Source organism: Polymorphobacter multimanifer (assembly GCF_014205635.1).
Classification (GTDB): domain Bacteria; phylum Pseudomonadota; class Alphaproteobacteria; order Sphingomonadales; family Sphingomonadaceae; genus Sandarakinorhabdus; species Sandarakinorhabdus multimanifer.
In genome coordinates this window covers 54,243-105,717 of the sequence record NZ_JACIIV010000016.1, presented here as the reverse complement: position 1 = coordinate 105,717, position 51,475 = coordinate 54,243, and the positions used below count along the sequence as shown (strand labels likewise).

The 51,475-nt window shown below is 67.9% G+C and carries 49 protein-coding genes and 1 pseudogene (1 of these 50 running past the window's edge); 12 read left to right on the top strand and 38 right to left on the bottom strand.

What is annotated here, in order from left to right:
* Nucleotides 1-94: 94 nt before the first annotated feature.
* Nucleotides 95-1,399: pseudogene (locus tag FHS79_RS12035) on the top strand (helicase HerA-like domain-containing protein); the annotation flags it as partial.
* A gap of 77 nt (nt 1,400-1,476) precedes the next feature.
* Here the strand turns inward: FHS79_RS12035 and FHS79_RS12030 are convergent.
* Genes FHS79_RS12030 through FHS79_RS12000 form a run of 7 tightly spaced genes read right to left on the bottom strand, consistent with a single transcriptional unit; the run spans nt 1,477 to nt 8,905 of the window.
* Nucleotides 1,477-1,908, bottom strand: a complete 432-nt coding sequence (locus FHS79_RS12030; RefSeq protein WP_184200220.1) for a DUF3035 domain-containing protein — start codon at nt 1,906-1,908, stop codon at nt 1,477-1,479.
* Complete coding sequence (lspA, locus tag FHS79_RS12025; RefSeq protein ID WP_184200217.1) at nt 1,901-2,374, bottom strand: signal peptidase II; 474 nt, start codon at nt 2,372-2,374, stop codon at nt 1,901-1,903. Before lspA ends, FHS79_RS12030 begins: the two co-directional genes overlap by 8 nt.
* A gap of 1 nt (nt 2,375) precedes the next feature.
* A complete protein-coding gene (ileS, locus tag FHS79_RS12020; protein ID WP_184200214.1) occupies nt 2,376-5,252 on the bottom strand; it encodes an isoleucine--tRNA ligase in 2,877 nt (958 codons plus the stop codon).
* 33 nt (nt 5,253-5,285) lie between these two features.
* Nucleotides 5,286-6,224: a bifunctional riboflavin kinase/FAD synthetase gene (locus FHS79_RS12015; RefSeq protein ID WP_184200211.1), complete on the bottom strand. Its 939-nt coding sequence runs from the start codon at nt 6,222-6,224 to the stop codon at nt 5,286-5,288.
* A gap of 9 nt (nt 6,225-6,233) precedes the next feature.
* Nucleotides 6,234-7,448 carry a dipeptidase gene (locus tag FHS79_RS12010; protein ID WP_184200208.1) on the bottom strand — a complete coding sequence of 405 codons (1,215 nt, stop codon included), beginning with the start codon at nt 7,446-7,448 and terminating at the stop codon, nt 6,234-6,236.
* Nucleotides 7,449-7,460: 12 nt separating this feature from the next.
* The gene (locus FHS79_RS12005; RefSeq protein WP_184200206.1) at nt 7,461-7,961 is read right to left on the bottom strand and encodes a dihydrofolate reductase; all 501 of its coding nucleotides are present in this window, start codon (nt 7,959-7,961) and stop codon (nt 7,461-7,463) included.
* Nucleotides 7,961-8,905 carry a thymidylate synthase gene (locus FHS79_RS12000; RefSeq protein WP_424022267.1) on the bottom strand — a complete coding sequence of 315 codons (945 nt, stop codon included), beginning with the start codon at nt 8,903-8,905 and terminating at the stop codon, nt 7,961-7,963. Before FHS79_RS12000 ends, FHS79_RS12005 begins: the two co-directional genes overlap by 1 nt.
* A gap of 330 nt (nt 8,906-9,235) precedes the next feature.
* Between FHS79_RS12000 and FHS79_RS11995 the strand changes: the two genes are divergently transcribed.
* Together FHS79_RS11995 and FHS79_RS11990 are read left to right on the top strand one after the other, a co-directional pair.
* Nucleotides 9,236-10,642, top strand: a complete 1,407-nt coding sequence (locus FHS79_RS11995; RefSeq protein WP_184200200.1) for a glycosyl transferase family protein — start codon at nt 9,236-9,238, stop codon at nt 10,640-10,642.
* Nucleotides 10,639-11,955, top strand: a complete 1,317-nt coding sequence (locus FHS79_RS11990) for a hypothetical protein (protein WP_184200197.1) — start codon at nt 10,639-10,641, stop codon at nt 11,953-11,955. The genes FHS79_RS11995 and FHS79_RS11990 overlap by 4 nt, the downstream gene beginning before the upstream one ends.
* Nucleotides 11,956-12,030: 75 nt before the next feature.
* On the opposite strand, the gene FHS79_RS11985 is transcribed toward FHS79_RS11990, so the two are convergent.
* Nucleotides 12,031-12,765: a MerR family transcriptional regulator gene (locus FHS79_RS11985; RefSeq protein ID WP_184200194.1), complete on the bottom strand. Its 735-nt coding sequence runs from the start codon at nt 12,763-12,765 to the stop codon at nt 12,031-12,033.
* A gap of 70 nt (nt 12,766-12,835) precedes the next feature.
* Between FHS79_RS11985 and FHS79_RS11980 the strand changes: the two genes are divergently transcribed.
* A complete protein-coding gene (locus FHS79_RS11980; protein ID WP_184200191.1) occupies nt 12,836-14,419 on the top strand; it encodes a cisplatin damage response ATP-dependent DNA ligase in 1,584 nt (527 codons plus the stop codon).
* 32 nt (nt 14,420-14,451) lie between these two features.
* Here FHS79_RS11980 and FHS79_RS11975 read toward each other — a convergent pair whose 3' ends face one another.
* The 11 genes from FHS79_RS11975 to FHS79_RS11925 form a co-directional block, all read right to left on the bottom strand.
* A complete protein-coding gene (locus FHS79_RS11975; RefSeq protein ID WP_184200188.1) occupies nt 14,452-15,510 on the bottom strand; it encodes an RluA family pseudouridine synthase in 1,059 nt (352 codons plus the stop codon).
* Entirely contained in the window at nt 15,510-15,905 is a 396-nt protein-coding gene (locus FHS79_RS11970) for a fluoride efflux transporter FluC (RefSeq protein ID WP_243452847.1), read from the bottom strand. The genes FHS79_RS11975 and FHS79_RS11970 overlap by 1 nt, the downstream gene beginning before the upstream one ends.
* A 75-nt stretch (nt 15,906-15,980) precedes the next feature.
* Complete coding sequence (locus FHS79_RS11965; RefSeq protein WP_184200185.1) at nt 15,981-16,790, bottom strand: hypothetical protein; 810 nt, start codon at nt 16,788-16,790, stop codon at nt 15,981-15,983.
* Nucleotides 16,787-17,083 carry a DUF5615 family PIN-like protein gene (locus tag FHS79_RS11960; protein WP_184200182.1) on the bottom strand — a complete coding sequence of 99 codons (297 nt, stop codon included), beginning with the start codon at nt 17,081-17,083 and terminating at the stop codon, nt 16,787-16,789. Before FHS79_RS11960 ends, FHS79_RS11965 begins: the two co-directional genes overlap by 4 nt.
* 29 nt (nt 17,084-17,112) lie before the next feature.
* The gene (locus FHS79_RS11955) at nt 17,113-17,343 is read right to left on the bottom strand and encodes a DUF433 domain-containing protein (RefSeq protein ID WP_184200179.1); all 231 of its coding nucleotides are present in this window, start codon (nt 17,341-17,343) and stop codon (nt 17,113-17,115) included.
* 53 nt (nt 17,344-17,396) lie between these two features.
* On the bottom strand, nt 17,397-18,686 hold the full coding sequence (locus tag FHS79_RS11950) for a replication-associated recombination protein A (protein WP_184200175.1): 1,290 nt from the start codon (nt 18,684-18,686) through the stop codon (nt 17,397-17,399).
* Nucleotides 18,687-18,689: 3 nt separating this feature from the next.
* Nucleotides 18,690-18,974 (bottom strand): DUF3297 family protein, encoded by a 285-nt coding sequence (locus FHS79_RS11945; protein ID WP_184200172.1) that lies wholly within the window; start codon nt 18,972-18,974, stop codon nt 18,690-18,692.
* Between the two features lie 94 nt (nt 18,975-19,068).
* Nucleotides 19,069-19,701 carry a 50S ribosomal protein L9 gene (gene rplI / locus FHS79_RS11940; RefSeq protein WP_184200169.1) on the bottom strand — a complete coding sequence of 211 codons (633 nt, stop codon included), beginning with the start codon at nt 19,699-19,701 and terminating at the stop codon, nt 19,069-19,071.
* Nucleotides 19,702-19,711: 10 nt separating this feature from the next.
* Nucleotides 19,712-19,936, bottom strand: coding sequence for a 30S ribosomal protein S18 (rpsR, locus tag FHS79_RS11935; RefSeq protein WP_184200167.1), 225 nt, complete (start codon nt 19,934-19,936; stop codon nt 19,712-19,714).
* A 12-nt stretch (nt 19,937-19,948) separates the two neighbouring features.
* Complete coding sequence (gene rpsF / locus FHS79_RS11930; RefSeq protein ID WP_184200164.1) at nt 19,949-20,455, bottom strand: 30S ribosomal protein S6; 507 nt, start codon at nt 20,453-20,455, stop codon at nt 19,949-19,951.
* 119 nt (nt 20,456-20,574) lie between these two features.
* Nucleotides 20,575-22,098, bottom strand: a complete 1,524-nt coding sequence (locus FHS79_RS11925; protein ID WP_184200162.1) for an amidase — start codon at nt 22,096-22,098, stop codon at nt 20,575-20,577.
* 114 nt (nt 22,099-22,212) lie between these two features.
* On the opposite strand from FHS79_RS11925, the gene FHS79_RS11920 reads away from it, so the two are divergent.
* Together FHS79_RS11920 and FHS79_RS11915 are read left to right on the top strand one after the other, a co-directional pair.
* The gene (locus FHS79_RS11920; protein WP_184200159.1) at nt 22,213-22,635 is read left to right on the top strand and encodes a MarR family winged helix-turn-helix transcriptional regulator; all 423 of its coding nucleotides are present in this window, start codon (nt 22,213-22,215) and stop codon (nt 22,633-22,635) included.
* Between the two features lie 48 nt (nt 22,636-22,683).
* Nucleotides 22,684-23,238, top strand: a complete 555-nt coding sequence (locus tag FHS79_RS11915; RefSeq protein WP_184200156.1) for a permease — start codon at nt 22,684-22,686, stop codon at nt 23,236-23,238.
* Nucleotides 23,239-23,241: 3 nt separating this feature from the next.
* Here FHS79_RS11915 and FHS79_RS11910 read toward each other — a convergent pair whose 3' ends face one another.
* Nucleotides 23,242-24,780: a 2-isopropylmalate synthase gene (locus FHS79_RS11910; protein WP_184200153.1), complete on the bottom strand. Its 1,539-nt coding sequence runs from the start codon at nt 24,778-24,780 to the stop codon at nt 23,242-23,244.
* A 317-nt stretch (nt 24,781-25,097) separates the two neighbouring features.
* On the opposite strand from FHS79_RS11910, the gene FHS79_RS11905 reads away from it, so the two are divergent.
* Both FHS79_RS11905 and FHS79_RS11900 read left to right on the top strand, forming a co-directional pair.
* Nucleotides 25,098-26,324 (top strand): toxic anion resistance protein, encoded by a 1,227-nt coding sequence (locus FHS79_RS11905; RefSeq protein ID WP_184200150.1) that lies wholly within the window; start codon nt 25,098-25,100, stop codon nt 26,322-26,324.
* Entirely contained in the window at nt 26,324-27,031 is a 708-nt protein-coding gene (locus FHS79_RS11900; protein ID WP_184200147.1) for a hypothetical protein, read from the top strand. The genes FHS79_RS11905 and FHS79_RS11900 overlap by 1 nt, the downstream gene beginning before the upstream one ends.
* Before the next feature lie 7 nt (nt 27,032-27,038).
* On the opposite strand, the gene FHS79_RS11895 is transcribed toward FHS79_RS11900, so the two are convergent.
* From FHS79_RS11895 to rpmH, 9 genes are all read right to left on the bottom strand, one after another.
* Nucleotides 27,039-27,314, bottom strand: coding sequence for a hypothetical protein (locus tag FHS79_RS11895; RefSeq protein WP_184200144.1), 276 nt, complete (start codon nt 27,312-27,314; stop codon nt 27,039-27,041).
* A 48-nt stretch (nt 27,315-27,362) separates the two neighbouring features.
* Nucleotides 27,363-28,526 (bottom strand): succinyl-diaminopimelate desuccinylase, encoded by a 1,164-nt coding sequence (dapE, locus tag FHS79_RS11890; protein WP_184200141.1) that lies wholly within the window; start codon nt 28,524-28,526, stop codon nt 27,363-27,365.
* Complete coding sequence (locus FHS79_RS11885; RefSeq protein WP_184200138.1) at nt 28,519-29,229, bottom strand: DUF1499 domain-containing protein; 711 nt, start codon at nt 29,227-29,229, stop codon at nt 28,519-28,521. The genes dapE and FHS79_RS11885 overlap by 8 nt, the downstream gene beginning before the upstream one ends.
* A complete protein-coding gene (locus FHS79_RS11880; protein ID WP_184200135.1) occupies nt 29,226-29,897 on the bottom strand; it encodes a glutathione S-transferase in 672 nt (223 codons plus the stop codon). Before FHS79_RS11880 ends, FHS79_RS11885 begins: the two co-directional genes overlap by 4 nt.
* Nucleotides 29,894-30,535 (bottom strand): ribosome biogenesis GTP-binding protein YihA/YsxC, encoded by a 642-nt coding sequence (yihA, locus tag FHS79_RS11875; RefSeq protein ID WP_184200132.1) that lies wholly within the window; start codon nt 30,533-30,535, stop codon nt 29,894-29,896. Before yihA ends, FHS79_RS11880 begins: the two co-directional genes overlap by 4 nt.
* On the bottom strand, nt 30,532-32,319 hold the full coding sequence (yidC, locus tag FHS79_RS11870) for a membrane protein insertase YidC (RefSeq protein WP_184200129.1): 1,788 nt from the start codon (nt 32,317-32,319) through the stop codon (nt 30,532-30,534). Before yidC ends, yihA begins: the two co-directional genes overlap by 4 nt.
* Before the next feature lie 95 nt (nt 32,320-32,414).
* A complete protein-coding gene (gene yidD, locus FHS79_RS11865) occupies nt 32,415-32,627 on the bottom strand; it encodes a membrane protein insertion efficiency factor YidD (protein ID WP_184200126.1) in 213 nt (70 codons plus the stop codon).
* A complete protein-coding gene (gene rnpA / locus FHS79_RS11860) occupies nt 32,624-32,959 on the bottom strand; it encodes a ribonuclease P protein component (protein WP_184200123.1) in 336 nt (111 codons plus the stop codon). Before rnpA ends, yidD begins: the two co-directional genes overlap by 4 nt.
* 17 nt (nt 32,960-32,976) lie before the next feature.
* Nucleotides 32,977-33,111, bottom strand: coding sequence for a 50S ribosomal protein L34 (gene rpmH, locus FHS79_RS11855; RefSeq protein ID WP_152577135.1), 135 nt, complete (start codon nt 33,109-33,111; stop codon nt 32,977-32,979).
* Nucleotides 33,112-33,235: 124 nt separating this feature from the next.
* Between rpmH and argJ the strand changes: the two genes are divergently transcribed.
* Nucleotides 33,236-34,459: a bifunctional glutamate N-acetyltransferase/amino-acid acetyltransferase ArgJ gene (argJ, locus tag FHS79_RS11850; protein ID WP_184200120.1), complete on the top strand. Its 1,224-nt coding sequence runs from the start codon at nt 33,236-33,238 to the stop codon at nt 34,457-34,459.
* Between the two features lie 9 nt (nt 34,460-34,468).
* Here argJ and trxA read toward each other — a convergent pair whose 3' ends face one another.
* Genes trxA through tsaE form a run of 6 tightly spaced genes read right to left on the bottom strand, consistent with a single transcriptional unit; the run spans nt 34,469 to nt 43,465 of the window.
* On the bottom strand, nt 34,469-34,786 hold the full coding sequence (gene trxA / locus FHS79_RS11845; RefSeq protein ID WP_184200117.1) for a thioredoxin: 318 nt from the start codon (nt 34,784-34,786) through the stop codon (nt 34,469-34,471).
* 38 nt (nt 34,787-34,824) lie between these two features.
* On the bottom strand, nt 34,825-38,280 hold the full coding sequence (addA, locus tag FHS79_RS11840) for a double-strand break repair helicase AddA (RefSeq protein WP_184200114.1): 3,456 nt from the start codon (nt 38,278-38,280) through the stop codon (nt 34,825-34,827).
* Nucleotides 38,277-41,303, bottom strand: a complete 3,027-nt coding sequence (addB, locus tag FHS79_RS11835; RefSeq protein WP_184200111.1) for a double-strand break repair protein AddB — start codon at nt 41,301-41,303, stop codon at nt 38,277-38,279. The genes addA and addB overlap by 4 nt, the downstream gene beginning before the upstream one ends.
* A complete protein-coding gene (locus FHS79_RS11830) occupies nt 41,290-42,054 on the bottom strand; it encodes a nucleotidyltransferase family protein (protein ID WP_207792330.1) in 765 nt (254 codons plus the stop codon). The genes addB and FHS79_RS11830 overlap by 14 nt, the downstream gene beginning before the upstream one ends.
* Entirely contained in the window at nt 42,051-43,025 is a 975-nt protein-coding gene (locus FHS79_RS11825; RefSeq protein WP_184200108.1) for an aminoglycoside phosphotransferase family protein, read from the bottom strand. Before FHS79_RS11825 ends, FHS79_RS11830 begins: the two co-directional genes overlap by 4 nt.
* Nucleotides 43,022-43,465, bottom strand: a complete 444-nt coding sequence (gene tsaE, locus FHS79_RS11820; protein ID WP_184200105.1) for a tRNA (adenosine(37)-N6)-threonylcarbamoyltransferase complex ATPase subunit type 1 TsaE — start codon at nt 43,463-43,465, stop codon at nt 43,022-43,024. The genes FHS79_RS11825 and tsaE overlap by 4 nt, the downstream gene beginning before the upstream one ends.
* A 122-nt stretch (nt 43,466-43,587) precedes the next feature.
* On the opposite strand from tsaE, the gene FHS79_RS11815 reads away from it, so the two are divergent.
* On the top strand, nt 43,588-44,262 hold the full coding sequence (locus FHS79_RS11815; RefSeq protein WP_184200102.1) for a type 1 glutamine amidotransferase domain-containing protein: 675 nt from the start codon (nt 43,588-43,590) through the stop codon (nt 44,260-44,262).
* An 83-nt stretch (nt 44,263-44,345) separates the two neighbouring features.
* Here the strand turns inward: FHS79_RS11815 and FHS79_RS11810 are convergent, their stop codons facing one another.
* Nucleotides 44,346-46,178: a TonB-dependent receptor domain-containing protein gene (locus tag FHS79_RS11810; protein ID WP_341534452.1), complete on the bottom strand. Its 1,833-nt coding sequence runs from the start codon at nt 46,176-46,178 to the stop codon at nt 44,346-44,348.
* A 288-nt stretch (nt 46,179-46,466) separates the two neighbouring features.
* Nucleotides 46,467-47,876, bottom strand: a complete 1,410-nt coding sequence (gene ahcY, locus FHS79_RS11805) for an adenosylhomocysteinase (protein WP_184200099.1) — start codon at nt 47,874-47,876, stop codon at nt 46,467-46,469.
* Nucleotides 47,877-48,102: 226 nt separating this feature from the next.
* On the opposite strand from ahcY, the gene FHS79_RS11800 reads away from it, so the two are divergent.
* Nucleotides 48,103-50,148, top strand: a complete 2,046-nt coding sequence (locus FHS79_RS11800; RefSeq protein WP_243452846.1) for a prolyl oligopeptidase family serine peptidase — start codon at nt 48,103-48,105, stop codon at nt 50,146-50,148.
* 18 nt (nt 50,149-50,166) lie between these two features.
* On the opposite strand, the gene hisN is transcribed toward FHS79_RS11800, so the two are convergent.
* Nucleotides 50,167-50,949: a histidinol-phosphatase gene (gene hisN / locus FHS79_RS11795; protein ID WP_184200096.1), complete on the bottom strand. Its 783-nt coding sequence runs from the start codon at nt 50,947-50,949 to the stop codon at nt 50,167-50,169.
* 107 nt (nt 50,950-51,056) lie between these two features.
* Between hisN and FHS79_RS11790 the strand changes: the two genes are divergently transcribed.
* A protein-coding gene (locus tag FHS79_RS11790) for a transferrin receptor-like dimerization domain-containing protein (RefSeq protein ID WP_207792329.1) crosses the window boundary here: on the top strand, nt 51,057-51,475 show its beginning. 1,816 nt of this gene lie beyond the right edge of the window; the window shows 419 of its 2,235 coding nt (coding positions 1-419); it begins with the start codon at nt 51,057-51,059; its stop codon lies off the right edge, out of view.

Sequence of the window (51,475 nt, the reverse complement as noted above, 5' to 3'; positions counted from 1 at the left end):
GAGGCCGAACTGGCCTTCTATGCAAACCTCAAGAAACTCGATATCGCCGCCTGACATTTGAACCGCCCACCCTCCGGTAAACCCGGGGCAGTTCAAGATCGGCGTGCCCGACTATGGCTATTCGCCCTGCCCGACGGTGTTCTGGGATATTTTCGGCGAGCAGGGCCATCCGATCCGCACCACGATTTCCGACATGGGGCCGCTGCTGCTCAGCCGGCTGATGGGGCTGAACGAAACGCAGGAGGGCGTGCTCAGCATCGCGTTCCGCTACGCCGACGAGCAGAAGCTGCTGCTGCTCGACCTGAAGGATTTGCAGGCGATGCTCGCCTTCACCGCCGAGAACGCCAAGGCGCTTTCAGCCCGCTACGGCAATGTGACGGCGGCCTCGGTGGGCGCTATCCAGCGCAGCCTGTTGACGCTGGAGGACCAGGGCGGCGCACATTTCTTCGGCGAGCCGGCGTTCGATATCCATGACTTCATGGGCATCGACCCCAATGGCCATGGCCAGGTGAACATTCTCGCTGCCGACCGGCTGATGCGCTCGCCGCGGCTCTATGCAACCTTTCTGCTCTGGCTGCTCTCCGAACTGTTCCAGACGCTCCCCGAGGTGGGGGACCCGGAAAAGCCCAAGCTCGTGTTCTTTTTCGACGAGGCGCATCTGCTATTCGACGAGGCGCCGAAAGCGCTGCTCGAGAAGGTGGAGCAGGTGGTGCGGCTGATCCGCTCCAAGGGCGTGGGGGTGTATTTCATCACCCAGAACCCGGTCGATATTCCCGAGACGGTGGCGGGGCAGCTCGGCAACCGCGTGCAGCACGCACTGCGCGCCTTCACCCCCAAGGATGCGCGCGCGATCAAACAGGCGGCCGAGACGTTCCGCGCCAGCCCAGGGCTCGATGTGGCCGAAGCGATCACCGCGCTGAAGGTGGGCGAGGCACTGGTTTCGTTGTTGCAGCCCGATGGCGCGCCCGCACCGGTGCAGCGCACGCTGATCGCACCGCCGCGCAGCCGGGTGGGGACGCTGACCGCCGAGGAGCGCGGGCGGATTGTCGGCTGGTCGAGGTTTGCGGCAAAATATGCGACGCTGGTGGACCGGGAATCGGCCTATGAGCTGCTCGGCAAGCGCACAGCGCAGGCAGCGGACCATGCGGCGGCGGCCGAGGCGGCAAAGGCGGCGGAAAAGGCCGAGGCGCTGGCAGCCAGGGAGCGGGCGGCGCAGGACAAGGCTGCTGCCGCCGCGGCGCGGGCCGAGGCGGCGCGCGAGCGGGCGCGGCCGAAATCGATGACCGAGCAGATTGCGACGACGATGGCACGGTCGGCAGCGAGCAGCATCGGGCGGCAGCTCGGTGGGCGGACCGGGCAGAAATTGCTGCGCGGGCTGCTGGGGGGATTGTTCAAATAGGGACAGCAAGAGCCCCCACCCCGCTCGTGCCGAGGGGCACGAGTCGCCCTCCCCGCAAGGGGAGGGAATTGCGCCGTTTACTGCCCCATCGTCACCTGGGCGCGCTCGGGATCGACGGTGCCGGCGGGGGCGCTGACGATCTCGCGGATGAAGGCGCCCTTGTTGACGGTGTTGGTGGCCATATCCCCGGCGTTGGAGCGAATGGCGGGATCGGCGGTGCCGGCACCGGCACGATCGAGAAGCTGCTGCTCGGCGGGCGAGCGCGGCGGCACGCGCACACCGGGGCCGAACAGCGCTTCCATCGCCTGGCTCTGCGCATCGGCACCCGTGGCGCGCGGCGTGCCGGGGCGCGGCGGGGTGAGGTTGAACTCGGAAGGCACCACCAGCGGGGCGGAACGGCTGATTGCCAGCTCATCGGGGCCGCGACGATCGCCGAGCCGCTTGCCGCCGCCGCAGGCGGTGAGCGCCATGGCGGCAGCGCCGATGAGGAGCAGGGAAAGATTACGCATGCGTTTGATCCTTGTTGGGCAGCAACGCCCGGCCGAGCAGCATTAGCACACCGATGGTGATGGCTGCATCAGCGATGTTGAACACCCAGAAGCTCCACTCGCGCCAGAAGACGTGGAGAAAATCGACGACATAACCGAAGCGGGCGCGGTCGAGGATGTTGCCCGCCGCTCCGCCGAGGACGAGGCCGAGGGCGGCGACATCCCAGCGGTGCTTTTCGCGGGTGATCCAGACCGCCACCGCGATGGCGATGGCGCCGGTGGCCGCCACGAGCAACCAGCGCTGCAGATCGGAGTCGGCGGTGAACAGGCCCATCGACACGCCGGGATTCTGGACGAAGGTGAGGCTGAAGACCGGCAGCACCGGCATCGACCCGATTTCGGGGAGGCGCACGACTTCGAGAATCCAGTATTTGGACAATTGGTCGAGGATGAAGACCAGCGCTGCAATGGGATAGCCGAGGCGCATTTCAGGCGGCGACCACGGTTTCGCAGCGGCCGCACAGGCCCGAGGCTTCGGTGACATCGGGGAGATGGCGCCAGCAGCGTTCGCAGCGCGGATCGGTGGTGGCGGTGATTTGGGCGCCGGTGGTTTCGCCATGGACGATCTCGATGTCGGCGGTGATGCAGAGCTCGGCGAAATCCAGCCCTTCGAGGGCGACGCGGTCTTCGGCTGTCGTGGTGAGAGTGACGGCGGCTTCGAGCCCCGAGCCGACGGTCTTGCTGCGACGGAGCGGCTCGATGGCTTCGGTGACGGCGCTGCGAAGGGCGCGCAGCCGTTCGAAGCGGGTCGCTAGGGCGTCGTCGCGCCAGCCGGCGTCGATGGCGGGCCATTCGAGGAGGTGGACCGAGCCGCCATCGGGGTAGCGTGTTCCCCAGACTTCTTCCGCCGTGAACACCAGCACCGGGGAAAGCCAGCGGGTGAGCGCGTGGAAGAGCGTGTCGAGCACGGTGCGATAGGCGCGGCGGCGGGGGCTGGTGGCGGCATCGCAATAGAGCGAATCCTTGCGGATATCGAAGACGAAGGCCGAGAGATCGTTGTTCACGAAGGTGGAGAGGGTGGCGACATAGGCGTTGAAATCGAAATCGGCGATGTTGGCGCGCAAGGCGGCGTCGATTTCGGCGAGGCGGTGGAGGACCCAGCGTTCGAGCTCGGGCATGGCAGCGGCGGGGAGGCGCTCGGCCTCGTCGAAACCGTCGAGGGCGCCGAGGAGATAGCGGAAGGAATTGCGCAGCTTGCGATACTGGTCGGCGACGCCTTTGAGGATTTCGGCACCGATGCGGTGATCTTCGGTGAAATCGACGGTGGCGGCCCAGAGGCGGAGAATATCGGCGCCATAATCCTTCATCAGCACCAGCGGATCGATGGTGTTGCCGAGCGATTTGGACATCTTGCGGCCCGACTGGTCCATGGTGAAGCCATGGGTGAGGACGGCCTTGTAGGGGGCGCGGCCGCGGGTGCCGCAGCTTTCCATCAGGCTCGACTGGAACCAGCCGCGATGCTGGTCCGAGCCTTCGAGATAGAGGTCCGCAGGCCATTGCAGCTCGGGCCAGCGGCCGCTTTCAAGGACGAAGGCATGGGTGCAGCCGCTGTCGAACCAGACATCGAGAATGTCGGTGACCTGCTCGTAATCGTCGGCGCGGTCGCCGAGGAGGGTTTGCGCGAGTTCGGGGGTCCAGGCATCGACGCCGTGTTCGCGGACCGCGGCGATGATGCGTGCGTTGATGGCGGGGTCTTTCAGATATTCGCCGGACTTCCTGTCGACGAACAGGGTGATGGGGACACCCCAGGCGCGCTGGCGCGAGATGACCCAATCGGGGCGATCGGCGACCATGGCGCCGATGCGGTTGCGGCCCTTTTCGGGGATGAAGCGGGTTTCGGCGATCGCTTGCAGCGCGGTTTCGCGGAGGGTGAGGCGGGTGCCGGGGGCTGTGACATCGTCGGGGGTGGTGGCACCGCCCTCGCCTTCCCAGCGCAGATCGGCGCGGGCATCGGCGGACAGGGCGAGCAGCCTGGTGTCCATCGGGATGAACCATTGCGGGGTGCAGCGGTAGATGACACGCTTTTTCGAGCGCCAGCTGTGGGGATAGCTGTGCTTGAAGGGGCTGGCGGAGAGGAGTGCTCCGGCGTCGCGCAGGTCCGAGCAGATCGGGCCATCGGGGGCGTTGAACTTTTCGTTGATGACATTGCCAGTGGCGCCGAGCCAGGGCCAATCGGCACGGTAGCGGCCATCGGCTTCGACGGCGAAGACCGGGGCGATGCCATTGGCCTTGCACAGCGCGAAATCGTCCTCGCCGTGATCGGGGGACATGTGGACGAGGCCGGTGCCGGCGTCGGTGGTGACGAACTCGCCGGGGAGGAAGGGGCGGGGCTTGGCGAAGAAGCCGCCGAGGTGGTGCATGGGGTGGCGGGCGGTGGCTGTGGCCAGTGCCTCGGGAGTGACAAGTGTCTCCTCTGTCAACACAAACCCGGTGCGCGCAGCGAAACTTTCGATAAGTTCGCGACACAGGAGGAAGCGCCGGCCGACTTCGTTACGCACGACCACATATGCTTGCTGGTAAAAGCCTTCCTTGCCTAGTGACGGATTGAACGCGATCGCCTGATTGACTGGGATGGTCCAAGGGGTAGTGGTCCAGACGACAGCAAACGCCCCTACTAATTTTGGAGCGCCAGGGCATTCGACAATCTGGAAGGCGACGTCGATCTGGGTGGAGGTGACGTCCTCATATTCGACTTCAGCTTCGGCCAGCGCGGTCTTTTCAACCGGCGACCACATCACCGGCTTGGCGCCGCGGTAGAGCTGGCCGGATTCAGCAAACTTCAGAAGCTCGGCGACGATGGTGGCTTCGGCGGCGAAGTCCATGGTGAGATAGGGCTTTTTCCAGTCACCGTTGATGCCGAGGCGGGTGAGCTGGCCGGCCTGCACATCGACCCAGCCCTGGGCATAGGCGCGGCATTCGGCGCGGAACTCGGGCTTTGGGACTTCGTCCTTGTTGAGTTTCCTGGCGCGGTATTTTTCCTCGACCTTCCATTCGATGGGGAGGCCGTGGCAATCCCAGCCGGGGACATAGGGCGCATCGAAGCCGAGCAGCGAATGGGTGCGGACGACGAGGTCCTTCAGCGTGTGATTGAGGGCGTGGCCGATGTGCATGTCCCCGTTCGCGTAAGGCGGGCCATCGTGGAGGATCCATTTGGGCTTGCCGGCGCGGGCCGCGCGGAGCTGGGCGTAGAGGTCGGTCGCCTGCCAGTGGGCGAGGATGAGCGGCTCCTTTTCAGGCAGGCCGGCCTTCATCGGAAAGTCGGTGCGCGGCAGGAACACCGTGGTGCGATAGTCTGGCTTGTTCATGGGGATTGCGTCTAGTGGCCCATCACCTTGCTGTCACGGTTCAACTGACAGTTTGAGAACGGTGCGGGCGTCCTCGGCATCGCGCATCACCTGGGCGATAAGCGCATCGAGGCCGTCGAGCTTCATTTCGGGGCGGAGATACGCGACGAGCTCGACTTCGAGGGTCTGGCCGTAGAGATCGCCGTCCCAATCGAGGAGCCAGGTTTCGAGGAGCTCGACGGGGGGCTCTATCATGGGGCGGACGCCGAGGTTGGCGACGCCGCCGATGCGCTCGCCCGACGGCAGGCGGACCCAGACGGCGTAGACGCCATAGGCAGGGCGGACATAGTCGCCGAGCGCCATGTTGGCGGTGGGGAAACCCAATTGCCGGCCGAGCTTGGCGCCGTGGATGACTTCGGCGCGCACCGCGAAGCGGCGGGTGAGGAGGGCGGCGGCGGCGGCGGGATCGGCGGCGCGCAGGGCTGCGCGGATGCGGGTGGAGGAGATGGTGCCGCCGCTGTCGGTGACCGCACCGACGACCTTGGCGGTGAAGCCATGGGTGGCTCCGAGGGCGGCCAGATGGGTCACATCGCCTTCGCGGGCGCGGCCGAAGGTGAAATCCGCACCCGTGACGACGCCCGAGACGCCGAGGCGACCCACGAGCCACTCCTGCACAAAGGCTTCGGCGGAGAGGCTGGCGAGAGCGCCGTCGAAGGGGATGAGGACCGCGGCATCGACGCCGAACGCGCCGAGCAGCGCCTGCCATTGCGCGGGATCGGTGAGGCGGAAGGGGGGGAGGCCGGGCTGGAACAGCCGGGCGGGGTGGGGATCGAAGCTGGCAACAAGGGTGGGGACGCCGGCGGCGCGTGCGGCAGCAAGGGCAGCACCGACCACCGCCTGATGGCCGGCGTGAAAGCCGTCGAAATTGCCGAGCGCCACCACGCCGCCGCGCATGTTCGCCGGCAGCGGCGCTCCCCCGGTGATCAAGTCCATCATCGGCCTTTAGCGGGCGGGCTCGGGTTCGGGAAGAGCGGGGGCTTGTGGCGTTTTGGCGAGCGGGATGAGGCCCTGGCGGATGAGGCGCAGCGCGTTGCCGCCCATGACCTGCTCGATGACGCTTTCGGAGAGGCCGGCATCGAGCAGCGCCTGGGTGAGGGCATCGAGGTGGGCGGTGTCGAAGCCGGTGGTGACGGCGCCGTCGAAATCCGAGCCCAGCCCGACATGATCGGGGCCCATGATGGCGATGGCGGCGGCGATGGCTTTTGCGGTGGCTTGCGGCGTGGGGGCGCAGACGGCGGCATCCCAATAGCCGATGCCGATCATGCCGCCATTGGCTTTCAGCGCCAGAAGCTGCTCGGTATCGAGATTGCGCGGGGTGTCGCAGGTCGCCTTGATCCCGCCATGGCTGACGAGGACGGGGCGGCGGGCGATGCGGAGGACGTCGAAGAAGGTCTTGCGGCTGGCGTGGGCCAGATCGACGATGATGCCCTGCTCTTCCATGGCGGCGACGACCTTTGTGCCGAAGGGGGTGAGGCCGCCCTTGGCAACGCCGTGCATCGAGCCGGCGACATCATTGTCGAAGAAGTGCACCAGCCCCATCATGCGGAAGCCGGCGGCGTGGAGGCGGGCGACATTGGCGAGCCTGCCTTCGAGATTGTGCGCGCCTTCGGTGCTGAGCAGTGCGCCGGTAACAAGGCGGCCATTGCTGCGGGCATCGACCAGGCCATCGAGATCGGACGCCGAGCGCACCGGCCAGAGCAGGCCTTCGGACTGGAGCACGGCGGACTCGAGCTTTTCGGCGTGCCAGAGCGAGCGTTCGAGCAGGCTGTTCCAGGTGCGCGGCGGTTGCAGCTGGGCGATGGCGAGCAGGGTGATGTTGTCCGAATCGGCGGTGTTGCTGTCGTAATTCTGGCCCTTGGGTGTCTTGGTGACGCTGGAGAAGACCTGCAGCGCGACGCCGCCGGCCTGGAGGCGTGGCAGATCGACATGGCCGCGGCGGGAGAGCGACAGCAGGTTGCGCTGCCAGAGCAAGGTGTCGGCGTGGAGATCGACGATGGTGAGGCGGGCGTGGAGGCGGCGCGCCTCCTCGCTGACCGGCCAGCGGCCGGGGCCGGCGACGCGGTTCATGCGGCCCTCGGCGATGCCGGGGCCGAAGGCGAGAAAGCCGGCGATGGCGAGCAGGAGCAGGCCGGTGACGGTCAGGACGATCATGCGCATGTGGTGGCCCCCTCAGCGCCGCAGCAGCGTGACGAAGGCAAAGCCGGGCCTGCCCTCTTCGGATGGATGGGCGGTGCGCGCAACCTCGTGCCAGTCCGCAGGTGCAAAGGGCGGCAGATGCGTGTCCCCTGCCGGAGCTGCATCGACCTCGGTGAGCTCGATGCGGGTGGCGAAGGGCAGCGCCTGGGCGTAGATTTCGGCACCGCCGATGATCATGATGGTGCCGAAGGTGCGCGCCTCCATGCCGGTGGCGGCGAGCGCCTCGGCCATGTTGGGGACCGTGGTGACGCCTGTCGCCGCCCAGCCGGGCTGGCGGGTGAGGACGATGTTGTGGCGGCCCGGCAGCGGCTTGCCGATCGATTCGAAGGTCTTGCGGCCCATCACCACCGGCTTGCCGACGGTGAGCGCCTTGAAGTGCCTGAGATCGGCGGGCAGGTGCCACGGCAGCGCGCCGCCGTTGCCGATGACGCCATTGCGGGCGCGCGCGACGACGATCACGACTTCGCGGGCCATCAGACGGCGACCGGCAGCTTGATGGCGGGGTGCGGATCATAGCCTTCGACGACGAAATCATCGAATTTGTACTCGAAGATCGAGTCGGGCGTGCGGGTGATGTGCAATTTGGGGAATGGCCTTGGATCGCGCTGCAATTGGGTGGTGATCAATGCCTCGTGATTGAGATAGGCATGACAATCCGCACCCATCCAGACCATTTCGCCGGGCAGCATTTTACATTGCTTTGCAAGCATGTGAAGAAGAACGCTGGCTTCAAAAATGTTAAATGCAAAGCCGAGTCCCAAATCGCATGATCTTTGATACAAGATGCACGAAAGTCTCTTGTCCTCGACGAAATACTGGTATGTCATATGACAGGGTGGCAACGCCATCTGGTCAATCTCGGCAACATTCCAGCCCGAGAAGATCAGGCGGCGACTATGGGGGTTGGATTGCAATTGATGCACGAGGGTGCTGATCTGGTCGTGGCCGTGCGGTTCTCGGGTGAACTGCCCATCGGGGGTCGGGGTGTATCGCGGCCAATTTCGCCATTGGGCGCCATAGACGGGGCCAAGGTCTCCCCAGCGTTCGGCAAAGGCATCGTCGGTGATGATGCGCAATTCGAAATCTTCCGCCGAAATCGCCTCGCCGGTTTGTTGCCGGTATTTGGCGAGTGGCCAATCGGTCCAGATGTGGACGCCATCGGCGACAAGCGGGCGGATGTTGCGGCTGCCCGACAGGAACCAGAGCAGTTCGCGGAGTGCGGGCTTCCAGAACACCCGCTTGGTGGTGAGGAGCGGCACCGTGCCGTCCGACAGATCGAAGCGCATGGTGGCGCCGAACAGCGCGCGGGTGCCGACGCCGGTGCGATCGATGCGGGTGCTGCCCTCCTCCCACACGCGGCGGACGAGATCGAGATACTGGTGCTCGGGATGCCGCGCGCTGCCGTCTTGACCCACTATCTTCTCCCTCGCGCCCGTGTGCTTCGCGCCAATGAGCTTCAGGCCAGTGTGCTTCAGGCCCGTCTTTCTCGCGCGTCATGCCCTCTATCGGCTGGAAGCCTTGCTGCTTGCAAGCGGCTGACCAACCGCAGCGCGGTTCGCTTTTTCGCACTTCTCCCCATCGGTGCTGGCAGGCCCATGGCGCATTGACCCTTCGCCATCCCTGCCCGTTGCCGAGGGTGCTCCGGCATTCCGAAGACCGATGCATGCGGCCCTCCCCGCCTGCCAGGCCCAGGACTGCCGGGGCACCCGACCCCTTGACTCCGAGCTGACCCTTCAACCCGAGTGGCAATGACCGAGCTTCTGACCATTTGGCACCTGATGCTCGCCGAAGCGCTGCTGCTGGTGGGGCTGGGTTTCCTGCTTTCGGGAATCGACGACCTGCTGATCGATGCGGTTTTTTTCGTGCGGCTCGGCTGGCGGCGGCTGACGGTGTACCAGCGCCACCCGCGCGCCGATGTGCAGGCGCTGGCCGGCCAGGCGGCGCCGGCGCCGATCGCGATCCTGGTGCCGGCATGGGACGAATCGGCGGTGATCGGTGCGATGCTGCGCCATCTGACGGCACGGATCGACTATCCCGATTATCGGGTGTTCGTGGGCATCTATCCCAATGATCCGGTGGGTGCAGCGGCGGTGGCGGCCGTGGTGGACTGGCGGGTGCAGCAGGTGCGCTGTGCCGCCCCCGGCCCCACCAGCAAGGCGGACTGCCTGAACCAGCTCTGGGCGGCGGCCCTTCGCCATGAAGTGCGCGCCGGCAGGCGCTTCAAGGCGGTGGTTCTGCACGACGCCGAGGATGTGGTGCATCCGCAGGAGCTGCACCTGTTCAACGCGCTGATCCCGCGGCTGGCGCTGGTGCAGCTGCCGGTGCGGCCGCTGCCCGACCCGGATTCGCGCTGGGTGAGCGGCCATTATCTCGATGAATTCGCCGAGGCGCATGGCAAGGACCTGATCGTCCGCGAGGCGCTGGGGGCGGCGGTGCCTTCAGCCGGGGTGGCGACCGGGCTCGACCGCGACATGGTGGCGGCGATTGCCGCGACACAGCCCGGGCGGGCGCCGTTCGACGCGGCCAGCCTGACCGAGGATTACGAGCTGGGCCACCGGGTGCGGGCGCTGGGCGGGCGCACGGCGCTGGTGCGGATGCGCAGCCGCGGCGAGCGGCTGGTGGTGGCGACGCGCGAGCATTTTCCAGCGACTTTCGGCGCGGCGGTGCGGCAGAAGAGCCGCTGGCTGGCGGGCATTGCGCTGGCGGGGTGGGACCGGATTGGCTGGCCGCCGGGCCTTGCCACGCGCTACATGCTGGTGCGCGACCGCAAGGCGGTGCTGACGGCGCTGCTCGGGCTTGCGGGCTATGCGCTGGCGCTGCTGGTGGTGCTTGATGCGGTGCTGCGGCTGGTGCTGCCGGCGGCAGCGCTGCGGCCACCGCTGGTGCTGCCGGAGTCCGGATTGGCGCTGCTGCTGGCGGCAAACATTGCCATGTTTGGCTGGCGGCTGCTGATGCGTGCGGGCTTCACCGGGGCGGCGCATGGCTGGCGCGAAGGGCTTTGCGCGGTGCCGCGCGCACTTGTGGCCAACATCATCAATGCCGCCGCGGCGCTGGCGGCGATCCGCCGCTACCGGGCGATGCGCACCGCCGGCAGTGCTGGCGAATGGGGCAAGACGCAGCACCGCTTCCCGACGGCGGCGGGGTTGGCCGAATGATGCGCCCTTCCCCAGCATCGGATTCGGCCCCAGCATCGGCTTCTGCCCAGGCTTTTGGCGGTGGCAGCCAGCCGCTGCGGGCGCTGGCGCTGCTGGGGGCAGCGGTGGTGGGCTGGGGGGCGGCGCGGCTGCCGGCGCTGGTGAGCGAGCGTGCCCTGCTGCAGGCTTCGCTTCTGGCGCCCGATATGGGAGCGGGGGCGGGGCCAGTGACAGACGCGGGTTCGGCTGCTGCGGCCGTGGTGCCCGGCCTGCCGGTGGGACCGCCGCCGGGGTGGGGCTGGCCGGTGCCGGTCGACCGGCCCTATCCGGTGTACATTCAAGTGCCATATCCTGTTGCAGCGCCCGCACCGGCGCCGGCGCCGGCTGCGCCGAACTGGGTGTGGCCGCCGCAGGCGCCGGTGCCCGCTCCCGAGCAGGGGGTCGAGCAGGGGGCCGAGCCGACAGGTCTCGATTCGAGCAGGGCATCGCCACTGTCGCCGCCTCGACCGCCGGCTGCAGGCGTGCTCGCTGAGGCGGCATATGCGCGGCTGAAGGCGGGGGACAGGCGCGAGGCAGCGCGGCTGTTCGATGCGGCCTTTGCTGCCGATCCCGATGCGATCGATTCGCGGCAGGCGCAGTGGCACCGTGATGCCGCAGCACTGCGGCGGCGCTGGTTCGGCGAGGGCTGGGCGCTGGTGCGCGCCGCCCCCATCGATCCGGCGGCCGGGCTGGCAGCGCTGCCGGTGCTCGGCGGCGGCCAGATTGGGGCCCAGCTTGGCTACACGTTCAACCCGCTCGGGCAGATGCCGGTGGCGCTGATCGGACGGCTGAATGCCGGAACCGATGCAACCGGTGCTGTCGACCGGCGGACCGCACAGGCGGCGGTGGGACTGCGGATTCAGCCGCTGCCGGGCGTGGCGGTGGCGGCAGAGCGGCTGATCTCGGCGGGGGACCTGGCGCGCGACGACTGGCTGGTGCGGCTGAGCAGCGGCGGCGAGAAGGCGTTCAGGCTGGGCGTGCCGTGGACGCTCGACGCCTATACGGAGGCCAGCCTGCTCGGCAATGGCGACTGGCTGATCGGCAGCCAGGTGCGGAGCCGCGCGCGGCTGTGGCAGCGGCCGGGGCTCGACGTGACCGCCGGGCTGGGCGCCTGGAGCAGCGTGCAATCGACTGGCGGCGGCACGATCGGACGGACGGACATCGGGCCGACGGCGGCGGTGCGGGTAAATCGCAGGCGGCTGGTCTTTGCGGTATCTGCCGATTATCGGCAGCGGGTGGCGGGCACGGCGGCGCCGGACAGTGGGCCGGTGCTGACGGTGAGCACAGCGTTTTAACGCCTGGTTGGGGAAAGTTCGGCCCCCTGCGGTACCACCCGAAGGTGATGCAGCAAGGGGCCAGGCCCTCCCCGCCTAGCTCTGATCGCACTCCGGCTGCCGGCGCGCGGCAGCGGCAGCCGGATTGTCGTTGGCGATGGTGCGCCGGTCTCCCAGTTGCTGGAGCACGGCGCGATTGTGGAGATGGGCGAGCAGATCGTTGAGGAGCGGCACGGTCTTGGTGACAAGCTGAACGGCCTGTGCCTCCCCGATCCGATCGGCCATATTGCCGAAGAACAACTTCATTTCCTGTCGCACCAGCCAGTCGACGAGATCGACGAAGATCCGCATGTCCTTGGGCAGGAAGCCTTGATCGCGCGTCAGCCCCAGTTCCCACATCTGCTTGAGGATGGCGAGGATGGCGGCATCGCCGGCAGACACTGTGCCAGCGGCATCGGGCTTGATCATGCCGGTGGCGACATGGGCATCGGCAAGAGCCGGGTCGAGTCCCTGGCTTCGCATGATCTCGGCGAGCGAGCGGCGCCCGCCGGGAGGCGACAGGAGCGGCGCTATCAAGGCATCGAGCATGGGAAAGCGGGTATGGGCGAGCCAGGACGCACTGTCATCGGCATCGAGCAGGGTGCGGATGACGGCGAGGGGGAGGAAACGCTCCTCCTGCAGTCGTTTGATGGTGTGCAGCCGGGTGACATGGACATCGCTGTAGGTGGCCGAATTGCGGCTGGTGCGCGCCGGCTCGGGAAGCAGGCCCTCACGAATATAGAAGCGGATGGTCTCCCGCCCGATTCCACTTGCCGCTTCAAGCTCTCGCATTCGCATGTTCTTGTCATATCATTCCGCGCACGCATTGGATACGTGGCAGCGCGCGTGCTAACCATATTCCGTGCAAGCGTTTGCGGCCCTTCTCGATGCGCTGCTGTTCACCGGCAGCCGCAATGCCAAGCTGCGGCTGATTGGCGATTATCTGCGCAGCACCCCCGACGCCGACCGGGGCTGGGCACTGGCGGCGCTGACCGGCGGGCTCGACCTGAAGGCGGTGCAGCCGAGCCTGCTCAAGGCGCTGGTCACCGCGCGGGTCGATCCGGTGCTGTTTGCGCTGAGCCATGATTTCGTGGGGGATCTGGCCGAGACGATCTCGCTGCTGTGGCCGGGGGTGCCAGTGTCGGAAGGGGCGCCGTCGCTCGACGAGGTTGTGCGGCGGCTTTCCGGCCTGAGCCGGGCGGAGGCGCCGGCGGTGGTGGAGGCGCTGCTCGACAGCCTCGATCCGCAGGGGCGCTATGCGCTCATCAAGCTCGCCACCGGAAGCCTGCGGATCGGTGTTTCGGCAAGGCTAGCGAAGACCGCGCTGGCCGATGCCTTCGGGCTCGATGTCGAGGCGGTGGAGGAGGTGTGGCACGGGTTGGCGCCACCCTATGCGACACTTTTTGCCTGGGCGGAGGGACGGGCGCCGGCGCCCCTGGCCAGCGACCTGCCGGTGTTCAGGCCGTTCATGCTGGCGCATCCGCTCGAGGAGACGCCGCTCGACCTCGACGCCTATGTGGCGGAGTGGAAGTGGGACGGGATCCGGGTGCAGCTTGTGCATGCCGGGGGCGAGACGCGGCTCTACAGCCGCTCGGGCGATGATATCACGGCAAGCTTTCCCGATGTGGCGGCGGCGTTTGCGACGCCGGCCCCGTTTCCGGCCACGCTCGATGGCGAGCTGCTGGTGCGCACCGGCGATGCCGAGCTGGCGGCGGCCAGCTTCAATGCGCTGCAGCAACGGCTCGGGCGCAAGGCGCCGGCGGCGAAGCTGCAGAGCGAGGCGCCGGCGTTCGTGCGGCTCTATGATGCGCTGGCGGTGGACGGGGCGGACCTGCGCGCCGAGCCCTGGACGGTGCGGCGGGCGGCGCTGGAGGGGCTGGTGTCGCGGCTCGACCCGACAAGGTTCGACGTGTCGCCGCTGATCGAGGCGGCGGACTGGACGGCGCTCGAAGCGCTGCGCGAAGGGGCACGCGATGCCGCGATCGAGGGGCTGATGCTCAAGCGGCGGGACAGCGCGTACATCGCCGGGCGGCGCGCCGGGCTTTGGTACAAGTGGAAGCGGGCAGCACTGACCGCCGATTGCGTGCTGATGTATGCGCAGCGCGGGCATGGGAAGCGCTCGGGATTGTATTCGGACTTCACCTTCGGCGCGTGGAGCGAGGATGGCGCGCTGCTGCCGGTGGGCAAGGCCTATTCGGGCTTCACCGATGCCGAGCTGAACGGACTCGACCGCTGGGTGCGCAGCCATACGGTGGCGCGCTTCGGGCCGGTGCGTGAGGTGGAGAAGACCTATGTCGTCGAGGTGGCGTTCGATTCGCTGCACCTGTCGAAGCGGCACAAATCGGGGCTGGCGATGCGCTTTCCGCGGTTTTTCCGCTTGCGGCCCGACAAGCCGGCGGATGAGGCGGATACCATCGCGACGCTGATGGCGATGGTGGCGGACTGAGGGCAGCTTACTCGCGCTGCCCGCGGCGTCTCCTATTCGCGCTGCCCGCGCGAGCGGCGCTCGCCGCGACGGTTGCCGCTGGTGTTGGGGGAGAGTTTGCGCGGGCGGGGCTTGGGTGTGGGCGGCGCTTCGAACACCGGCACGCCGAGCGTGAGATCGAAGCCGAGCATTTCGAAGCTTTCGACCATGTGTGCCGGCAGCGGTGCTTCCACATCGATGCGGCCACCGGGGGAATCGATGACGAGGCGGCGGGCGTGGAGGTGGAGCTTGCGGCTGATGCCGCCGGTGAGGAAGCTCTCCTTGCCGCCATATTTGGCATCGCCGATCAGCGGGTTGCCGATGGCGGCGGCGTGGACGCGGATCTGGTGGGTGCGGCCGGTTAGCGGCGAGAACTCGACCCAGGCGGCGCGGCCGGCGGCCTTGTCGATGAGCCGGTAGCGGGTGCGCGCCGGCAGGCCCGCGGCCTCGTCGACGCACATCTTCTCGCCGCCGCTGCCGGGCTGCTTGGCGAGCGGGGCGTCGATCTCGCCTTCGTAGAGCTTCGGCACGCCCAGCGTGAGCGCCCAATAGGTTTTTTTCGCATCGCGGCTGGCGAAGGATTTGGAGAAGAAGGCGGCGGCGCGGGCGGTGCGCGCGAGGAGCAGGACGCCCGACGTGTCCTTGTCTAGCCGGTGGACCAGCTTGGGGCGGGTCGTCATGTCGAATTGCAGCGCATCGAGCATGCCGTCGACGTGCGTGCTGGTGCCGGTGCCGCCCTGGGTGGCGAGGCCGGGGGGCTTGTTGATGACGATGGCATGGGCATCCATGTGGATGACCATCGCCTGCATGTATTCGATCTGCTCGGGGCTGAGCGGGGTGCGCTCGGTGGCAACCGGGCGGGGGGCGGCGACTTCGGGCATCAGATCGGGCCATTGGAAGCTCTGGCCGGCAACAAGCCGGTCGCCGGGGCCGACCTTGGTGCCATCGGCACGCAGCTGGCCGGTGCGGCCCCAGCGGGAGGCGATGTTGAAGGTGATTTCCGGGTGGTGCCGCTTGAAGAAGCGATCGACGCGGATGCCATCATCCTCTTCGGTGATTTGTGCGTTTGGCATCAGTTGCGTCCCAATTGCACGCCGAGCAGGGCCGCGACGATGCCGCCGGCGACCGAGGAGACGGCATAGGCGGTGGCCAGCAGCAGTTCGCCGCGCGTGACCATCGCCACCAGCTCGACGCTGAAGGTGGAAAATGTGGTGAAGCCGCCGAGCACGCCGACGCCGAGCAGCAGGCGCAGCGGTTCGTCCTGGCCGCCCAGACTTCCACTACCCAGCCGGGAGAGCAGCAGCCCGAGCAGTAGGCTGCCACCGATGTTGATCATCCAGGTGCCCCAGGGGAAGCCGGGCGGCAGGCTGGAAGCGGCCCAGACGCCGATGAGATAGCGCAATGCCGCACCGGTGCCGCCGCCAAGAGCGACGAGCAGGACGGGTGGCAGGGATGCGAGGGCGGTCATGTGTGCGACGCTCCTAGCGCAGGGTGCGGAATCCGCCAAATCAGGCCCCGGATCAGGCCCGGATCAGGCGCCGGATCAGGCAATGCCAAAGGTCCAGCCTTCGGTTGTGGCAAGTGCGGGGGTGAGGGCGTGTGGTTGCCACCAATGGGGTTGGGCTGCGATGACGCGGAGGCCGGCGGCGGTGATGAGGGCATCGCCGACATGATCGGGGAAGCGCTCGGGGAGGCCGGCGGGGGCTTTGCTGCCGAAATGCGCGAGGGCGGTGGCGAGGGCGGCGCGATCACGGAGCTTGCCGCGGGTGCCGGCCATGCGGGCGAAGGCCTGGGCATAGATTTCGAGGATGACCGGGCCGGATGCGGGCAGCGGATCGAACGGCCAGACCGGCCAGCCGAGGCGGTGCAGCAGCCGCATGGCGCTGAGCGAAGCCTTGCCGACCTGGGAGGCGCCGAGCAGGACGAAATTCGAGGTGGGGACGCCGAGGCCCGAGGTCGCATAGACCTGCTCGCAGACCCGCAGATGCGCGCGCAGGTGGCGGGGCCCATCGGCGGCGCCCATCCAGAAGGCGTCTCGTCGGGAAGTGACAAAGGCGTGGCCGGCGAGATCGGGCTCGGCGGCGCACACGGTTTCGATCTCGGCCCATAGGGTGCGCGCTGGTGCCTCGAACCCCTGAACGGCGGCAAAGCCGAAGCCGGCGTCCATGCCGACCAGCACATTGCCCGAAAGCGCGCCCAGCCAATCGAGAACGCCGCTGCGTGACCAGACCCCGCCGGGGGGCAACACCAGCCGCGGCGGGCCATCGGCTTCGGCGAGCGCAACCTGCACGCTGGGGTGGCGGCGCCCGACCGCGCCCGACCAGTCGATGCCGACGAAGCGGGTGAACCTCATCGAAGCTCGACGATCTGCTCGCCGTTGGCGAATGCCGACACTGCATCGCCCAGATGGGCGATCAGTTGCTCGACCAGCCGTGCATTGCTGCAATTGCCCAGTCGCACCCAGAGCAGTTGCAAAGGCGGGCGCGTTGCCAGAGCCAATCGCAGAAAATCCGCATCCTTGGTGATGATGACCGCCTGCCTGTCCGCGGCGTGTGCGCAAACCTCGACGTCGGTGGCATCGAGTGCTGCCAGTTCGCCGATATGCCAGCTTTCATGGCCCAGTTCCCTGAGCTGGGATGACAGCAAGGGTGGCAGTTGTGCGTCGACCAGAAAGTTCATTCGGCGGCGATGAGCACCGGATGATCCGCCTGGTCGGCGGCAAATGCGAGGCAGGCGAGCACGTCGGCGCGGCTGAGATAGGGAAATGCCGCCACGAGATCGTCGACGCTATCCCCGCCGGCCAGATAGGCGAGGACATCGCGGACACGCATGCGCGTGCCCTTCACGCAGGGCTTGCCGCCCAAGACACCGGGCCGCGATTCGATATGGTCGAGATAGCTGTCCATGACGTGCCTGATACAGTTTTTTTGGGCAGCAGGCGAATGGACAGTGCGTTGCGTCAGTCCTTGCCCCGCCGCGCTGTGCGCCGGCGCGCCCATTCGGCCATGCGTTCGGCGAGACGGGCTTCATGGCCGCGGGGGCTGGGGTTGTAGAGGCTTTGCGCGCCCACACCTTCAGGCCAGTAATCGGCGGCGGAAAAGCCGTCGGGCGCGTCATGATCATATTCGTAACCGGCGCCGTGGCCGAGCTGCTTCATCAGCTTGGTGGGGGCGTTGAGGATATGTGCCGGCGGGCTGAGCGAGCCGGTGGCGGTGGCGAGTTTTTTCGCTGCCTTTTCTGCGGCATAAGCGGCGTTGGACTTGGGCGCTGTGGCGAGGTGCAGGCAGGCCTGCACCAATGCCAGTTCGCCTTCGGGCGAGCCGAGCAATTGATAGGCCTGCACCGCTGCCATCGCCACCAGCAGCGCCTGCGGATCGGCGAGGCCGATGTCTTCGCTCGCAAAGCGGACCATGCGGCGGGCGAGATAGAGTGGCTCCTCGCCCGCCACCAGCATCCGCTCGAGCCAGTAGAGGGCGGCATCGGGATCGGAGCCGCCCAGCGATTTGTGCAGCGCCGAGATCAGCCCGTAATGACCGTCGCCGCTGGCGTCGTAGACCGGCATGCGCCGGTGCAGGAGTGCTGCGAGTTCGGTCGGCCCCAGTGGCTCGGCGAGGTTTGCTGCGAGGAGCGTTTCGACCTGGCCGAGCAGGAAGCGGCCATCGCCATCGGCCGACGCAATGAGGGCTTCGCGGCCTTGCGCGGTGAGCGGCAGCGGCGCGGCTTCGGCGGCCTCGACGCGGGCGAGGAGGGCTTCGAGAGCCTCGGCATCGAGCCGGCGCACCACCAGCACCTGCGCGCGGCTGAGAATGGCGGCGTTGAGTGCGAAGCTCGGGTTTTCGGTGGTCGCCCCTACCAGCGTCACCACGCCGTCCTCGACCACGCCGAGAAAGCCGTCCTGTTGGGCGCGGTTGAACCTGTGGATCTCGTCGACAAAGAGCAAGGTGCGCGTCGGCGCCATGCGCGCCTCGGCGAAAAGGGTTTTCAGCTCGGCGACGCCGGTGAACACCGCCGAGATGCCGACGAAGCGCATGCCCACTGCATCGGCGAGCAGGCGGGCAATGCTGGTCTTGCCGGTGCCGGGTGGGCCCCAGAGGATGAGGCTGGACAGCCGGCCGCTGGCGACCATGCGGCCGATGGCGCCTTGCGCGCCGGTGAGATGCGCCTGGCCGAGCACATCGGCCAAGGATTTGGGGCGCAGCTTTTCGGCGAGGGGTGCTTTTTCGGGGTCGGGGCCGAACAGATCCCCCATCGATCAGCTCTTGAAGAAGGGCTTGACCTCGCCTTGCAGCTTGATGGTGAGGGGATAGCCCTTGCGGTCGCGCGCGGTGCCCGCGACGACCTTCACCCAGCCTTCGGACACGCAATATTCGTCGACGTTGGTGCGCTCGGTGCCGTTGAACATGATGCCGATGCCGCGCTCGAGCAGATCGGGCGCGTAAAAGGGGCTACGCGGCGAGGCGGACACCCGGTCGGGCGGGGTGTCGCCAGCAGCAGCGGCGGCGGGAGCTTCGGCGGGTGTTTCGGGTTCTTCGGACATGGCGTGTCAGTGACGCAGCGGCGACTATGGGTCAAGACGACAATGGCCGCGCCCCTTGCGGGACGCGGCCATCAGATCGAGTTCGAAGCGAAGCTCAGGCTTCCGGCTCGGCCTCGGTGCCATCCGGAGCGGCTTCCGCGCCGGCGTCCGGCTCGGCTGCCGGAGCGTCCTGCGGGATGCCGGGCTCGGCGTTGGCATCATAGGCTTCGGTGAAGCCGGTCTCTTCGCGGGCGTAGAGATCGGCGTTCACATCGACGCCCTTGGCCTGCAGCTCGGCTTCTTCGGTCGAACGCGCGACGTTGACGGTGACGGTGACGACAACTTCCGGGTGCAGCGCCACACGGACGGTGTGCAGACCTAGCGCCTTGATCGGCTTGTCGAGCACGATCTGGCCCTTGTGGACCTTGTGGCCACCGGCGGTGAGCGCTTCGGCAAGGTCGCGCGCGGCGGCCGAACCATAGAGCTGGCCGCTGTTGGAGGCCTGGCGGATCATCACAACGCTGGCGCCATCGATGTCCTTCGCGTCCGAACGCGCGATATCGCGACGCTTGGCGTTGTCGGCTTCGATGCGCGCACGATCGGCTTCGAACTTCTTGCGGTTGCCTTCGGTGGCGCGGAGCGCCTTGCCGCGCGGCAGCAGGTAATTGCGGGCGAAGCCGGGCTTCACATTGACGACATCGCCAATGGCACCGAGCTTTTCGACGCGCTCAAGCAGAATCACATCCATTGTCTGCTCCTCACTTCACGAGATAGGGCAGCAGGCCCAGATGGCGTGCTCGCTTGATGGCCTGTGCCAGCTCGCGCTGCTTCTTGCCCGAAACGGCGGTGATGCGTGCCGGCACGATCTTGCCGCGCTCCGAGACGAAGCCCTGGAGCAGGCGCACATCCTTGTAGTCGATGGCAGGTGCGTTGGCGCCCGAGAAAGGGCAGCTCTTGCGGCGGCGGAAAAACGGACGTCCCATGATCTATCCTCCTCAGGCCATCGAACGCGGGGCACGGTCGGAGCGCCCATCGGAACGGGGACCCCGATCACCACGATCACCACCACGGTCGCCGCGATCACCACGGTCGCCGCGGTCACCACGATCCGGACGGTCACCGCGATCACCACGGTCGCCGCGGGGAGCGCCGCCATCACGATCACCGCGCTCGGAACGCTCACCGCGACGCAGCATGGCGCTGGCTTCGGTCGGCAGTTCATCGGTGCGGACGGTCATGTAGCGGATGACGTCTTCGTTGAGCGCCACGTTGCGCTCGAGCTCGGCGACGGCCGCGGGGGGGGCATCGAGGACCAGCATGACGTAATGCGCCTTGCGGTTCTTGGCGATGCGATAGGCCAGCGTGCGCAGGCCCCAATATTCCTGGGTTGCAACAGTGCCACCACCATCGGTGACAATCTTTGCAAAGCCTTCCGTCAGCGCTTCAACCTGGCCAGTGGCCAGATCCTGCCGCGCGAGGAAGACATGCTCGTAAAACGGCATGCTTCATTCTCCTTGCCGATCGCTGACGCCGCCCCATGCGAACGCCCCTCCGGCTTGCTTTTCCCCGCCGGTTGGCAGGGAGCGGGGGCTATGGGCCAGCCTCGGGAGAAAAGCAAGGCTCAGCGCGGCGGTGCGAGCAGAGGGGCAATGGCAGGATCAGCTTCGACGCTGGCACGGAAGCTGGGGGTGAGCTTGATGCCGGCAGCAGCTTCATAGGCGAAGCCCAGCGCCAGCATGCGCGCATCGTCCCATTTGGCGCCGACGAAGCTCAGGCCCACGGGCAGCCCCTGGACGGCGCCCATGGGCACGGTGAGATGAGGATAGCCGGCCACCGCGGCGTAGCCGGTGGGGCTGCCACGGCCGGGGCTCTGGTCGCCGAAGGCGGCGTCGATCATCCAGGCGGGCGAGGTGGTGGGGGCGACAAGGGCGACGGCATTGGCGGATTTGAGCATGGCGTCGATGCCGTCCGGGCCGGCGAGGCGGAGCGATTCGGTGCGGGCCTTCAGATATTCGGGGTCGGTCAGGCCCTTGGTGGCCTCGGCCTTGGTGAAATCGTCCTGGCCGAACAGCGCCATCTCACGCGCCGCATTGGCTTCGTTGAAGGCGATGGCCTGGGTGAGGCTGCGGACCTGGACGGCGGCGGGGGTGGAGGCGAGATAGGCATTGAGGCCGGCCTTGAACTCGGTGAGCAGCACCGTGTATTCGGCCGCCCCCATGGCAGTGCGGCCCTCGGGCGCCTGGACATCGACGAGCACCGCACCCTGGGCCTCGAGCACGCCGAGAGCGGTCTCGAACAGCGCATCGACGGGTTTCAGCCAGCCGGTGGCCGAGCGCAGCACGGCGATGCGGACGCCGCGGAGCGCATCGGGGCGCAGGCCGGCTTCATAGTCGGTGCGGCGGGCATCGGCTTGCGTGGTGGCCGGATCGGCAGGGTCGGTGCCGGCGAGGGCTGTGAGCAGGCGGGCCGCCAGCCGCACATCGCGCGTCATCGGGCCGGCGGTATCCTGCGAGCTGCTGATCGGCACGACATGGGTGCGGCTGACAAGGCCGACGGTGGGCTTGAAGCCGACGATCCCGTTGATGCTGGCGGGGCAGACCACCGAGCCATCGGTCTCGGTGCCGATGGCGGCATCGACCATGCCGGCGGCGACCGCAGCACCCGAGCCCGAGGAGGAGCCGCAGGGGGTGCGGCCCAGGGCGTGCGGATTGCGGACCTGGCCGCCGAGACCGCTCCAGCCGGAGATGGAATGATCGCCGCGGAAATTCGCCCATTCGGAGAGGTTGGTCTTGCCGAGGATGACCGCACCCGCCGCGCGCAGCCGCGCGACGAGGGGCGCGTCGCGCTCGCTCAGATTGTCCTTGAGTGCCAGGCTGCCGGCGGTGGTGGGCATGCCCTTCACGTCGATATTGTCCTTGATCAGGATCGGCAGGCCGAACAGGGGCCCTCGCGCCATGCGCTGCCGGTCCATGGCGCGGGCTTGTGCGGCGATGTCGGGCGTGATGGCAAGCACGGCGTTGACCTGGGGGTTGCGCGCCTCGATGCGGGCGAGGGCTGCGAGCGTGGCGGTTTCGGCCGGGCCGACCGGCTGGGCCTGCGCCATTGTTGCTGCCAGCATCAGCGTGCCAGCCAGGATCGTCCGCATTGTCTTTGCCCCCACAACTCGTTGCTCTGGTTGCAGGGCTGGCGGCGAAAAGCAATTCGCATCGCGCGCTGCGGCGCCGTTGACTTATGAGTGTAGTTGCACATATAAAGCGGCATGAACACCACGCCTGCTGCCATCGCCGATTCCTGCCTGTGCCTTGCAGTGATGCGCGCTGCACGCCGCACTGCAAGGCGCTTCGATGATGCGCTGCGACCGATGGGGATCACCTCGGGGCAATTCTCGATCCTGGTGGCGATCGCCGCATCGAAGGGAGCGTCGCTCGGCGAGATTGCCGACCGGATGGGAATGGACCGCACCACCCTCACCCGCAATCTCAAGCCGCTCGAAACCGAGGGCGTGATCGCGACCGAGGCCGACCCCGACGATGCCCGCCGCCGGCGGCTGGTGCTGACCCAGACTGGCGGCGCCTTGCTCACCCTCGCCACACCGCATTGGCAGGCGGCGCAAAAGGCGACCGAGGCGCAGCTGGCTGGGCCTGCTGCAGGCGCGCGGGCGATCCTGACCGAAATGGAATGAAGACCCGCACCCTAAACGTGTAATTACACTTAAACGAAAGGCCCTGACATGATCCTTGCCCTTGTTCTTGCGCTCTGGCTCTTCGCCGTCATCATCGCCGCTGCTTCGGGTTGGCTTGCAGCCCTGCATCCGCCGCTGATCGCAGCCATGGTCGCTGCCACCATCATGCTGCCGATGCTCGCCTATGCCGCACTGCCAGGCTTCCGCCGCACTATTGCCGCCATCGGGCACCGGCGGATCATCATCTTCCATATCTGGCGGATTCCCGCGGCGCTGCTGTTCTTCTGGTTCGGGATGGCGGGGGAACTGCCGCCGCTGTTTTGGGTGCTTGCCGGCAGCGGCGACCTGGTGGCTGGCGCCTATGCGCTGCGGCTGGCCCGCCAGCCGACGCTGAGTGCAGCCGAAATCCATGGCTTCCACCGCTTCGGCCTTGCCGATTTCGTGGTGGCGGTGGGCACCGGCCTCAGCTTCACGCTGCTCGGGGACCTGCGAATGGCGCCAGTGGCATCGCTGCCACTGGCGCTGGTCGTGCTCTATGGCGTGGGCATTTCAGGGGCGAGCCACCTGATGGCGTTCGCGATGCTGCGCCGGGCCCGCGCCTGAGCTTCAGGCGGTGGCAGCAAGCGCGCTGCGGCCACGTTTGACGACGAGCTTGTTGAGCGCGTTCACATAGGCGCGTGCGCTTGCGACAAGCGTGTCGGTGTGCGCGCCGGTGCCGCGGACGGTGCGACCATCCTCGGCGAGCAGCACGCTCACTTCGGCTTGGGCATCGGTGCCGGCCGTGACGGCATGGACCTGGTAGAGCTGCAGGATGGCGCCTTCGTGCGGCACCAGCTTGCGGATGGCGTTGAACAGCGCATCGACCGGGCCGTTGCCGCGCACCGCCGCGGTGTGCTCGGTGCCGTCGATGCTCAGCGTGAGGATGGCGCGCTGCGGGCCGTTGGAGCCGCAATAGACTTCGACCTCGAGGACCTGGATGCGGTCGTGGCCGCGCAGCACTTCGTCATCGACCAGCGCCACGATATCCTCGTCGAAGACCTGCTTCTTGGCGTCGGCGAGATCCTTGAAGCGCTTGAAGGCATCGCCGAACTCGTTGTCCGACAGGTTGTAGCCCATTTCGGACAGCTTCTGGCGGAAGGCGGCGCGGCCGCTGTGCTTGCCGAGGACAAGGTTGGTGGCGCCCTGCCCCACGCTCTCGGGCGTCATGATCTCGTAGGTGCCGGCGTCCTTGAGCATCCCGTCCTGATGGATGCCGCTTTCGTGGGCAAAGGCGTTGGCGCCGACCACGGCCTTGTTGGCCTGCACTGCCATGCCGGTGATGCCGCTCACCAGCCGCGAGGCGCGGGTGATTTCGGTGCTGACGATGCCGGTGCGCACCGGATGCACGTCGTGGCGGACGCGGATGGCCATGGCGATCTCCTCGACCGCGGCATTGCCGGCGCGCTCGCCGATGCCGTTGATCGTGGCTTCGCACTGGCGCGCCCCCGCCATGATGGCGGCGAGCGTGTTGGCGACGGCGAGGCCGAGATCATTGTGGCAATGGGTGGAGAAGATCACCTTGTCGGCATCGGGGACGCGGCCGATGACATCGCGAAACATGGCGCCGTAGGTTTCGGGCGTGGCATAGCCCACGGTGTCGGGCAGGTTGATCGTGGTGGCACCCGCGCGGATCGCGGTTTCCACCGCACGGCACAGGAAGTCCGGATCCGACCGGGTAGCATCCTCCGCCGACCATTCGACATCTTCGCAGAGATTGCGGGCGTGCCCGACCGAGAAGGCGATTGCGTCGAGCACCTCTTCGGGCGTCTTGTTCAGCTTGGCGCGCATATGGAGCGGCGAGGTGGCGATGAAGGTGTGGATGCGCGGCTGGCGCGCCCCCTTCACGGCCGCCCAGGCACGGTCGATATCGGGAATGGCGGCGCGGGCGAGGCTGGCGACGATGGCGCGCTCGCACTGACTGGCGACAGCGGAGACGGCTTCGAAATCCCCTTCGGAAGCGATGGCGAAACCGGCTTCGATGATGTCGACGCCGAGTGCTTCGAGCTGGGCGGCAACTTTCAGCTTTTCTTCGAGGTTCATCGAACAGCCGGGAGACTGTTCGCCGTCACGCAGCGTGGTGTCGAAAATGCGGATATGGTCGGTCATGATGGGCCTGCTCGGGTCTGAAGTTTCCGGGATCTGGTCGGAAGGTCCCCTCAGGCGCGGCACCCCGGCCGCATCGGCGCAGGGTCGCTCACGCCCAAGGGCGTGTAAGTCGCAGAATCGGGAGGGCGCGCGCAATCATGCCTGGACCGATAATCGATTGGCTGACCTGCGTCCAGTCCATGCGCCCCCATTCCATGCGCCCCCAGTCCATGCGCCCTTGAAATGGCGTCCCACTATCCCAACACAGTAGAGAAGTGCCAGTACCGGTGCTAATACCGGTGTTACAACCACGTTCGATTCCAGAACAGGAGCCACGCATGGCCAGCAAGCCCACCGACACCCTTGAGCCGCCGATCACGCTCGAGGCGCCGCAGCCGGTGGCCAGCATTGCGCCGGCGAGGGCCGCCGGTCTGGTGCCGCTGAAGCCCGAGCAGATGAGCCAGCTCGATGCCAAGGTCGATGCCTTCATCGATGCGCTGGTGGCCGAGGATGCCGCCAGCCCCGAATTCGGCAAGAAGGTCGATGCGCTGACCAATTTGGGCGCCAAGGAGATTGCCGAGGCAGCCGGCCAGTCCAACCGCTTCCTCGATCGGCCGACGCGCGCCATCGACAAGGATACCGGCATCGGCGCCGACCTGACCGCACTTCGCCGCACGATCGAGGACCTTGATCCGGGCGGCAAGGGGGACCTGACCACGCGCAAGAAGCTGTTCGGGCTCATCCCCTTCGGCGGCGACCGGCTGCGAGGCTATTTCGATGGCTACAAGTCGGCGCAGACCAACATCCAGGCGATCCTTGGCCGTCTCAAGGACGGCAAGGACGAGCTGCTGATGGACAATGCCGCGATCGACCAGGAACGCGCCAAGCTGTGGGAGGCGATGGGGCGGCTGGAGCAGATGGTGCATGTGTCGAAGACGCTCGATGCGCGGCTCGAGGAAAAGTCGAACGAGCTCGATTATTCCGACCCGGCCAAGGCCAAGGTGCTGCGCGAGAGCGCGCTTTTCCAGACGCGGCAGCGCACGCAGGACCTGCTGACCCAGCTTGCGGTGAGCGTGCAGGGCTGTCTGGCGCTCGACCTCGTGAAGAAGAACAACATCGAGCTGATGAAGGGCGTGGACCGTGCCGGCACCACCACCGTGGCGGCACTGCGCACTGCGGTGACGGTGGCCGAGGCGATGAGCAACCAGAAGCTGGTGCTCGAGCAGATCACCAGCCTCAATGCGACGACGGCGGGGATCATCGACAAGACCGGCGAGCTGCTGAAATCGAACACGGCGCGCATCCATGAGCAGGCGGCTTCGAGCACGATTCCGCTCGAGACGCTGCAGCGCGCGTTCCAGAACATCTACCAGACGATGGATGCGATCGACACGTTCAAGCTCAAGGCGCTCGATTCGATGAAAACGACGGTCAACTCGCTCTCGACCGAAGTCGACAAGAGCCGCGCCTATATTGCTCGCGCCGAGGGCCAGGCGCAGGCGCGCGTGAGCGGGCCGAGCACTGGCGGGAGCGCCGCCGAGCTGCCGTTCGAAGCGCTGAACTGATGGCCGACCCCGACATCATCCTTTCGCGCAACGCTGACCGGCTCGACCGGCTGGCGCGCGGCGAGGCGGCGCAGCGGGCGCGGAGCCGGAACCGTGCGCGGACTCAGGCGAGCTTTGCGCGCCGCTTCCGCCGGGCGCTGATCATCGCTTCGGTGCTGATCCTGGCACCGATCCTTTACGGGCTGGTGATCGGCCCCATCGGCACGACGGCGCTGGTGCTGCTGGTGCTGTTCGGCGCGATGGCGATCATGGCGGGATTCATTTGGGATGGGTCGGCGCCGAGCGCGCAGAAGCTCGATGCTGCCACGATCGATGTGCTGCCCACGGTCACCGATGCATGGCTGCATGCCAAGCGCCGTGAATTGCCTGCGGCGGCCGGGCCGAAGATCGATGCGATCAGCGCGCATCTCGCGACACTCGAGGACCAGCTTCGCAACCAGACCGCGCCCAATGACGTGACGCAGGACATCGACCGGCTGCTCAAGAAGCATCTTCCCGAGCTGATCGAGCGCTACACCAAGGTGCCGCAGGCGCAGCGCACGGCGGACCCGAGCCTTGGCGCGACGCTGGTCTCCAGCCTGACGGTGGTCGAGCGCGAGTTGCACCGGGCGTCGCTCAAGCTCGCCGAAGGGGACCGGGATGCCGTGATCATCCAGGGTCGCTTCATGGAGGAACGCTATGGCGAGGGGGAAGGCCCCCTGCGCTGAGCGACCGTCAGTTGGACGGCGCTGCTTCGGCTTCGGTGTCGGCTTCGGCCTCGGCTGCGGCTTCCGGGTCGGCTGCAGCGTCCGCCGCGGTGGCGGGCGCCGCAAGGTCGGCGAGCGGCGTCGGGGGCGCTTCACCCACGTAAATGTCGCCCGGATCGGCGGGGCGGGGGGTTGCACCTTCGTTCTTGGCGGCCAGATCGGCCTCGGCCTCCGCCTTGGTCTGCCCGCAGGCTGTTACACCGAGTGCCAGCACCGCGATGGTTGCGATCGAAATTCCGCGCATCATTCTCTCCCCGGATTTTCTCCAACCAACCGCAAAAGCCGGTTGGCGTCAACGGTTGGCGAACACCCGTTGCAGAACATGATCATAAACTTCGGCCAGCGCCTCGATGTCGGCGGTGGCGGCGTGCTCGTCGATCTTGTGCATCGACTGGCCAGGCAGGCCGAATTCGACCACCGGGCAGAGCCGGCGAATGAAGCGCGCATCCGAAGTGCCGCCCGAGGTCGAAAGCTCGGGGGTGGTGCCGGTGACCGCCGTGACCGCATCGGCGACGAGGGATGACAGCGCGCCGGGCGCGGTGAGGAACGCCTCGCCCGAGATGCGCACGTCGATATCGCTGTTCGGCGCGTGGCGCGCCACCACCTCGCGAAGCCAGGCTTCGAGGGCGGCACCGGTGTGGAGATCGTTGAAGCGGATGTTGAGGCGCGCGCGCGCAAGGGCGGGAATGACGTTGGTGGCGGGGTTGCCGACGCCAAGATCGGTGACTTCGAGGTTGCTCGGCTGGAACCAGTCGGTGCCGGTGTCGAGCTCGCGCGCCTTGAGCTCGGCAAGGGCGGTGATGAGGCCGGTGATCGGGTTCATGGCGCGGTGCGGATAGGCGACATGGCCCTGGGCGCCGCGAACGGTGATCCAGGCGTTGAGTGAGCCGCGGCGGCCGATCTTGATCATGTCGCCCAGCGTTTGCAACGAGGTAGGCTCGCCCACGAGGCAGGCATCGGGCACGAGATCATGGGCTTCAAGCCATTCGAGCAGCGGCCTGGTGCCGTGCTCTGCCGGGCCTTCCTCGTCACCGGTGATGATGAAGCTGAGCCGGCCGTTGGCACCGCGGGCGACGTGGCGGCGTGCGGCTTCGACCATGGCAGCAATCGCGCTCTTCATGTCGGCCGCACCCCGGCCGACCAGCTGGCCATCGGCAATCATGCCGGCAAAGGGATCGACGCTCCAGCCGGTACGGTCCCCGGTGGGGACAACATCGGTGTGGCCGGCGAAGGCGAAATGCGGCGTGCCCTCGCCGATGACGGCGACGAGATTGTCGACCGGGCCATCGGGCGGGCCGCCGAAGCGCAGGTGGTGGATGGTGAAGCCGAGGCCGGCGAGTGCTGCGGCCAGCACATCCTGCGCGCCGGCATCATCCGGGGTGATGCTCGGGCAACGGACCAGCGCCTGGGCCAACGCCAGTACCGGCGCCAATACCGGCGCCAGAACGTCAGCCATTCGCAAGGTTGTTCATATAGTCGGTGATGCGCCGGGCGTTGACGCCGACATCGCCCTTGCCGACGCGCGACTTGGAGCGGACATCGATGCGGGTGCCCTGCCCTTCGGGCGTCAGGCGGATGACGATATCGTCCTTGAAGCCCCACCAGGGCACGGTGTCGGTGGCTTCGATGCGGCCGGTGATCGAATCGGTGGCGACGATCTCCCAGCCCATCGCGCGGGCGGCCTTTTCGGCTTGGAAAAAGGCCTCCGAAGGGGTGACGGCGAGGGTGACGGGGCGCACCAGCGGGTAGGCGGCGGCCTGCAGGGGGGCGATCGCGGGATCATAGGTGACCGGATTGGTGCCGGGTCCACGCAGCTCAGGCGTGATGGCGAAGAACTCGGGCGGGTTGCCGGTGTCGGTGGTGATGTCGTGGATGGGGGGCACGCCGCGCGCCTCGGCGATGAGCGACATGGGGATGAGAAAGCCGATCAGGCCGACCACAAGGGCTGTCATCACCAGCGGGCTGCGATGGCGGCGGACAAGCGCCACCAGCATCGCCACGGCACCGACGCCGCAGACCAGGGCACCGACCGCGAAGCCGAGCAGGGCGGCTTGCCAGGGCAGGATTCCCGATTTGATGCCGGGGCCGGCGATGAGCACGAGGAAGGCGGCGAACAGCGTGAGCAGCGCCAGGTTGCGGGGCCAGCGGACGGGCGTCATGCGGGGATGCCTCCTTCGACAAGGTAGCGTGCGAGCGGCCAGGTCTCGGCGCGGGCTTCCGCCTGCCATTCCTGCATCCAGGGGTGCGCCAGCATGGCTTCGAGATAGGTGCGGCTGCGATCCGACAGCGGCAGGCCGTAATGCGCGAAGCGATAGACGACGGGGGCGTACATGACGTCGGCGGCGGAGAAATGGCCGAACAGATAGGGCTCGTCGAGGTCTTCCCCGAAGCGGGTGCGGGCTTCATCCCACAGGCTGTCGATGCGCGCGGCATCGGCGAGGACGTCTGGCGAGGCGGCGAAATCGGGGAAGCGCAGCTTGAGGTTCATCGGGCAGCCGCTGCGCAAGCCCAAGAAGCCGGCGTGCATCTCGGCGGACATGGCATAGGCGAGCTTGCGGGCGTGGAGATCGCGCGGCCAGAAGCGGTCGTGGCCGCCCTTGTCGGCGAGCCACATCACGATGGCCATGCTGTCCCACACCGGCTCGCCGCCATCCCAGAGCACGGGCACCTTGCCCGAGGGGATTTCGCCCTTTGCGGCACCAGAATCCCATTCGGGCGTGTCCATGGGCACCAATGTGCAGCTGAACGGCAGGCCCGAGAGTTTTGCCGCGAGCCAGCCGCGCAGCGACCAGCTCGAATAGGCGCGATTGGCGATGATGAGCTTCATGCCGCTTCTCCTGCCTGCACAACCGCAGCGCGCAACTCGGGGATCCCGAAGCCTGTTTCGGCACTGGTCGCAAGCACCTGCGGATAGGCGGCGGCCTGGGTGCGCGCTGCCGCTTCGGTTTCGGCGAGCACCTTGGCAAGCTCGGTGGGCTTGATCTTGTCCCCCTTGGTGAGCACCAGCTGGTAGCTGACTGCCGCCTTGTCGAGGATGTCCATCACTTCCTTGTCGACCGGCTTCACGCCATGGCGCGAATCGATGAGGACGAGGACGCGCTTGAGCACGGCGCGACCGCGCAGATAATCGAAGACCAGCGCCTGCCAGCGGGCGACGATATCCTTCGGCGCCTTGGCGAAGCCGTAGCCGGGCATGTCGATGAGGCGGAAGACCAGCGGCTCGCCGACTTCGAAGACGTTCAATTCCTGCGTGCGGCCCGGCGTGGTGGAGGCGCGGGCCAGCCCCTGCCGGCCGGTGAGCGCGTTGAGGAGCGAGGATTTGCCGACATTGGAGCGACCGGCGAAGGCGATCTCGGAGCATTTGGGCGCGGGCAGGAACTCGAGTGCTGGAGCCGACAGCATGAAGCTGACCGGGCCGGCGAAGCGGCGGCGCGCCTCCTCGATGGGATCGGGCTCGTACCTCATTTGGCCTTGGGCCGGGGCTTGTTGCCGTTCGCTGCCGGGCGGTTGCGCGGTGGCTTGGGGGCAACGGCCACCTGAGCGGCGGGTGCCGCAGCTTCGGGCGGCGTGGCGGGCATCGGATATTTGCGCAGCATATAGGCCTGCTGGCCGATGGTGAGGATGTTGTTGACGGTCCAGTAGAGCTGCAGGCCGGCCGCGAACGGTGCCATGATGAACATGAACATCCACGGCAGGATAGCGAACACCTGCTTCTGCACGGGATCGAGCGGGGCAGGATTGAGGCGCTGCTGCAGCCACATGGTGATGCCGAGCAGGATGGGCAGCACGCCCAATGCAATGATGGCGGGCGGCTGCCAGGGGATGAGCCCGAACAGGTTGAGCGGGGTGAGCGGATCGGGGGCCGACAGATCCTTGATCCACAACACGAAGGGCTGGTGGCGCATTTCGGTGGACACGAGCAGCGTCTTGTAGAGCGCGTAGAAGATGGGGATCTGCACGACCAGCGGCAGGCAGCCGGCGAGCGGATTGACCTTCTCGGTCTTGTAGAGCGCCATCATCTCCTGCTGGAGCCTTGGCTTGTCGTCCTTGTAGCGCTCCTGCAGCGCCTTCATGCGCGGGGCGACGATGCGCATCTTCGCCATGCTCTCGAACTGCTTGTTGGCGATGGGGAAGAGCAGCAGCCGCACAAGGATGGTGAGGCCGATGATGGCCAGCCCGAAATTGCCGGTGAACTTGAACAGCCAGGCGAGCACATAGAAGATCGGCTGGGCGATGACTTCGAACCAGCCCCAGCTGACCGCGCGATCGAGTCGGGGGATGCCGAATTCGTCGCGATACTGGTCGAGCAGCTCGACTTCCTTGGCGCCCGCGAAGAGGCGCTGGACGGTTTCGCTGCTGCCGCCGGCGGGCACTGCGAGCGGGCTGCCGAGATAATCGACCTGATAGAGGTTGTTCGGGGCAGCGATGAAATTGGCCTTGAGATCGCGCGTCTGGTCGGGGACGAGCGCTGCCAGCCAGTATTTTTCGGTCATGCCGAGCCAGCCGCCCTTGGAGGTGAAGCTCTGGTTGCCGTCTTCACGCAGCGAATCATAGTCGAGGCCGCTGTCCTTCAGCGTGCCGCCGAGGACGCCCAAGGGGCCGACGTGGAGATTGAAGGCATTTTCCTCCACGCCCTTGCCGAGGCGGGAGACAAGGCCCCAGGGCTGGACGACCGCCGCCGCAGCTGTCGGGTTGCGGACGCGCTGGCGGACAGTGAACAGGAAATCCCTGTCGACGGCGAGCAGTTGCTCGAACACCAGGCCGTTGGGGCTGGTCCAGCTGAGCGTGACGGGGGTGGTGGGGGTGAGGCGGGTGCTGCTCGCGGCCCATAAGGCATTGACCGGCGGTGCGCCGGGGCCGCTCCAGCCGAACTGGGCGAAATAGGCATCGGCGGCACCGCTGGGGCTGAACAGGCGGGTGGCAGGCGCCTGCGGCTCGAGCGACTGGCGATAGGTGATGAGCTCGAGATCATCGAAGCGGGCACCGCGCAGGTTGACCGAGCCGCGCAGACGCGGGGTTTCGATGGCGAGGCGCGGGGCGGCGCCAAGGGCTTCGGCGCGGCGGGCGGCAGGCAGCGGTGCCGCGGTCGCCACGGCGGCGGGCGCCGAGCCGGCTGCTGCCGGAACGCCGGGAGCGGCTTCGGGAGCGGCTGTGGTCGCTACCGGGGCGGCGGCCTGCGGGAAATAGCGCTCGCTCACCAGCGTCCAGCCGATCAGCACAATGGCTGACAGCAGGACGGCAAGGATCATGTTGCGATTTTCCTGGGTCACGCGCGTCTTTCGGAAGTCTGGAACAGGTCGGGTTGCGGGCGCTATAGCCGCGATATGCTTGCGGTCATAGCCATTCAGGGCACCGGGTCATAGCCCGAACCGCCCCAGGGATGGCAGCGGCCGATGCGTCGCACCGCGAGCCACAGGCCCTTCAAGGGCCCGTGGCGCGCGATGGCGGTGATGGCATAGGCCGAGCAGCTGGGCGCAAAGCGGCAACTGGGCGGCAGCACGCGCGATGGCCCCCATTGCCAGAAGCGGATGGGGGCAATGAGCAGGCGCTTGATCATGCCCGCAGCCGCGCGCAGGCCTTGGCGAGATCGGCCTGCATGTCGGTGAAATCGCGGGTGAGGCCGGCGTTGCGGCCGATGAGGACATGATCGGCGCCGGCATGGCCATGATCGGCAAGGCCGAGGCGGACGACTTCGCGCAGGCGGCGCTTCAGGCGGCTGCGCACGACGGAATTGCCGACCTTTTTGGTGACGGTATAGCCGGCGCGCATTGGCGCATCGGGCTCGCGGGCCCGGATGAGCAGGATGAAACCGGGCGTGACGAAGCGCTTGCCGCGATTGGCAGCGAGAAAATCAGCGCGCTTGGCGATTGTCGGCGGTGGGGAGGCCATCGCCGCGGATCATCGGCTCAGGCAGAGAGCTTCTTGCGGCCCTGTGCACGACGGTTGCGGATGACGTTCCGGCCACCGACGGTTGCCATGCGGGCGCGGAAGCCGTGGCGGCGGGCGCGGACGAGCTTCGAGGGCTGATAAGTGCGCTTCATGTCAAAATCCGGTAGCTGGGCGCCGTTACGACACCAAATTGAGCGGCAGCGCATAGAGCAAAGCCGGCGACAGAGTCAAGAAAGGCTTGTTTACGCGTCGTCGCGCACTTGGCAAAGGGGCTGGATGACCATTTCCCCGCTCGCCACGCCCTTCCCTTCCCTTCCCGCCATCGGCGGCGTGCGCATCGGCACCGCCACTGCCGGCTACAAGCCCTGGACGCGCGCCGATGTGCTGCTGATCAAATTTGCCGAAGGCACCGCGGTGGCGGGGGTGACGACGCGGTCGCGCTGCCCGTCGCCCGAGGTGGAGCTGTGCCGGGAGCGGTTGCCGCAGGGGCGGGCGCGGGGGCTGGTGGTCAATGCCGGCAACAGCAATGCCTTTACGGGGGCGGCCGGGCGCGCGGCCGCACTGGCGCAGGGCGAGGCGGCGGCGGCACTGCTCGGCTGTGCGACGGATGCGATCTTCCAGGCGTCGACGGGAGTGATCGGGGTGCCGCTGCCCCGGGACAAGGCAGTGGCGGGGGTGACGGCGGCGCATGCGGCACTCGGGGCTGGCGATTTCGCCGGTGCGACGGCTGCCATCGGCACCACCGACACCTTCCCCAAGGCGGCGCACGCGAGCGCGCTTGTGGGTGGGGTGCGGGTCGAGCTCGTCGGCATCATCAAGGGCTCGGGGATGATCGCACCCGACATGGCGACGATGCTGGGCTTCATCTTCACCGATGCCGCAGTGGAGCCGGGGTTTCTGCGGGCCATTCTCGCTGCCGCCAATGCGCGCAGCTTCTCGTGCATCACGGTGGATGGCGACACGTCGACGTCGGACACGGTGCTGGCGTTCGCCACAGGTGCTGCGGGGGCGCCGTGCATCACGGGGTGGGACTCAGCCGGCGCCGATGCCTTTGCCGCTGCACTCGAAGACCTGTGCGGGCAGCTTGCACGGCTGGTGGTGCGCGACGGCGAGGGTGCGACGAAGCTCATCGAGGTCCGCGTCGCGGGCGCAGTCGACGATGCCTCGGCGCACCGCGTGGCGATGAGCATCGCCAACTCGCCGCTGGTGAAGACGGCAATTGCCGGGGGCGACGCCAATTGGGGGCGCGTGGTGATGGCGGTGGGCAAGGCGGGCGAGCCGGCCGAGCGCGACCGGCTGGCGATCAGCTTCGGCACCACGCGCGTGGCGGAAGCAGGCGCGGTGGTGCCGGGCTATGACGAGGCGCCGGTGGCGGCGCATCTGGCAGGCAGCGAGGTGGCGATCGGCGTCGACCTGGGAATGGGCACGGGGCGGGCGCGGGTGTGGACCTGCGACCTGACGCATGGCTACATCAGCATCAACGCCGATTACCGGAGCTGAGGGTCAAGCTCAGCCGAGCGCGCCTTCAAGCCAGCTCTTGAGCTGGCCCTTGGGGGCGGCACCCACCTTGGTCGCGACGGGGGCGCCGTCCTTGAACAGGATCATCGTCGGGATACCGCGCACATTGTAGCGGCTGGGGGCATCGGGATTGTCGTCGATGTTGATCTTGACGATCTCGACGCCGTCCATCTCGTTGCTCAGCTCTTCGAGGATGGGGCCGATCTGGCGGCAGGGGCCGCACCATTCGGCCCAGAAATCGACCAGCACGGGCTTGGTCGCGCTGATGACATCGGTGTGGAACGAAGCGTCGGTGACGGGACGGGTCATGGGAATGGTCCTCGGGTGCGGCCGGCCGGAGCGCCGGCTCAATCTGGACCCAAGATAGGAGTGTGCGCGGAGGAGTTCAACGCAATCGTAACGAACGGCAGCAGTGCCGGGGCTGCATGGGCGATGAGCAGTGCTGCGGGCAGGGTGATGAGCTTCGGGCCTGCGGTGTAGAGCAGCGCGGCCTCGATGCGGCGGCCGGGGAAGACGGCGCCGAGAGCTGCCACATAGCCGGCCATTTGCGCCACATGCGGCGGCGGCACCGCGGCGGCATCGGCGGGGACACGGCGGCCGGTCTTGTAATCGATGATCGTCACCTTTTGATCGGTCACCAGCAGCCGATCGACCTGGCCGGCGATGACCGTCTCGCCGAGCCGTGCGGCCACCGGGGCTTCGACGAGCGATTCGCCGCCGAACACCGTGGCGAAGGCGGGATCATCGAGCACCGCCAGCACGGTATCGACAAGTTCGGCCGCGTCGGCGCCGGGGTGGAGGGTGGCGGCCCAGGCTTCCCCGAGCGCGCGGCGGCGACCCTTTGCGACGCCGGGGAGGCGCTCGAACAGTGCGTGGAGGGCGGACCCGCGCCGGGCGGCGGCCGCGGCGGCGGGGCCGGCGGGGGGGGCTGCGAGCGTGTCCGGTGCCAGTGCGGAGGGGCTGAGCGGTCGCGGCGGGCGGGCCTCCTCGGGGGCGGGCCTGCGCACCCAGTCCGGGATGGGGAGCAGCGTGGCGTCGGGGCGCAGCTCGGAGGGTGCATCGGCGGCGGGGGTGCCTTGCCGCCAGGCGATGACGTCGCTGCCATGGAAGCGATCGGCCTCGGTGCCGGCGCCGAGGGTGGCGAGGGCGGCTTGCACCTGCAGGTACCAGCTGTCCTCGGGCAGGCCCTTTTTCGGCAGTGCGCCGGCGACATAGAGGAGGGTTTCGGCGCGGGTGAGCGCCACATAGAGCAACCGCCAATGCTCCTGCGTCGCCTCGGCCGCTTTTGCATCGCAAGCGACTGCGAGGGGGCCGGTGAGGCCCCTGGTGCTGCCGGGCTCGATGGGGAGCTGGCGGCCATCGAAGTCCATCAGCAGCCCGGAATCGGGCTTGCGCATGCCATGGGTGGTATCGGCGAGGATGACGAGCGGCGCCTGCAGGCCCTTGGCGCCATGCACGGTCATCAGCCGCACATCGCCGTGGGGAGCATCGGGATCGCGCTTGATCTCGATGTCCTCGCTTTCGACCCAGGCGAGAAAGCCTTGCAGCGACGGGGCTTCGAGCATTTCGAAGGCCAGCGCCTGATCGAGCATGGTGTCGATGGCATCGAGCGCTTCGCTGCCGAGGCGGGCGAGCAGCTTTGCGCGGCCTTGCAGCGGGCCGGACAGGATGCGTTCGAGAAATTCGTACGGTGCTGCATAGTCGGCGAAGGCGAGGCAGGCTTCGAGCCAGCTGCGGGCGGTTATGATCGCTGGATCGGTGCTGGCGCGCATCGCGGACCACAGGCTGCCGGGGGAACCGGCGCCGGGGCGGGCGAACGCCAGCGCGTGGAGCTGGTCGTGGGTGAGGCCGAGGAAGGGGGAGACGCAGAGGCAGGCCAGCGTCAGGTCATCCTCGGGGAGGAGCACGAAGCGGATGAGCGCCAGCATGTCGGCCACGGCGAGCGGCTCGGCGAGCTTGAGCCGGTCGACGCCCGCCACCGGCACGCCGTGGCTGTGCAGCGCCGCAACCAGCGCGGCGGAAAAGGCGGTGCGGCGGCGGACGAGGACCATGATGTCCTGCGGGGCGACGGGCTTCCCGTTGTGGGGAAGGCGCAGCGGATCGGCGGGATCGAGCCAGCGGGCGATGGTTTGGGCGAGCGCCTGGGCATGGTCGATCTCGCGCTGGCCGGGGCGCTCGCCCTCTTCCTCGGGTTCGTCGTCGTCGCTGTCTTCGGCGTCGTTCTCGCCGGTGGGGGGGAGAAGCACGACGGCGCCGGCGGCGGGGGCGCGGTGCGGCAGATGGGGGGGCACGCCGTCGGGATCGAGCGCATCGGCGGGCAGGATCGCGGCGACGGCATCGACGACATCGAGCACGGCGGCGACCGAGCGGAAGTTGGTGGCGAGCGGCACGACTTCCAGCGGCGTGCCGGCATCATCGGCAAGCTGCTCGAAATGCTGGCGCTGGTCGCGATAGACGCGCGGATCGGAGCCCTGGAAGCCGAAGATCGCCTGTTTGTAGTCGCCGACCACGAACAGCCGTCGACCCGGCCCGCGCGCACCTGCCCCGGCAAAGAATTCGGCGGCCAGCGCATCGACGATCTGCCACTGCGCCGCGTTGGTGTCCTGCGCTTCATCGACGAGGAGGTGATCGATGCGGGCGTCGAGCTTGTAGCGCACCCAGTCTGCGGCACCGGGGGCGGTGAGCAGGCGGCGGGCGGCGCTGATCATGTCCTCATAATCGATGACGCCGGCGCGCGCCTTGGCGGCGATCCAGTCGGCGGCGAGCCGGCGGGCGACGCGCAGCTGACGGGCGGCATTGGCGACGGCGGCGTGGAGGCGCTGGCGGGCGTCGATGGCGCAGGCGGCCTCGGCCATGGCGGCGAAATGGTCCTTGAGGCCGGGCTCGGCCTTCTCCTGTGCGGCGACCACGGCCACCTTGCGCGGCTCGCCCTTGCCGGTGAGATATAGCGCACAGAGCTTTTCGGCGCTGCCGGGATCGGCGAGCCATGCTGCGGCCTTGCCACCGCAATCGGCGGCTGTGCTGTTGGCGAAGCGGCGCCACGATGCGAGCAGGCGCTCGGTGCCGGCGTTGAGGCCGTGCTGCGCCACCATTGTGGCCAGATCGGCGGCGGCGTCGATGTCGGTCGGCAGGCCGAAGCCGCGGCGGAGCATGGGCTCCAGCGCGACATTGCGAAGGGCGGCGAGCGCTTCTGCGTGGCGGCCGAGGCTGGCGAGGATGGCGGTGAGGCGCCCTTCCCCGCCCTGGCGGCTGAGCATGGCGACATCGGCCAGGAAATCGGTGTCGGCATCGGCGTCGGCGGTTTCGATGGCACTGCGCAGCAGATCGCGGCGCAGCGCCAGTCCGGCGCGATCATCGAGGGTCTGGAAGCCAGGTGCCACCCCGGCCTCGACCGGGAAGCTGGCGATGAGCGACTGCGAAAAGGCGTGGATCGTCTGCACCGCGAGGCCCTGCGGGCTGTCGAGCAGCTGCGCGAACAGCCGCCGCGCGCGCAGGCGGGTGGGCTCGTCGGTCGGTTCGCCGAGGGCGGCCAGATCGGCGGCGAGGGCAGCTTCATCGGCGCGCGCCCAGAAGCCGAGGCGCTGCAGCACGCGCTCCTGCATCTCGGCGGCGGCGAGCTTGGTGAAGGTGATGCACAATATGGCACTGGCGGGCACGCCGGCGAGCAGCAGCCGCAGCACGCGCGCAACGAGAACCTGCGTCTTGCCGGTGCCCGCGGAGGCGGCGACCCAGGCATGGTGCTCCGGATCGGCGGCGCGGGCCTGGGTGGCGAGCAGCCTTGCCAGCGGGCGGGCGGCGGTCATGGGCGGCTGCCGCGCGGCCGATCGCGCCATTCGAGGACGCGGGCGAGATGGTTGTAATCGCCCCAGACAAGGGCGGGATGCACCTGCGAGCGGAAGGGGGCGGTGCCGCAGAGCAGCTGCGTGGTGAAATCGGTGACGGTCTCGTGGACGGTCTGCAGATGCCCGGGAATCGTCTCCGCCTGCCGCTTGCCGAGTGCGGCCTTGATCTCGCCGGGCTTGGCGAGGTTGCCGCCGAGCTTCCAGTATTCGAGCGCGTTGACGGTGGCATTGTCGGGGGTGCCTGCCGGCAGCCGCATGTCGCCACGCTCGAGCATCAGTGCCAGCAGCGGCAGCTGGTTGGCATAGCCGAGCTCGACATTCTCGACCTTGGGCACGCTGCCGGTCTTGTAGTCGATGATCGCATGAGCGCCCTGGGCATCGCGGTCGATCCGATCGGCCTTGCCGTTGATCTGCACGCCGTTGCCGAGCGTCAGCGCGCCGCGGGTCTCGGCGCCCACCGGCACGCGGCCGGCGGCGACGGCTTCGAGCAGCGCCGTGCCGGCCCATTCGATCGCGGCGCGGGCGCGGGGGCCCCACAGGGCGCGGAGGAGCGGGAAATCGCGGCCCTCGCGCTGCAGCATGGCTTCGGTGAGGCGGGCGAGGCTGGCGAGATCGGGGTGTCCGTCCTTGACCCAGATTTCAAGGACTTCGTGGATGACTTCGCCGCGGAACGCTGCACCCGGATCGTCGTCGAGCGGATCGAGAGGTCGCAGTCGCAGCATCTTCGACGCGTAGAGCGCGAAGGGATCGGCGATCAGCGTATCGACTTCGGTGACGCTGAGCGTGCGCGGGCGGTCGGCGGCCGGCGGGGCCGGGGCCGGCCGGGGAATGCGGACCGGCGGCAGCCCGGTGTCGAGACTGCGCGCCAGCCGCAGCAGCAGGTCGTCGCGCAGAAGGGCGTCCGGCCCGACGCCCAGCCGGGCCGCCAGCGCATCGAGGCGGAGCAGCAGCCGCGAAGCGCGCATCGGGCCGCCGGCATCGCGCCGCGCGCGGGTGATGAGCACCTGCGGCGCCCCCAGCGCGCGGACGAAATCCTGGGCGGCCAGCCCCATGGCGCGCGCCGCCCCGGGCAGGCCGAGGGCGGCGCGGATGGCGGGGGCGAGCCAGGGATCGGGGCTTGGCTGGGCGGGCCATACACCTTCGTTGAGGCCGGCGAGGATCATCAGGTCGGCGCGGGCGAGCTGGGCTTCGACGGGGCCGAGGATGGAGAGGCGGGGGTGGCCGCCCCAGCCCGGCCGCACCGCGACGTCGGCGAGCAGCGCGTCGACGAGGGCGGGGGCTTCGGCAATGTCCATCGTCCCGAACAGCGCGCCTTCGGCGATGAGTGCTTCGATGCGGGCGGCGAGGGCGCGGCCATCGGTGCCGGACCAAAGGCGCTCGCCGGTGAGGGCTTCGCCCATCCGGCGCAGCGTTTCGGCCAAAGCGTCGAGCCGGATTTCGCGCGCGTTGCCAAGGGCTTCGAGGGGGGCGAGCAGGGCTGCCACATCGTCCCACCAGTCCGCCAGCGTGGCGTCGCGGCCGGCGCTGCGCGGATCGTGGAGCCAATAATCTATTTGTGCGCCGATGCCTTCGAGGCCAGGGGCGGGGCGCACGCCGCGCAGCGCCAGATCGAGCTGGCGGACACGGCGGAGCCAGGCGGGGCGGGCTTCGGATTCGGGGGAGACCAGCGGGTGCTTGAGAAGCGCGAGCAGCCGCACCGGATCGAACTGCCCGGCCATGGCGGCCACCATCGCCAGTGCCAGCGCGCCCGGCGGGGTGCGGGGGAGCGGGGTGCCGGCGCTGTCGTCGACGGCGATTCCCCAGCGGCGGCAATGGGCTGCGACGCGGCGGGCGAGCGCGCGGTCGGGGGTGACCAGGGCGGCGGTGGCGCCGGGCGTTTCGAGGCTGCGGCGAAGTGCGAGGGCAACGACCTGCGCTTCCTCGGCGGCGGTGGCGGCTTCGACGACACGCACATTTTCAAAGGCTTGGGCGGCGAATGGCGCTGATTCGGTGTCGAGCCAGCCTTCGCCGGCTTGCGCCGGGGCCATTGCGGCCATGACCAACGGGGTGCGGGTGGCGGGGCCATCGGGGCCGGCGGCATGGCCCCACTCGGCGACATCCTCGCGGGTCCGGCGGAGGCGGGCGAGGAGGAGCTTGAAGGCGTGCTGCGGATGCGCCTCGGAGTCGCGCGCCAGCGGGGGATCTTCCTCGGCTTCGGCGCAAATGATTGCATCGAAACGGGAATTTCCGGCGGAGGACAGGTCGGTGTCGAGGCCGGGGAGGACGACCTGGCCGTTCGGGAGATCGAGAACGGCCTTGAGGAGGCGCGCCAAGGCGGGAGTGCCGCTGACGATTCCGGCTGCAATCACAGGGGTTTGCGGCGGTGCGCCGTGCCAGCGGGCGATGAGGGCAGCGATGGCGGCGGCGAGCCTTGTGCCGCCGTCGCTGGCGCCCATGCGATCGCGGACGGGGGGCCAATGGGTGATGATGACTTCGAGGAAACGCAGCGTTTCATCCCAATGGCTTGCAAGCTCCTTGTCGGCGATTGCATCGCGCAGGGCGGTGGGCGACACTTCCTCCGCGAGCATGGCATCGAGGCTGTTGCCGAGAGCATCGCCGAGCCTGAGGGCCTCGATGGCGCTGCGCCCGGTGTCGCCTGCGGGGAGTGCTCGGACGAGGCGGGCGAGTTCCAGACGGCGGACAAGGGGATCCACAGGGGGTGCCAGGGGTATGTCGCCGGTCATCAGCCGGTCGAAATCGTCCTCGCCAAGGTCCCCGACGGGCACCATTCGGGGCAGCAGAAGGCCTGCAGTTTCTGCGCTGCCCAGTTGCCGGACGAAGGCCTGGGTGAGTGCCCGGACGGCGCGGCGGTTGGGGAGCAGCACCAGCATCCGCGCGCGGTCGAGCGGGTCGGCGGTGCGCGCCAGAAGTCCGGCGGCGAGCGCATCGACAAAGCCGACATGCGCCGGGATGTTGAAGAGATTATGCCGCCTAGAGGATGCCAAGCAGGGCCTCCGTGGCGCCGATGCTGGCGGGGGTGCCGACATGGAACCAGATGCCCTGATGGACGCTGCCGAAGAGGCGGCCGCTGGCGAGGGCCTTGTTCCAGGCGCGCCACATCGAGAAGGGTTCGACGGGTTCGCCCTCGAACAGGTGGCGGGCGATGATCTGGACGCCCGCGAAGACGAAGGGGGCGACGCGGACATCGCCGCGCGGGCGGAGCTTCCCCCAGGGGTCCATGTGGAAATCGCCGCGGCCATCATAGCCATGCGCGCGCGCCATGGGGACGAGGAGGAGCAGCGCGTCCATCTCTTGCGTGTTCCAGCGGCTGGCGAGGAGGCGGAGCGTGTCCTGACTGCCGTCGATCCACATGTTGTCGGCGTTGGCGACGAAGAAATGGTCGGCATCGAGGAGCGGGAGGGCCTTCACCACGCCGCCGCCGGTTTCGAGGAGCTGGGTGCGCTCGTCCGACTTGCGGATTTCGAGGGGGCCGGATCGGGAAGCGAGGGCGGCGTCGATCTGATCGGCGAAATAATGGGCGTTGACCACCGCAGTGCCGATGCCGGCGGCTTCGACACGGTCGAGCGCGCGGTCGAGCAAGGTGCGGCCGGCGACCTCGATGAGCGGCTTCGGCCGTGTGGCGGTGAGCGGGCGCATGCGCTTGCCGAGGCCCGCGGCGAGCACCATGGCGACGGGGGGCATGGTGACCTCGACGCGGGGGCGCATGCGCATGGGGGCGGCGGCACGGGTGCTCATGCAGGGACCTGGACGCCGTGGCGGGCGTGGGCGGGCACGTGGTGCGCAAACCAGTCCGCGACCGGGGCGAGCGCAGGCCGGGCGAGGCTTCGGGTGACGAGCTCCCACAGCCGGGGGTGGAAGCGGGGGTAGCTGGCCTTGCCGTCCCGCACGTAGAGCCTTGTGAACACGCCGAGAATCTTGATGTTGCGCTGGGCGCCGAGGACATCATAGGCGGTGCGGAAGGCGGCCTCGTCGATGTGCGGGCGGGCGGCGAGGTAGCGATCGAGCATCGCGGCTTCGAGCGCCGGGGAGACTTCGCGGCGGATATCCTGGAGCAGGCTGACGAGATCATAGGCCGGGTGGCCGGCGAGCGCGTCCTGATAATCGAGGAGGCCGAGGGACTGCAGGCCGGGGCGCGGCAGCATCATCAGGTTGTCGGCATGGTAATCACGCAACGTGAGCACCGGGGGGTGGGTGAAGATGTGCGGCCAGAGCTGTTCCCACGCCGTGTCGTAGCCGGGGGCTTCGGCCAGGCCGACGGCGGGGAGATACCAATCGGGGAAGAGCCGGGCTTCGCGCAGCAGCTCGGCGCGGGTGTATGGGGCGGAATCGCCGGGGGGGTGGGCATGGAGCGCGGCGAGGATGTCCACCGCGGTTTCATAGACCTGCACCTCGGGGGCGGGGTCCATGGCGAGGGCGGGGGTGACACGGGCATCGCCGAAATCCTCGAGCAGGACGAGGCCGGCGTCGAGATCGACCGCCAGCGGCTGGGGGGCGGAGAAGCCGAGTTGGTGGAGACGGGCGCCGATGGCGAGGAAGGGGCGCGAATCCTCGAGATGCTGCGGAGCGTCCATCAGCACGGCGGTGCGCTCGCCATGATGGATGCGGAAATAGCGGCGAAAGCTGGCATCGCCGGCGAGCGGTCGGATGTCGGCCCCCGCCCAGCCGTTGGCGGCGAGGAAGGCGGGCGCGGTTGCGGGGGGGATCATGAGTGCGGGAGAGGTGGCCACCGGCCCTTCCAAGCCGCAGGCAGGTTCCAAGTCAAGCGGCGCGGTGCATCGCCGGAGCCCGACAGGGTGAGCCGCAGCGCATCGGCGGGGAGCCGGTCCTCCAGCCGCTCGGGCCATTCGATGAGCAGGGCGGCATCGGTTTCGAACAGGCCGAGGGCATCGGCCTCGTCCGGCCCGTTCAGCCGGTAGAGATCGATATGCCACACCGGGGGGGTGACGTCATATTCCTGCACAAGGGTGAAGGTGGGGCTGGGGACTTCGCCTTCCCAGCCGAGTGCCCGAAGCATGCTGCGGACCAGCGTCGACTTGCCCGCTCCCAGCGCGCCGGACAGGGCGACGACATCACCGGCGCGCAGCACGGCGGCCATCGCAGCACCAAGGGCTGCGGTTGCCGCTTCATCGGGAAGGTCGATTGCCATGGGAGGCTTGAGCCTCGGCGCGGGGGCGGGGTCAAGACCTGTCTGACGGAACCAAAAGCCGGAGCGGGGGTTGCGGGTGGGATGCCGTGCGACTGCGGCCCCCCAGCAAATGAGGCTTGCCCATGAAGATCCTGATGGTCCTGACATCGCACGACCGGCTGGGCGACACGGGGAAGAAGACCGGCTTCTGGCTGGAGGAGTTTGCAGCGCCCTATTATGTGTTCAAGGATGCCGGGGCGGAGATCGTGATTGCCTCCCCCAAGGGCGGTCAGCCGCCGCTCGACCCGAAGAGCGACGAAGCCGATGCGCACACCGAGGCGACGGCGCGCTTCAAGGGCGATGCCGAGGCGCAGGCGGCACTGGCGGGCACGGTGGTGCTTTCGGAGGTTTCCGCCGATGGATTCGACGCGGTGTTTTATCCAGGCGGACACGGGCCATTGTGGGATCTCGCCGAGGATGCCGACAGCCGGGCGCTGATCGAGGCCTTTGCGGTGAGCGACCGGCCGGTGGGCGCGGTGTGCCATGCGCCGGGCGTGTTCAAGGATGCGCTGCGGCCCGATGGCGCGCCGCTGGTGGCGGGGCGGACGGTGACGGGCTTCACCAACAGCGAGGAAGAGGGGGTGGGGCTGACCGATGTGGTGCCCTTTTTGCTGGAGGACATGCTGGTGGCCAAGGGCGGCGACTATCGCAAGGGTGCGGATTGGGAGTCGTTCGTGGTGGTGGATGGCAAGCTGGTGACGGGGCAGAACCCGGCGTCTTCGGCAGAGGCAGCGGAGCGGGTGCTGGGGTTGCTTTGAGGACGGTTGGCGCTGGATGACCTGCCTCGGGCCGCGGATGTCGGCCGGCTATGCTCGTTGACGCGTTCCTGTTGACGCGTCCCTCAGAAATCCACCGTGACATAGCCCTGGATCAGCCTTCGCGGGAATTGCGAGTAGGCGCCGGCGCCGCGGAGTTCGAGGCTTTCCGTGTCGAGGAGGTTGGCGACCTGCAGGCGCAGGACGGCGGCCTTGTCGGCGAGGCGGAAGGCGTAGCGGCCGCCGAGATCGATCACGGCGCGGGCGGGGATGGCGGTGAGGTTGCTGACCGTGGCGGTTTCGGCGCTGCGGTAGGAGAGGCGCATGTCGAGCGACATGCCGGGGGCGAACGTTGGCCGCCAATCGCCGCTCACCTCGATGCGGTGGCTGATGGCGCCGACCGGGCGGGGGCCGACGGTGCCGAGATCGACGGCGAGGCCGGTGACGCGAGGCCAGAGCAGGACGCCGCCGGCGACGACGCTGAGCGTGTCGGTGATCGGGCCGGCGACCGAGGCTTCGACGCCGCGATTGATGACATCGCCGAGCACATCGAAACGGCCGCCGGGGCCGAGATTGAAATAGGGTTTTGCGATATCGAAGGCACCGGCGACCAGGGTGATGTCAGGGGTGACGGCATAGCGGAGGCCGGCATCGAATTGCCGGGTTTTGATGGCGGGCAGCGCCTCGTTGCGGTTGAGGGCGTTGGCCGGGGCGATGCCGCTTTCCTCCAGCCCGGTGACGGCGCCGGCATAGAAGACGAGGCCCGGGGCGAGCTGGGCGGCGAGAGTGACATTGTAGAGCAGCAGCCGGGCGTCGGTTTCGACGAGGGTGCCATCGGGCAAACCCACGCGCTTGCTGTAGTCGGTGGCCTGGAGGCCGGCGGACAGCTCGCCGACATCATCCCAGCGGCCTTCATAGCCGAGGCCGAGGGTGAGCTGGCGGACGCGATCATCCTGCTGGGCCGAGAAATCGAAATCCGGGCGGGGGGTGCGGTTGCGCTCGCCGAGCCGCACGCGGCCGAGCTCGACGACATCGGTGCCGCCGAAGCGGCGGTCGTTGGCGCGGGCGCGGACGATGGCATGGACGAGATGGCGGCGCGCGCCGTCGGTGAAATTGCGGGTGAGGCGCACTTCGCCGCTGGTCTTGATCGAGACGAGGGCGGGATCGACCACCACGCGGTGACTGCCGGTGCCATCGGGGGTGACATCGCGCAGGATGTTGGCGACCGACAGCTCGGAATCGACCGATGAGCGCAACAGGCCGGCGCGAAGCTGCCAATCCGGCGACAGGTCCCAATCGGCGAGCAGGCCGGCGGTGATGTCGGTGCCCTTCACCTCGGCCCAGTCCGGCCCGATGAACACACGTTCGGGAAGGCGCGGCGGCAGGGCGTCGGCGGCGGGCTGGTAGATGGGCCCGGTATCATCGACGATGTTGCGGATGACGTTGATGAAGGGCACGAATTCGAGACCTTCCGCCGGACGCCAGCGCGCGATCAGGGCGCCTTCGACGCGGTATTCCTGCGTCTTGTTGTAGCTGATGTCGCGTTCCGCCGACGCGCCGAGGCCGAAGCTGAGGCGATCGGAGGCCGGCAGCACGGCGTCGATTTCGGCGGTGGCGTTGGTCCAGCTGTTGAAGCTGACCAGCAGGCTGGCGGCGGCAGTGTCCCCGGGGCGGCGGAAGCCGAAATCGACGACGCCGGTGGGGGCGGCAAACGGGCTGCCGAGCGCCGACAGGCCGACACGGATGGTGGAGGTGCGCAGGAGCCGGCTGGTCGGCACGTTGACCGGATCGAAATACAGGCCATCGATGCGGATGTTGCCGGCGGCGACGGGGGAGAAGCCGCGAACGCTGCCCTGGCTGTAGACGCCGATGGTCTCGCGGCCGATGCTGGTGCCGAAGGCATCGCCGGCGGAGCGCACGGCGTTTTCCCCGGCGCGGCTGCCGGTGGCGGCGACCGCGGTTTCAGGGGGCGGCGGGGAATCGTCCGGCGTGATGGCGCCGGGCGCGGCGATGGGGGGCTGGGCTTCGGGAGCTGGGCTTCGGGAAGCTGGGCTTGCGGAAGCGGGGGTTGAGGGACCGGAACAGCCTGCGCCCCGGCTGCTGCCGGGACGACGAGACCGAGCAGCAGCAGGGAGCGGAGAGCCATCATCGCTCCCTCATGCCCATGAGAATGATTCGCGTAAAGTGTATATTATAATCTGATGAGATCAGTAGCGGTAGGTGTCCGGCTTGAACGGGCCGCTGGTGGGCACGCCGATATAGCCGGCCTGCTTGTCGGTGAGGGTGGTGAGCTTCACGCCGAGCTTTTCGAGGTGGAGCATGGCGACCTTTTCGTCGAGGTGCTTGGGAAGCACATAGACCTGGTTGTCATACTGCTCGCCCTTGGTGAAGAGCTCGATCTGCGCCAGCACCTGGTTGGTGAAGCTGGCGGACATGACGAACGACGGGTGGCCGGTGGCGCAGCCGAGGTTGACGAGGCGGCCCTTGGCGAGGACGATGATCTGGTTGCCATCAGGGAACTCGACGATGTCGGTGCCGGGCTTCACTTCGGTCCACTTGTAGTTGCTGAGTGCAGAGATCTGGATCTCGCTGTCGAAGTGGCCGATGTTGCAGACGATGGCGTTGGGGCGCATGTTCTTCATGTGCTCGGCGGTGATGACATCGGCGTTGCCGGTGGCGGTGCAGAAGATGTCGGCACGCTTGACGGCGTCTTCCATGGTGACGACCTCGAAGCCTTCCATCGCGGCCTGGAGCGCGCAGATGGGATCGATTTCCGTCACCATCACACGGGCGCCGCCGTTGCGGAGCGACTGGGCGCTGCCCTTGCCGACATCGCCGAAGCCGGCGACGCAGGCGACCTTGCCGGCGAGCATGACATCGGTGGCGCGGCGGATGGCATCGACGAGCGATTCCTTGCACCCGTACAGATTGTCGAACTTCGACTTGGTGACGCTGTCGTTGACGTTGATTGCGGGGAAGGGCAGCTCGCCCTTTTTCGCGATGTCGTAGAGGCGGTGGACGCCGGTGGTCGTCTCTTCGGAGACGCCCTTCAGGTTCCTGACGGTTTCGGTGAGATAGCCGGGGCGCGCCTTGATGAACGCCTTGAGGGCGCGCTGGAACTCGACTTCTTCCTCATTCTCGGGCTCGCCCATCGGCAGGCCGGCTTCGAGCTTGGCGCCCCAGAGCGCGAACATGGTAGCATCGCCGCCATCGTCGAGGATGATGTTGGCGGTCTGGTCACCCCAATCGAAGATGCGGCCGACATAATCCCAATAATCGGCGAGGCTCTCGCCCTTGATGGCATAGACCGGGATGCCGCGCTCGGCGATGGCGGCGGCGGCGTGATCCTGGGTGGAGTAGATGTTGCAGGTGGCCCAACGCAGGTCGGCACCAAGCTCTGCAAGCGTTTCGATGAGCACCGCGGTCTGGATCGTCATGTGCAGCGAGCCGACGATGCGCGCACCCTTCAAGGGCTTGGATGTGCCGAACTCTTCGCGGAGTGCCATGAGGCCGGGCATTTCGGTTTCGGCGATGGCGATTTCGCGGCGGCCGAAGCCGGCGAGGCCGATATCGGCGATGGCATAATCGTTGAGGGTTTCGCTGGCTTGGGTGGCCATGGGTAGCGCTCCGGAATCGTGGGGAATGGCGCGCTGATACGCTCCGCGGGGTTGATATGCAACTTTCTTTATATCCCGGATTTGGGCGGGTGCTTGTGCTGGCGGGGGAAATCGGGGCAATGATCGGCGTGGCGTGTGCGCCGCGGACGTTGCGGAATTTCAGGCGCTGGAGGGAACGACTTTGCGTGGATTGCTGGCAGCAGGGGTGGCTTTGATGGGCTCGGGCATGAGTGTGGCGGCAACGGCGCAGACCTATCCGGTGACGGCGACCGGCCCGGTGGCCGAGACGCTGCACGGCGAGCGGATTGCCGACCCGTATCGCTGGCTCGAGGATGATGTGCGCACCTCGCCGGCGGTGGCGGAATGGGTGGCGGCGCAGAACAAGGTGACGGGTGCCTATCTCGCCACCCTGCCCGAGCGCGACGCGATTGCCGCGCGGCTGAAGGCGCTGTGGGATTATGAGCGGTTCGGCGTGCCGCGGGTGCGTGGGGGCGTGCAATTCTACACGCGCAATTCGGGGCTGCAGAACCAGGCGGTGCTTTATGCGGGCGACAAGGTTCTGATCGATCCCAACCCCTGGGCGGCCGATGGCGCGACCGCACTGGCGGAATGGGAGCCGTCGCCGGATGGCAAGCACCTGCTCTATGCGGTGCAGGATGGCGGCAGCGACTGGCGGACGGTGAAGGTGCGCGATGTGGCGACGGGGGCGGACCTTGCCGACCGGATCGAGTGGGTGAAGTTCTCAGGCCTGGCCTGGACGAAGGATGGCAAGGGCTTTTTCTACTCGCGCTTTGCCGCCCCGGCGAAGGGACAGGAATTTCAGTCGGAGAACCTCAACCAGCAGGTTTACTTCCACGCGCTCGGCACGCCGCAATCGGCCGACCGGCTGGTGTTTGCGACGCCTGAAAACCCCAAGTGGAACAACTCGGCTGAAGTGAGCGAGGATGGCCGCTGGCTGGTGATCACCTCGTCCGAAGGCACCGACGAGCGGTTTCAGGTGACGGTGGCCGATCTCGCCTCGGGCGAAGCGCCGCGCACGCTGATCAAGGGGCTGGAGCATAGCTGGGGGTTGGCAGGGAGCGAGGGCGACACGCTGTTCCTGACCACCAACAAGCAAGCGCCGCGCTACCGGCTCGTCGCTATGAATGCCCGCACCGGGGCGATGACGGAGCTGGTGGCCGAAGGGCCCGACACGATCGTGGGGGCTGCCAAGTTGGGCAACCGCTTCGTGATCGAGACGCTTGCCGATGCGCGCTCGAAGGTGCGGCTGCACGAAGCCACCGGCGCGCTGGTGGGCGAAGTGCCGCTGCCGGGGATCGGCTCGGTGACGGGCTTCGAAGAGAGTGCTGACGGCGTCACGCATTTCAGCTTCTCGTCCTTCGCCACGCCGGCGACGATCTGGCGCTATGATGCGCGATCGAACGCCGCCAGCGTGCTGCGCCAACCCAAGGTGGCGTTCGACGCCGCCGATTATGTCGTGCGGCAGATGTTCTTCACCTCGAAGGACGGGACGCGGGTGCCGATGTTCGTGAGCCACCGCAAGGACCTCGACCCCGCGAAGACGCACCCTGCCCTGCTCTATGGCTATGGCGGCTTCAACATCTCGTTGCCGCCGGGCTATTCGGCGTCGCGGCTGGCGTGGATGGCGATGGGCGGCATCTTCGTACAGGCCAACCTGCGCGGCGGCGGCGAATATGGCGCGGCCTGGCACGATGCCGGGCGGCTCGCGAACAAGCAGAATGTGTTCGACGACTTCATCGGCGCCGGCGAAGCGCTGGTGAAGGCGGGGCTGACGTCGCCCGCGCAGCTTGCCATCCAGGGTGGCTCGAACGGCGGGCTGCTCGTGGGCGCGGTCGTCAACCAGCGGCCCGACCTGTTTGCTGCGGCGCTGCCCGCGGTCGGCGTGATGGACATGCTGCGCTTCGACAAGTTCACCGCCGGGCGCTACTGGATCGACGATTATGGCGACCCCGCCAAGGCCGCCGACTTCAAGGTGCTGCGGACCTATTCGCCCTACCACAACATCAAGGCCGGCACCCCCTACCCCGCCATTCTGGTGACCACCGCCGATACCGATGACCGGGTGGTGCCGGGGCACAGCTTCAAATATGCCGCCGCGATCCAGGCAGCGAAGCTGGGGCCGAAACCGCAGCTGATCCGCATCGAAACCCGCGCCGGGCATGGCAGCGGCAAGCCGACCGACAAGATCATCGCCGAGGCGGCGGACCTTTGGGCGTTTGCGGGGTATTGGACGGGCCTGACGAGGAAGTAGCCTCCGGCGGCTGGGGCCTTAGGCCCCAGACCCCTTTAGTTGGGCTGCGATCTGGGCGACGAGGGTCTTGTCGCCGGTGGCGATGACCTGGCCGTTGCTGGTCTGGGTGAGGGGGTGGCCTTCCCAATCGGTGATGGCGCCGCCGGCACCCTCGATGATGGGGACGAGGGCGGCCCAGTCGTGGAGCTTGAGGCTGGCTTCGACCACGGCATCGAGATGGCCCGAGGCGACGAGGCCGTAATTGTGGCAATCTCCCCCGTAGAGGACATCGAGGGCGACCTGCTGGACGCGGGCGAAGGCGGTGAGGTCGGCCAGCTCGAAGGCGTGCGGGCTGGTGGTGCCGATGCGCGCCTCGGCGAGGCTGGCGCAGGCGCGGGTTCGGGTTGGCTCGCCGTTGAAGAGGGTCGGCTCGCCCGCCACGCCGAGCCAGCGATCGCCGATGATGCATTGGTCGATGATGCCGAGCACCGGCACGCCGTCCTCCAGAAGTGCTATCAGCGTGCCGAACAGCGGGCGGCCGCTGATGAAGGCGCGGGTGCCGTCGATGGGGTCGATCACCCAGAGCCGCGCCGCGCTGGCGTTGGTGCTGGCATGCTCCTCGCCGATGACGCCGTCGTTCGGGCGATGCTCGGCCAGCAGCTGACGGATGGCGGTTTCGGCGGCCTCGTCGGCCTGGGTGACGGGGGAGGCGTCGCTCTTGGTTTCGACGGCGATCTGGCGGCGGAAGTGCGGGCGGATGACGGCGCCAGCGGCATCGGCGAGATGCTGGATGAGGGCGATATCTTGTTGGGAGACTGGCATGGCAGCGGTGTAGCCCAGCCGCGTGGCGTGACAAAGCCCCCTGCATTAGGTGGTTGCGTGCGCAGGGTTTTGCGGGAAGATGCGGCAATTCTGGAGGGGACTTTTCGATGCGGATGATGACTTTGGCGATTGCGGCGCTGATGAGCGGCAGCAGCAGCATGGGCGCCTGGGCAGCGACGCCGGCGGAGATTGCAGCGCTTGAAGCCCGGTTCGATGCCAGTGTGAAGTCGGCCGACCAGATGGCGTGGCTCAAGCAGATGGCATCGGCGCCCAACCATGTCGGGAGCCCGCACAATCTGGAGAATGCGCGCTTCATCCGCGACCAGTTCCGTGCCTGGGGGTGGCAGGCCGAGATCGAGACCTTCGATGTGCTCTACCCGACACCGCTGGAGACGCGGCTGGAGATAGTTGGTGGCCCCGTGCTGGGGGGGCAGGAGCCGGGCATCCCCGAGGACGAGACGTCGAACCGGCTTGAGGGCGCGCTGCCGCCTTATGTGGCGTTTGGCGCGGACGGCGATGTGACCGC

Excerpts from the sequence above, each read along its gene's own strand:
- FHS79_RS11880 (WP_184200135.1), bottom strand. The coding sequence starts at position 29,897 with ATGAAGCTCATCATCGCCAATCGCGCCTATTCGAGCTGGTCGCTGCGC.
- FHS79_RS12015 (WP_184200211.1), bottom strand. The coding sequence starts at position 6,224 with ATGGACTTGATCACCGGGGGAGCGCCGCTGCCGGCGAACATGCGCGGC.
- trxA (WP_184200117.1), bottom strand. The coding sequence starts at position 34,786 with ATGACCCGTCCCGTCACCGACGCTTCGTTCCACACCGATGTCATCAGC.
- rpmH (WP_152577135.1), bottom strand. The coding sequence starts at position 33,111 with ATGAAGCGCACTTATCAGCCCTCGAAGCTCGTCCGCGCCCGCCGCCAC.
- argJ (WP_184200120.1), top strand. The coding sequence starts at position 33,236 with ATGACCATTTCCCCGCTCGCCACGCCCTTCCCTTCCCTTCCCGCCATC.
- yihA (WP_184200132.1), bottom strand. The coding sequence starts at position 30,535 with ATGAGGTACGAGCCCGATCCCATCGAGGAGGCGCGCCGCCGCTTCGCC.
- tsaE (WP_184200105.1), bottom strand. The coding sequence starts at position 43,465 with ATGGCAATCGACCTTCCCGATGAAGCGGCAACCGCAGCCCTTGGTGCT.
- FHS79_RS11905 (WP_184200150.1), top strand. The coding sequence starts at position 25,098 with ATGGCCAGCAAGCCCACCGACACCCTTGAGCCGCCGATCACGCTCGAG.
- dapE (WP_184200141.1), bottom strand. The coding sequence starts at position 28,526 with ATGGCTGACGTTCTGGCGCCGGTATTGGCGCCGGTACTGGCGTTGGCC.
- lspA (WP_184200217.1), bottom strand. The coding sequence starts at position 2,374 with ATGCGCCTCGGCTATCCCATTGCAGCGCTGGTCTTCATCCTCGACCAA.
- rpsF (WP_184200164.1), bottom strand. The coding sequence starts at position 20,455 with ATGCCGTTTTACGAGCATGTCTTCCTCGCGCGGCAGGATCTGGCCACT.
- FHS79_RS11885 (WP_184200138.1), bottom strand. The coding sequence starts at position 29,229 with ATGACGCCCGTCCGCTGGCCCCGCAACCTGGCGCTGCTCACGCTGTTC.
- FHS79_RS12010 (WP_184200208.1), bottom strand. The coding sequence starts at position 7,448 with ATGCGCATGATCGTCCTGACCGTCACCGGCCTGCTCCTGCTCGCCATC.
- FHS79_RS12030 (WP_184200220.1), bottom strand. The coding sequence starts at position 1,908 with ATGCGTAATCTTTCCCTGCTCCTCATCGGCGCTGCCGCCATGGCGCTC.
- FHS79_RS11965 (WP_184200185.1), bottom strand. The coding sequence starts at position 16,790 with ATGAGGTTCACCCGCTTCGTCGGCATCGACTGGTCGGGCGCGGTCGGG.
- FHS79_RS11895 (WP_184200144.1), bottom strand. The coding sequence starts at position 27,314 with ATGCGCGGAATTTCGATCGCAACCATCGCGGTGCTGGCACTCGGTGTA.
- ahcY (WP_184200099.1), bottom strand. The coding sequence starts at position 47,876 with ATGGCCACCCAAGCCAGCGAAACCCTCAACGATTATGCCATCGCCGAT.
- FHS79_RS11945 (WP_184200172.1), bottom strand. The coding sequence starts at position 18,974 with ATGTCCGAAGAACCCGAAACACCCGCCGAAGCTCCCGCCGCCGCTGCT.
- yidD (WP_184200126.1), bottom strand. The coding sequence starts at position 32,627 with ATGATCAAGCGCCTGCTCATTGCCCCCATCCGCTTCTGGCAATGGGGG.
- FHS79_RS12005 (WP_184200206.1), bottom strand. The coding sequence starts at position 7,961 with ATGGCCCGCGAAGTCGTGATCGTCGTCGCGCGCGCCCGCAATGGCGTC.
- FHS79_RS11950 (WP_184200175.1), bottom strand. The coding sequence starts at position 18,686 with ATGGGGGATCTGTTCGGCCCCGACCCCGAAAAAGCACCCCTCGCCGAA.
- FHS79_RS11920 (WP_184200159.1), top strand. The coding sequence starts at position 22,213 with ATGAACACCACGCCTGCTGCCATCGCCGATTCCTGCCTGTGCCTTGCA.
- FHS79_RS11975 (WP_184200188.1), bottom strand. The coding sequence starts at position 15,510 with ATGCCAAACGCACAAATCACCGAAGAGGATGATGGCATCCGCGTCGAT.
- addA (WP_184200114.1), bottom strand. The coding sequence starts at position 38,280 with ATGACCGCCGCCCGCCCGCTGGCAAGGCTGCTCGCCACCCAGGCCCGC.
- FHS79_RS11915 (WP_184200156.1), top strand. The coding sequence starts at position 22,684 with ATGATCCTTGCCCTTGTTCTTGCGCTCTGGCTCTTCGCCGTCATCATC.
- FHS79_RS11900 (WP_184200147.1), top strand. The coding sequence starts at position 26,324 with ATGGCCGACCCCGACATCATCCTTTCGCGCAACGCTGACCGGCTCGAC.
- FHS79_RS11910 (WP_184200153.1), bottom strand. The coding sequence starts at position 24,780 with ATGACCGACCATATCCGCATTTTCGACACCACGCTGCGTGACGGCGAA.
- FHS79_RS11955 (WP_184200179.1), bottom strand. The coding sequence starts at position 17,343 with ATGGACAGCTATCTCGACCATATCGAATCGCGGCCCGGTGTCTTGGGC.
- FHS79_RS11985 (WP_184200194.1), bottom strand. The coding sequence starts at position 12,765 with ATGCGAGAGCTTGAAGCGGCAAGTGGAATCGGGCGGGAGACCATCCGC.
- hisN (WP_184200096.1), bottom strand. The coding sequence starts at position 50,949 with ATGCCAGTCTCCCAACAAGATATCGCCCTCATCCAGCATCTCGCCGAT.
- rplI (WP_184200169.1), bottom strand. The coding sequence starts at position 19,701 with ATGGATGTGATTCTGCTTGAGCGCGTCGAAAAGCTCGGTGCCATTGGC.
- FHS79_RS11990 (WP_184200197.1), top strand. The coding sequence starts at position 10,639 with ATGATGCGCCCTTCCCCAGCATCGGATTCGGCCCCAGCATCGGCTTCT.
- FHS79_RS11800 (WP_243452846.1), top strand. The coding sequence starts at position 48,103 with ATGAGTGTGGCGGCAACGGCGCAGACCTATCCGGTGACGGCGACCGGC.
- yidC (WP_184200129.1), bottom strand. The coding sequence starts at position 32,319 with ATGATCCTTGCCGTCCTGCTGTCAGCCATTGTGCTGATCGGCTGGACG.
- rnpA (WP_184200123.1), bottom strand. The coding sequence starts at position 32,959 with ATGGCCTCCCCACCGCCGACAATCGCCAAGCGCGCTGATTTTCTCGCT.
- FHS79_RS11925 (WP_184200162.1), bottom strand. The coding sequence starts at position 22,098 with ATGCGGACGATCCTGGCTGGCACGCTGATGCTGGCAGCAACAATGGCG.
- FHS79_RS11830 (WP_207792330.1), bottom strand. The coding sequence starts at position 42,054 with ATGAGCACCCGTGCCGCCGCCCCCATGCGCATGCGCCCCCGCGTCGAG.
- FHS79_RS11995 (WP_184200200.1), top strand. The coding sequence starts at position 9,236 with ATGACCGAGCTTCTGACCATTTGGCACCTGATGCTCGCCGAAGCGCTG.
- ileS (WP_184200214.1), bottom strand. The coding sequence starts at position 5,252 with ATGAACAAGCCAGACTATCGCACCACGGTGTTCCTGCCGCGCACCGAC.
- FHS79_RS11815 (WP_184200102.1), top strand. The coding sequence starts at position 43,588 with ATGAAGATCCTGATGGTCCTGACATCGCACGACCGGCTGGGCGACACG.
- rpsR (WP_184200167.1), bottom strand. The coding sequence starts at position 19,936 with ATGGGACGTCCGTTTTTCCGCCGCCGCAAGAGCTGCCCTTTCTCGGGC.
- FHS79_RS11825 (WP_184200108.1), bottom strand. The coding sequence starts at position 43,025 with ATGATCCCCCCCGCAACCGCGCCCGCCTTCCTCGCCGCCAACGGCTGG.
- FHS79_RS11970 (WP_243452847.1), bottom strand. The coding sequence starts at position 15,905 with ATGACCGCCCTCGCATCCCTGCCACCCGTCCTGCTCGTCGCTCTTGGC.